General features: G+C 66.5%; 56 protein-coding genes (1 of these 56 cut by a window edge). 28 read left to right on the top strand and 28 right to left on the bottom strand.

Annotation, left to right across the window (positions count from 1 at the left end):
- A protein-coding gene (locus C8J43_RS05010; RefSeq protein ID WP_133029928.1) for a class I SAM-dependent methyltransferase crosses the window boundary here: on the top strand, positions 1-313 show its 3' end. The gene continues 557 nt to the left of window position 1, outside the view; 313 of the gene's 870 nt are visible here — the last part of the coding sequence; its start codon lies off the left edge, out of view; the stop codon is at positions 311-313.
- A 247-nt stretch (positions 314-560) separates the two neighbouring features.
- Here the strand turns inward: C8J43_RS05010 and C8J43_RS05005 are convergent, their stop codons facing one another.
- From C8J43_RS05005 to C8J43_RS04990, 4 genes are all read right to left on the bottom strand, one after another.
- Positions 561-1,532: an agmatine deiminase family protein gene (locus C8J43_RS05005; protein WP_133029927.1), complete on the bottom strand. Its 972-nt coding sequence runs from the start codon at positions 1,530-1,532 to the stop codon at positions 561-563.
- On the bottom strand, positions 1,533-3,164 hold the full coding sequence (locus C8J43_RS05000) for a M28 family peptidase (protein WP_133029926.1): 1,632 nt from the start codon (positions 3,162-3,164) through the stop codon (positions 1,533-1,535).
- Positions 3,165-3,351: 187 nt separating this feature from the next.
- The gene (rpsD, locus tag C8J43_RS04995; RefSeq protein ID WP_121886315.1) at positions 3,352-3,966 is read right to left on the bottom strand and encodes a 30S ribosomal protein S4; all 615 of its coding nucleotides are present in this window, start codon (positions 3,964-3,966) and stop codon (positions 3,352-3,354) included.
- Between the two features lie 183 nt (positions 3,967-4,149).
- Complete coding sequence (locus C8J43_RS04990) at positions 4,150-4,404, bottom strand: hypothetical protein (protein WP_133029925.1); 255 nt, start codon at positions 4,402-4,404, stop codon at positions 4,150-4,152.
- Positions 4,405-4,546: 142 nt separating this feature from the next.
- On the opposite strand from C8J43_RS04990, the gene C8J43_RS04985 reads away from it, so the two are divergent.
- Positions 4,547-4,867 (top strand): chorismate mutase, encoded by a 321-nt coding sequence (locus C8J43_RS04985; RefSeq protein ID WP_133029924.1) that lies wholly within the window; start codon positions 4,547-4,549, stop codon positions 4,865-4,867.
- 116 nt (positions 4,868-4,983) lie between these two features.
- On the opposite strand, the gene C8J43_RS04980 is transcribed toward C8J43_RS04985, so the two are convergent.
- The 5 genes from C8J43_RS04980 to rpiB all read right to left on the bottom strand — a co-directional run bounded on the left by C8J43_RS04980 (position 4,984) and on the right by rpiB (position 8,697).
- Positions 4,984-6,108 carry a TrmH family RNA methyltransferase gene (locus C8J43_RS04980; RefSeq protein WP_133029923.1) on the bottom strand — a complete coding sequence of 375 codons (1,125 nt, stop codon included), beginning with the start codon at positions 6,106-6,108 and terminating at the stop codon, positions 4,984-4,986.
- Between the two features lie 197 nt (positions 6,109-6,305).
- Complete coding sequence (gene nrdR / locus C8J43_RS04975; protein WP_056487307.1) at positions 6,306-6,770, bottom strand: transcriptional regulator NrdR; 465 nt, start codon at positions 6,768-6,770, stop codon at positions 6,306-6,308.
- A complete protein-coding gene (locus C8J43_RS04970) occupies positions 6,771-6,950 on the bottom strand; it encodes a hypothetical protein (protein WP_056066278.1) in 180 nt (59 codons plus the stop codon). It lies immediately after the preceding gene.
- A 5-nt stretch (positions 6,951-6,955) separates the two neighbouring features.
- Positions 6,956-8,266 carry a serine hydroxymethyltransferase gene (locus C8J43_RS04965; protein WP_133029922.1) on the bottom strand — a complete coding sequence of 437 codons (1,311 nt, stop codon included), beginning with the start codon at positions 8,264-8,266 and terminating at the stop codon, positions 6,956-6,958.
- Positions 8,263-8,697, bottom strand: coding sequence for a ribose 5-phosphate isomerase B (gene rpiB / locus C8J43_RS04960; RefSeq protein ID WP_133029921.1), 435 nt, complete (start codon positions 8,695-8,697; stop codon positions 8,263-8,265). The genes C8J43_RS04965 and rpiB overlap by 4 nt, the downstream gene beginning before the upstream one ends.
- A 215-nt stretch (positions 8,698-8,912) precedes the next feature.
- Here rpiB and C8J43_RS04955 point away from each other — a divergent pair, with 215 nt between their 5' ends.
- From C8J43_RS04955 to C8J43_RS04935, 5 genes are read left to right on the top strand one after another with little or no spacing between them, the layout of a single operon-like run.
- Positions 8,913-9,338 carry a hypothetical protein gene (locus C8J43_RS04955; protein ID WP_133029920.1) on the top strand — a complete coding sequence of 142 codons (426 nt, stop codon included), beginning with the start codon at positions 8,913-8,915 and terminating at the stop codon, positions 9,336-9,338.
- Between the two features lie 16 nt (positions 9,339-9,354).
- Entirely contained in the window at positions 9,355-9,918 is a 564-nt protein-coding gene (locus C8J43_RS04950) for a sigma-70 family RNA polymerase sigma factor (RefSeq protein ID WP_056053310.1), read from the top strand.
- On the top strand, positions 9,911-10,633 hold the full coding sequence (locus tag C8J43_RS04945; protein ID WP_133029919.1) for an anti-sigma factor: 723 nt from the start codon (positions 9,911-9,913) through the stop codon (positions 10,631-10,633). The genes C8J43_RS04950 and C8J43_RS04945 overlap by 8 nt, the downstream gene beginning before the upstream one ends.
- A gap of 10 nt (positions 10,634-10,643) precedes the next feature.
- Positions 10,644-11,108 carry a DUF3429 domain-containing protein gene (locus C8J43_RS04940; protein ID WP_133029918.1) on the top strand — a complete coding sequence of 155 codons (465 nt, stop codon included), beginning with the start codon at positions 10,644-10,646 and terminating at the stop codon, positions 11,106-11,108.
- 39 nt (positions 11,109-11,147) lie between these two features.
- Positions 11,148-11,726, top strand: coding sequence for a Uma2 family endonuclease (locus C8J43_RS04935; protein ID WP_133029917.1), 579 nt, complete (start codon positions 11,148-11,150; stop codon positions 11,724-11,726).
- Between the two features lie 33 nt (positions 11,727-11,759).
- Here the strand turns inward: C8J43_RS04935 and hemA are convergent, their stop codons facing one another.
- Together hemA and murI are read right to left on the bottom strand one after the other, a co-directional pair.
- The gene (gene hemA, locus C8J43_RS04930; protein ID WP_133030051.1) at positions 11,760-12,986 is read right to left on the bottom strand and encodes a 5-aminolevulinate synthase; all 1,227 of its coding nucleotides are present in this window, start codon (positions 12,984-12,986) and stop codon (positions 11,760-11,762) included.
- A 172-nt stretch (positions 12,987-13,158) separates the two neighbouring features.
- On the bottom strand, positions 13,159-13,947 hold the full coding sequence (murI, locus tag C8J43_RS04925) for a glutamate racemase (protein WP_133029916.1): 789 nt from the start codon (positions 13,945-13,947) through the stop codon (positions 13,159-13,161).
- A gap of 294 nt (positions 13,948-14,241) precedes the next feature.
- On the opposite strand from murI, the gene plsY reads away from it, so the two are divergent.
- Complete coding sequence (gene plsY / locus C8J43_RS04920; protein ID WP_133029915.1) at positions 14,242-14,856, top strand: glycerol-3-phosphate 1-O-acyltransferase PlsY; 615 nt, start codon at positions 14,242-14,244, stop codon at positions 14,854-14,856.
- A complete protein-coding gene (gene dprA / locus C8J43_RS04915; protein ID WP_133029914.1) occupies positions 14,849-15,940 on the top strand; it encodes a DNA-processing protein DprA in 1,092 nt (363 codons plus the stop codon). Before plsY ends, dprA begins: the two co-directional genes overlap by 8 nt.
- 101 nt (positions 15,941-16,041) lie before the next feature.
- Here dprA and C8J43_RS04910 read toward each other — a convergent pair whose 3' ends face one another.
- On the bottom strand, positions 16,042-17,676 hold the full coding sequence (locus C8J43_RS04910; protein ID WP_133029913.1) for a methyl-accepting chemotaxis protein: 1,635 nt from the start codon (positions 17,674-17,676) through the stop codon (positions 16,042-16,044).
- Positions 17,673-17,966 carry a hypothetical protein gene (locus C8J43_RS04905; RefSeq protein WP_056053333.1) on the bottom strand — a complete coding sequence of 98 codons (294 nt, stop codon included), beginning with the start codon at positions 17,964-17,966 and terminating at the stop codon, positions 17,673-17,675. Before C8J43_RS04905 ends, C8J43_RS04910 begins: the two co-directional genes overlap by 4 nt.
- 363 nt (positions 17,967-18,329) lie before the next feature.
- Here C8J43_RS04905 and topA point away from each other — a divergent pair, with 363 nt between their 5' ends.
- Complete coding sequence (gene topA, locus C8J43_RS04900) at positions 18,330-20,948, top strand: type I DNA topoisomerase (protein WP_133029912.1); 2,619 nt, start codon at positions 18,330-18,332, stop codon at positions 20,946-20,948.
- Between the two features lie 114 nt (positions 20,949-21,062).
- Here topA and C8J43_RS04895 read toward each other — a convergent pair whose 3' ends face one another.
- Together C8J43_RS04895 and panC are read right to left on the bottom strand one after the other, a co-directional pair.
- A complete protein-coding gene (locus C8J43_RS04895) occupies positions 21,063-21,359 on the bottom strand; it encodes a sel1 repeat family protein (protein ID WP_056053341.1) in 297 nt (98 codons plus the stop codon).
- 78 nt (positions 21,360-21,437) lie between these two features.
- The gene (panC, locus tag C8J43_RS04890) at positions 21,438-22,277 is read right to left on the bottom strand and encodes a pantoate--beta-alanine ligase (protein WP_133029911.1); all 840 of its coding nucleotides are present in this window, start codon (positions 22,275-22,277) and stop codon (positions 21,438-21,440) included.
- Positions 22,278-22,352: 75 nt separating this feature from the next.
- On the opposite strand from panC, the gene C8J43_RS04885 reads away from it, so the two are divergent.
- From C8J43_RS04885 to C8J43_RS04850, 8 genes are all read left to right on the top strand, one after another.
- On the top strand, positions 22,353-23,183 hold the full coding sequence (locus tag C8J43_RS04885) for a division plane positioning ATPase MipZ (RefSeq protein ID WP_133029910.1): 831 nt from the start codon (positions 22,353-22,355) through the stop codon (positions 23,181-23,183).
- A complete protein-coding gene (locus C8J43_RS04880; RefSeq protein ID WP_133029909.1) occupies positions 23,180-23,434 on the top strand; it encodes a J domain-containing protein in 255 nt (84 codons plus the stop codon). Before C8J43_RS04885 ends, C8J43_RS04880 begins: the two co-directional genes overlap by 4 nt.
- 145 nt (positions 23,435-23,579) lie before the next feature.
- Positions 23,580-24,953 carry a phosphomannomutase/phosphoglucomutase gene (locus C8J43_RS04875; protein ID WP_133029908.1) on the top strand — a complete coding sequence of 458 codons (1,374 nt, stop codon included), beginning with the start codon at positions 23,580-23,582 and terminating at the stop codon, positions 24,951-24,953.
- 330 nt (positions 24,954-25,283) lie between these two features.
- Positions 25,284-25,733, top strand: a complete 450-nt coding sequence (locus C8J43_RS04870) for a PH domain-containing protein (RefSeq protein ID WP_133029907.1) — start codon at positions 25,284-25,286, stop codon at positions 25,731-25,733.
- Between the two features lie 27 nt (positions 25,734-25,760).
- Positions 25,761-26,540: an exonuclease domain-containing protein gene (locus tag C8J43_RS04865; protein WP_133029906.1), complete on the top strand. Its 780-nt coding sequence runs from the start codon at positions 25,761-25,763 to the stop codon at positions 26,538-26,540.
- Positions 26,541-26,630: 90 nt separating this feature from the next.
- Entirely contained in the window at positions 26,631-28,121 is a 1,491-nt protein-coding gene (locus tag C8J43_RS04860; protein WP_347812497.1) for an ATP-binding protein, read from the top strand.
- Positions 28,118-28,558: a response regulator gene (locus C8J43_RS04855; protein WP_121886336.1), complete on the top strand. Its 441-nt coding sequence runs from the start codon at positions 28,118-28,120 to the stop codon at positions 28,556-28,558. Before C8J43_RS04860 ends, C8J43_RS04855 begins: the two co-directional genes overlap by 4 nt.
- On the top strand, positions 28,555-29,586 hold the full coding sequence (locus tag C8J43_RS04850) for a histidine kinase dimerization/phosphoacceptor domain -containing protein (protein ID WP_133029904.1): 1,032 nt from the start codon (positions 28,555-28,557) through the stop codon (positions 29,584-29,586). The genes C8J43_RS04855 and C8J43_RS04850 overlap by 4 nt, the downstream gene beginning before the upstream one ends.
- Positions 29,587-29,703: 117 nt before the next feature.
- On the opposite strand, the gene C8J43_RS04845 is transcribed toward C8J43_RS04850, so the two are convergent.
- Positions 29,704-30,312, bottom strand: a complete 609-nt coding sequence (locus tag C8J43_RS04845) for an NADPH-dependent FMN reductase (protein WP_133030050.1) — start codon at positions 30,310-30,312, stop codon at positions 29,704-29,706.
- Between the two features lie 184 nt (positions 30,313-30,496).
- Here C8J43_RS04845 and C8J43_RS04840 point away from each other — a divergent pair, with 184 nt between their 5' ends.
- The 3 genes from C8J43_RS04840 to C8J43_RS04830 all read left to right on the top strand — a co-directional run bounded on the left by C8J43_RS04840 (position 30,497) and on the right by C8J43_RS04830 (position 34,721).
- Positions 30,497-32,650 (top strand): transglycosylase domain-containing protein, encoded by a 2,154-nt coding sequence (locus tag C8J43_RS04840; protein WP_133029903.1) that lies wholly within the window; start codon positions 30,497-30,499, stop codon positions 32,648-32,650.
- A 149-nt stretch (positions 32,651-32,799) separates the two neighbouring features.
- Positions 32,800-33,801, top strand: coding sequence for a beta-eliminating lyase-related protein (locus tag C8J43_RS04835; RefSeq protein WP_133029902.1), 1,002 nt, complete (start codon positions 32,800-32,802; stop codon positions 33,799-33,801).
- Entirely contained in the window at positions 33,798-34,721 is a 924-nt protein-coding gene (locus tag C8J43_RS04830) for an EamA family transporter (RefSeq protein WP_133029901.1), read from the top strand. The genes C8J43_RS04835 and C8J43_RS04830 overlap by 4 nt, the downstream gene beginning before the upstream one ends.
- Here C8J43_RS04830 and C8J43_RS04825 read toward each other — a convergent pair.
- Together C8J43_RS04825 and C8J43_RS04820 are read right to left on the bottom strand one after the other, a co-directional pair.
- Entirely contained in the window at positions 34,634-35,470 is an 837-nt protein-coding gene (locus tag C8J43_RS04825) for an NAD(P)-dependent oxidoreductase (RefSeq protein WP_133029900.1), read from the bottom strand. The genes C8J43_RS04830 and C8J43_RS04825 overlap by 88 nt on opposite strands.
- Entirely contained in the window at positions 35,467-37,173 is a 1,707-nt protein-coding gene (locus C8J43_RS04820) for a M28 family metallopeptidase (protein ID WP_133029899.1), read from the bottom strand. The genes C8J43_RS04825 and C8J43_RS04820 overlap by 4 nt, the downstream gene beginning before the upstream one ends.
- A 106-nt stretch (positions 37,174-37,279) precedes the next feature.
- On the opposite strand from C8J43_RS04820, the gene pepN reads away from it, so the two are divergent.
- Positions 37,280-39,868: an aminopeptidase N gene (gene pepN / locus C8J43_RS04815; protein ID WP_133029898.1), complete on the top strand. Its 2,589-nt coding sequence runs from the start codon at positions 37,280-37,282 to the stop codon at positions 39,866-39,868.
- 139 nt (positions 39,869-40,007) lie between these two features.
- Here pepN and C8J43_RS04810 read toward each other — a convergent pair whose 3' ends face one another.
- Positions 40,008-40,457, bottom strand: coding sequence for a nucleoside deaminase (locus C8J43_RS04810; RefSeq protein ID WP_243645405.1), 450 nt, complete (start codon positions 40,455-40,457; stop codon positions 40,008-40,010).
- A gap of 39 nt (positions 40,458-40,496) precedes the next feature.
- Complete coding sequence (locus tag C8J43_RS04805) at positions 40,497-40,715, bottom strand: hypothetical protein (protein ID WP_056487387.1); 219 nt, start codon at positions 40,713-40,715, stop codon at positions 40,497-40,499.
- Between the two features lie 182 nt (positions 40,716-40,897).
- On the opposite strand from C8J43_RS04805, the gene rpmB reads away from it, so the two are divergent.
- A complete protein-coding gene (gene rpmB, locus C8J43_RS04800; protein ID WP_056053386.1) occupies positions 40,898-41,197 on the top strand; it encodes a 50S ribosomal protein L28 in 300 nt (99 codons plus the stop codon).
- A 97-nt stretch (positions 41,198-41,294) separates the two neighbouring features.
- Here rpmB and C8J43_RS04795 read toward each other — a convergent pair whose 3' ends face one another.
- Complete coding sequence (locus tag C8J43_RS04795; protein WP_243645404.1) at positions 41,295-42,320, bottom strand: esterase-like activity of phytase family protein; 1,026 nt, start codon at positions 42,318-42,320, stop codon at positions 41,295-41,297.
- 155 nt (positions 42,321-42,475) lie between these two features.
- On the opposite strand from C8J43_RS04795, the gene C8J43_RS04790 reads away from it, so the two are divergent.
- Complete coding sequence (locus C8J43_RS04790) at positions 42,476-42,871, top strand: glycine zipper 2TM domain-containing protein (protein ID WP_056054699.1); 396 nt, start codon at positions 42,476-42,478, stop codon at positions 42,869-42,871.
- 345 nt (positions 42,872-43,216) lie between these two features.
- Here the strand turns inward: C8J43_RS04790 and C8J43_RS04785 are convergent, their stop codons facing one another.
- The 6 genes from C8J43_RS04785 to lgt form a co-directional block, all read right to left on the bottom strand.
- Positions 43,217-43,732 carry a phosphoribosyltransferase family protein gene (locus C8J43_RS04785; protein WP_133029897.1) on the bottom strand — a complete coding sequence of 172 codons (516 nt, stop codon included), beginning with the start codon at positions 43,730-43,732 and terminating at the stop codon, positions 43,217-43,219.
- Between the two features lie 135 nt (positions 43,733-43,867).
- Positions 43,868-45,214 carry a cystathionine gamma-synthase family protein gene (locus C8J43_RS04780; protein ID WP_120301506.1) on the bottom strand — a complete coding sequence of 449 codons (1,347 nt, stop codon included), beginning with the start codon at positions 45,212-45,214 and terminating at the stop codon, positions 43,868-43,870.
- Between the two features lie 77 nt (positions 45,215-45,291).
- Positions 45,292-46,065 carry a peptidoglycan editing factor PgeF gene (pgeF, locus tag C8J43_RS04775; protein ID WP_133029896.1) on the bottom strand — a complete coding sequence of 258 codons (774 nt, stop codon included), beginning with the start codon at positions 46,063-46,065 and terminating at the stop codon, positions 45,292-45,294.
- A 169-nt stretch (positions 46,066-46,234) separates the two neighbouring features.
- Positions 46,235-46,771, bottom strand: coding sequence for a GNAT family N-acetyltransferase (locus tag C8J43_RS04770; RefSeq protein ID WP_347812496.1), 537 nt, complete (start codon positions 46,769-46,771; stop codon positions 46,235-46,237).
- Positions 46,744-47,706, bottom strand: a complete 963-nt coding sequence (locus tag C8J43_RS04765; RefSeq protein ID WP_243645426.1) for an SAM-dependent methyltransferase — start codon at positions 47,704-47,706, stop codon at positions 46,744-46,746. Before C8J43_RS04765 ends, C8J43_RS04770 begins: the two co-directional genes overlap by 28 nt.
- Before the next feature lie 177 nt (positions 47,707-47,883).
- Positions 47,884-48,789 carry a prolipoprotein diacylglyceryl transferase gene (gene lgt, locus C8J43_RS04760; RefSeq protein ID WP_243645403.1) on the bottom strand — a complete coding sequence of 302 codons (906 nt, stop codon included), beginning with the start codon at positions 48,787-48,789 and terminating at the stop codon, positions 47,884-47,886.
- A 67-nt stretch (positions 48,790-48,856) separates the two neighbouring features.
- Between lgt and C8J43_RS04755 the strand changes: the two genes are divergently transcribed.
- From C8J43_RS04755 to phbB, 4 genes are all read left to right on the top strand, one after another.
- Positions 48,857-50,545 (top strand): class I adenylate-forming enzyme family protein, encoded by a 1,689-nt coding sequence (locus C8J43_RS04755; RefSeq protein ID WP_165899546.1) that lies wholly within the window; start codon positions 48,857-48,859, stop codon positions 50,543-50,545.
- Positions 50,546-50,703: 158 nt separating this feature from the next.
- On the top strand, positions 50,704-52,890 hold the full coding sequence (locus C8J43_RS04750) for a molybdopterin cofactor-binding domain-containing protein (protein WP_133029894.1): 2,187 nt from the start codon (positions 50,704-50,706) through the stop codon (positions 52,888-52,890).
- Complete coding sequence (hemH, locus tag C8J43_RS04745) at positions 52,887-53,894, top strand: ferrochelatase (RefSeq protein ID WP_107954106.1); 1,008 nt, start codon at positions 52,887-52,889, stop codon at positions 53,892-53,894. The genes C8J43_RS04750 and hemH overlap by 4 nt, the downstream gene beginning before the upstream one ends.
- Before the next feature lie 28 nt (positions 53,895-53,922).
- Positions 53,923-54,645: an acetoacetyl-CoA reductase gene (phbB, locus tag C8J43_RS04740; RefSeq protein WP_121886355.1), complete on the top strand. Its 723-nt coding sequence runs from the start codon at positions 53,923-53,925 to the stop codon at positions 54,643-54,645.
- A gap of 327 nt (positions 54,646-54,972) precedes the next feature.
- Here the strand turns inward: phbB and murA are convergent, their stop codons facing one another.
- The gene (gene murA, locus C8J43_RS04735) at positions 54,973-56,256 is read right to left on the bottom strand and encodes a UDP-N-acetylglucosamine 1-carboxyvinyltransferase (protein ID WP_056053418.1); all 1,284 of its coding nucleotides are present in this window, start codon (positions 56,254-56,256) and stop codon (positions 54,973-54,975) included.
- Between the last annotated feature and the right edge of the window lie 165 nt (positions 56,257-56,421).

Raw genomic sequence — 56,421 nt, 5'->3', positions numbered from 1 at the left:
GCGCGGGCGGCGATATGACGGCATCCTGCTCGATCCGCCGAAATACGGCCGTGGACCGGAAGGCGAGGTCTGGCGGCTCGAAGAGGACCTGCCCAAGCTGATCGCCGATTGCCGGAAGCTCCTCGACGAGAACTCGCGCTTCCTGTTCCTCACGGTCTACGCAGTGCGGATGTCGGCGCTGGCGATCGGGGAACTGCTGAACCAGGTCTTCGCCGATCTCCCCGGCAAGGTCGAAGTCGGCGAACTCGGCGTCCGCGAAGAAGCCCGCGGTCTGACGCTCCCGACGGCTATCTGGGCGCGCTGGAGCCGCTAAGCCCGCCCCCATGGCACCACCCCGGCGGAGGCCGGGGCCCAGTTGGGGGACGGAGTTAACTGCGGCCTGTCCTTCGTTACTGCAACCTTTCCAACTGGACCCCGGCCTTCGCCGGGGTGGCACTTTTAATTCAATAGTTGAGCGCGCCTCGAGCGCCGTTCCCCCGCGAAGGCGGGGGTCCAGGAGCCAGGAACGACAGCGCGTGTAACCCTGGGCCCCCGCCTTCGCGGGGGAACTAGAGACGGACCTACCCCGGGATCTGCTGCGAGATGCAGTGGAAGCTCCCGCCACCCGTCAGGATATGATCCGCACGTTGCCCGACCACCTCACGGTCCGGGAACAGCGCCTGGATCGCCACCACCGCCGCGGCATCGTTCTCAGCCCCGTACAAAGGCACCACCACCGCGGCATTGCCGATGTAGAAGTTCATGTAGCTCGCCGGCACGACCTCCTCGTCGCGCAGCACGCGGCCCGGTGACGGAATCGTCACGACCTCCAGCCCGGCCGCCGCGGCATCTCGCGCGGCGTTCTGGTACACCTGCCAGTTCGGATCGTTGTCGGTCGCTTGCGGAATCGCCACGCGCCCTTCACCGACGAACCGCGCGAGGTTGTCGACATGGCCGTCGGTATGATCGTTGACCAGACCATCCCCCAGCCACACCACGCGGGTATAGCCGAGGTCCGACGCCAGCCGCGCCTCGATCTCCGCCTTGGTCAGCGACGGATTGCGGTTGCGGTTGAGCAGACACTGCTGCGTCGTGACGACCGTCCCGGTGCCATCGCCATCGATCGCGCCGCCCTCGAGAACCCAGTCGCACGCCTCGACCCGCTTGTGCCGGCTTTCCGCCAGCCGCTGGCCGATCGTATCATCGCCGGGCAAGTCGTACTTCCCACCCCAGCCGTTGAACCGGAAGTCGCGTGCGCTGCCGTCGCCGACGATGATCGGCGCGGTATCGCGCAGCCAGATATCGCCGAACGGCTCGACCACCACGTCCGCGAACGGCGCCAGCTTCTTGGCGGTCGTCGCCGACCCGACGTCGGCCGCGACCAGGATCACCGTCTCGCCCTTGCCGCCGGCATGCACTGCCTTGGCAAACGCGACGACCTCGTCCCGCGCGGGCTCGAGATCCTCAAGCCACAGGTCCGCATGGCTCGGAAAGCCGATCCAGACGGCCTTGTGGTGCGCCCATTCGGCGGGGGTGGAGACGGTCGTGGTCACTTACTTGGCTCCTGCGCGATCGCGGTCACGGATGCCGCGGAATTCGGCGGTCTTATACCAGTTCGGCCACAGACTGGTATCGTCCGCGAGCTTGCGCCCCAGCCCGTAATAGATCGTCAGGTCCTCGACCGCACCCGACCAGTCCCACTTGGCGTCATATTCGTCCGCCGGTTTGTGATAGCGATGCGCGACATAATCCTCGCGCGCGGCATGGCCCGCTGCGGTGCCACCAACGACGAGGTCCTCGCCGCTACCGCCATCGAGCATCGGCACGCCAAGCTTGGCGAAACTAAAGTGATCCGACCGGTAATAGCCGCCACGCTCAGGATTTGCCTCGACGCCGATCACCCGGCCCTCGGCAGCGACGAACGGCTTCACCAGATCCTCGATCTCGGATTTCCCCGCGCCGGTCAGCACGAAGTCCTTGGCGCGCCCATCGACGTTGAGCACGTCCATGTTCACCCCGCCGACGGTATGCGCGAGCGGATAGATCGGATGCTCGGCATAATAACGCGACCCGAGCAGCCCCGATTCCTCCGCGGTCACGGCAAGAAACGCAATCGACCGCTTGGCCGGCCCCGCCTTCACCTGCGCCTCGGCCAGCGCGATCAGCCCGGCGACGCCGCTCGCATTGTCCGACGCGCCATTGCAGATGTCGTCGCCATCGACCGCGTCGCAGCGGCCAAGATGATCCCAATGCGCGGAGTACATCACGTAATCGTTCGGCGCCGCCGTCCCCGGCAGCACGCCGATGACGTTCTTCGACGCCTGCCGCTTGATCGTGTTGTCGAACCCGCCGGCGAACTTCAGCCCCAGCGGTACCGCCTTGAACCCCTTCACCTTCGCCGCGGCCGCCAGCGTCGCGTAATCCTTGCCCGCGCTCGCGAACACACGCTCGGCCGCGGGCTTCTGCATCCAGCCGACGATCTGCGACTGGTCGAGATGATCGCCCTTCTCGTCCAGCTCGAGCTGCGGCCCGGTCCAGGACGACTGCACCACCGCCCACGGATACGCCGCCGGTTCGGTATCATGGACGATGATCGCCGCCGCGGCGCCGTGCTTGGCGGCGTTCTCGAACTTGTACGGCCAGCGCCCGTACCACGTCATCGCCCGGCCCTCGAAGGGCCCTTCGCGCGACATCGTCTGCCAGTCGGCGTCGTTGATGAGGATGACCACCGTCTTCCCCTTCACGTCGGTGCCGGCATAATCGTCCCAGCCCTTTTCGGGCGCGGTGATGCCGTAGCCGACGAATACCACGTCGCTGTTAGTCACCGCGGACTTCGGCGCCACGCGGTACGTGCCCGCGACCATGTCGGTGCGATAGGCGAGGCTGACCGGCGCGTTGCCGCCGGTGAACACGTAAGGCTGCACGTTCGTGGCCGTAATCTCCACCATCGGCACGTCCTGCGTCCACGACCCCTTGTTGCCGGGCTTCAGCCCTGCCGCCTTCATCCGCTCGACGATATACGCGACCGTCTTCGCCTCCGCAGGCGTAGTCGGCGCGCGGCCCTCGTAAGCGTCCGACGACAGCACTTGCGTGACGGTCTTCAACGTCTCGACCGAGATGGCGGGCGTAGTCTGCGCGGACGCGGCGGTCCCGAGCAGCAGGAGAGGCAGGATGGCAGCGCGCATGGTCGTGTCCTCGGTAGTTTGCGCGCGTTCTGGCAAAGCTGGGCGTGCATGTCCACGAAGCGACACGGAGCAACGAAAAAGGGCGGCCCCGCAGGACCGCCCTTTTCTGTTCCAAACCGCGCCGTGGCAAAGCCACGTCGTCGGACGTCGCCTGAGCGACGCCAGCCGGTCGACGAATTTTCTCGGCTTAACGCGAGTAAAATTCGACGACCAGGTTCGGCTCCATCTTCACCGGGTAAGGCACTTCGTCGAGCGTCGGGACGCGCGTGAAGGTGACCTTCGCGGCGCCGTCTGGAGCGACGTAGTCGGGGATCTCACGCTCGGCGAGGCTCTGCGCTTCCATCACCAGCGCCATTTCCTGCGCCTTGGTGCCCAGCGTGATCTCGTCGCCGACGAAGCAGCGACGCGAGGCGATGTTGCACTTCACGCCGTTGACGCGGATGTGGCCGTGCGAGACGATCTGGCGTGCCGCGAAGATCGTCGGCGCGAACTTGGCGCGGTAGACGATCATGTCGAGGCGCTGCTCGAGCAGGCCGATCAGGTTCTGCGAGGTATCGCCCTTCAGACGCGCAGCCTCATGGTAGCACGCACGGAACTGCTTCTCGGTCACGTCGCCGTAATAGCCCTTGAGCTTCTGCTTGGCGCGCAGCTGGATACCGAAATCGCTGACCTTGCCCTTACGGCGCTGGCCGTGCTGGCCCGGGCCGTATTCGCGCTTGTTGACCGGCGACTTGGGACGACCCCAGATGTTCTCGCCCATACGGCGATCGAGTTTGTACTTCGCGCTTTGACGCTTCGACATAAGTAAGTCCTTGGCAGCTTGTGACGAACCCGCGCCATCGCTGGAGCGGATCATTCCCGGTATCGCCTGCTGGCCGTGGACGAGATCCATGGGGCAGGGCATCCGCTTCACCGGGGTGCGGAGCCTGTCGCGAAGCGCGGGCCTATGTCCGAAACGCGCGGCCCGGTCAAGTCGGCAAGCCCGTCAGCTGCCGCGTCCACTCAGGCTGGGTAGCCCCGGGTTGGTGGTCTGATCACGGAAATTGTCGCGGCCGCCCGACTCCGTTCTGCCCATCGCCGCCCATTCCGCGCGCGTATGGCAGACCCGGTGGCCCATGATGCTGCCGGTCGTCGTCTCGTTGCGACAGATCTTCTTGTCGGCATCGACGACGGGTTTTGCCACGATAGCCGCAGGAACAGCCTGCATCGCCAAGGCAGCGATCATCGAAATCAGGATCATAGCGGACCTCGAACGTCATGGGTGGAGTAGCGACGAGAGGGTGACCCGCGCGTCCGGATTTCGCAACCGGAATGATGCACCGGTCGGCACGTCGACGATGCACTATGCTGGACAGCGTAGCTGGCCGGGGTATTGACGCGTCATGCCCAATTCCCTCCCTCCTGGTTTCACCCTGGCCGGCCCAGACTGCACGACCATGATCGAGGTTCGCGCAGGCGTCGACGCGCTCGACCGCGAACTGGTCGCGCTGCTCGCCAGGCGGTTCGCGTACATGGACGCCGCCGCGCGGATCAAGCCTGCGCGGGGCCATGTGCGCGACGAGGCGCGGAAGACGCAGGTGATCGACAACGCGCGGGCCGAGGCGGCGAAGCTGGGCGTGCCGGACGCGGCGGTTGCGGACCTTTGGGAGAGGCTGGTCGAAGCCTCGATCGCGTATGAATTGGCGGCGTTCGACCGCCGCTAACCCCACTACCGTTCGTGCTGAGCGAAGTCGAAGCACCCTCGCTTGGGGCACACCCTTCGACTTCGCTCAGGGCGAACGGAAGGCGGGAGAACGGAAGAAGCGGCCCGATCGGAAAATCAGGTCCGCGGCTTCTTTCCCGCCAGCGACGACAGCACCCCGCGGAGAGTCCGGATTTCCTGGCTCGACCAGCCCGGCTTGGTCAGTAGCGTCCGCAGCGTTCGCCGTGTCGACTGCATCTTGTCGGGCAGGTGGAAGAACCCCGCCCCCATCAGCATCGCATCGAGCTGCCCGATCATCCCGTCTAGCTCCTCCTGCGGTGCGGGCGGCATGATCGGGTTGATCGACGGCTGCGACAGCTCGCGGTCGGCGGTCAGGCCTTTCGACCATTCATACGCGACCAGGATCACCGCCTGGGCGAGGTTGAGCGAACCGAACTCGGGGTTAATGGGCACCGTGATGATCGTCCGCGCGACCGCGACGTCGTCGGTTTCAAGGCCGGAGCGCTCTGGCCCGAACAGGATTGCGGAGCGGCCGGGGGCTGTGTGGATTTCGGTCGCGGCCTGCTCGGGGGTGACGACGGGTTTGGTGACGCCGCGCTTGCGCACCGTGGTGGCGAACACCTGCGCGCAGTCGGCGGTGGCGGCAGCGACGCTGTCGTAGACCTTCGCGTTCTGGAGCACGATGTCGGCGCCACTGGCCGCGGGGCCGGCGGAGGGGTTGGGCCAGCCGTCTCTGGGGGAGACGAGGCGCATTTCGGTGAGCCCGAAGTTCAGCATCGCGCGCGCGGCCTTGCCGATGTTTTCGCCGAGTTGGGGGCGGACCAGGACGATTACGGGAGGTGGGGTCGATGCGCCGACCGTCGCTTCCTCGCCCATACCAGCCTGCTCGGCCTCCCCATCCCGTTCGTCCCGAGTAGAGGTCGAGCTTGTTGAGACCTCGTATCGAGGGACTGGTTCAGAATGCTCAGGCTTCCGCGCCGCCGCCGAGACCGCCGCCCAGTCGTCGCGGAACAGCGCTTCCTTCTTCTTCCTTGACCAATCCTTCACCTGGAACTCCGCCGCAAGCGCTTCCTGCCGCGAAGGAAATTCCTGGCTCCACATCAGCGTCACCGGCCGCCGGGTCTGCGTGTACCCCGCGATCTCGCCGAGATTATGCTGGCCGATCCGGCGCTCCAGATCGTCCGTATGTCCGGTGTAATAACTGTCATCGGCGCAGCGCACCACATAGGCCCAGAATGTCATTTTTGGGGCTTATCCCTCGATACGTCGTCTCGACAAGCTCGACGTCTACTCGGGACGAACGGGAGTGGGGAAAGGTCCGGTCTGGAGATGGGCGACCGGACGTATCATGAGGGGCGGACTCACCCCCATTCCGTTCGTCCCGAGTAGCGATCGAGCGAAGTCGAGAGCGCGTATCGAAGGACAGGTAAGGGAGCACATCACTCTGCCCGCCCAACCTCCTCAACACTCCCGGCAAAAGCCTCGAAGTCCTTAGCCTCGCTAAAGTCCCGGTACACGCTCGCAAACCGGATATACGCGACCGAATCGAGCCCCTTGAGCCCGTCCATCACCATCTCGCCGATCCGCTTCGACGTCACGTCGTTCTCGCCCAGCGTCTCCAGCCGACGCTGAATCCCGCTCACCAGCTTCTCGATCCGTCCCGCCTCGATCGCCCGCTTCCGCGTCGCGATTGACAACGACCTGAGCAGCTTCTCCCGATCGAACGGCTCTCTCCGACCCTCGCTCTTCAACACGAACAGCTCGCGCAGCTGGATGCGCTCGAACGTCGTGAAACGCGCGGCACACCCTTCGCACTGGCGCCGGCGTCGGATCGCCGCCCCGTCTTCGGTGGGGCGGCTGTCCTTCACCTGGCTGTCTTCATGTCCGCAGAAGGGGCAGCGCATTCAGACCTTCTTCTTGCCCTTGTAGTACGCGTAGCCCGCGCCCGCGAGTGCGCCGAAGATCGGGCCGACGATCGGCACCGGGATCGCGACGACCGCGCCGAGTGCGCTCCACTTGGCCATGCTCTTGCCGAGGCCGGGCGTTGCCTTGATGTCGTTCTGAACGTCGTCGAACTTCGACATGCTACTTATCCTTGATAGATCGGGAAGCGCGCGCACAGTGCACGAACACGCGTCCGAACGTCCGCCTCGACTTCCGGGTCCCCATGCTCGCCCTTTTTCGCGAGGCCGTCCAGCACGTCGGCGACCATGTTGCCGATCTCGCGGAACTCCGCCGGGCCGAAGCCACGCGTCGTACCTGCGGGCGAGCCAACGCGGATGCCGCTGGTCTTGACCGGCGGCAGCGGATCGTTGGGGATGCCGTTCTTGTTGCAGGTGATCCCCGCGCGCTCGAGCGCCTCGTCCGCATCGCGCCCGGTGATGCCCAGTGGCGTGAGGTCGATCAGCGCGAGATGCGTGTCGGTGCCGCCCGAGACCACGTCCGAACCGCGTTCCTTGAGCGTCGCCGCCAGAACCTTCGCGTTCTCGACGACCGCGGCGATGTAGCTCTTGAAGTCAGGCTGAAGCGCCTCGCCGAACGCGACCGCCTTCGCCGCGATCACGTGCATCAGCGGCCCGCCCTGAAGCCCCGGGAACACCGCCGAATTGATCTTCTTCGCGATCGCCTCGTCGTTGGTCATGATCATGCCACCGCGCGGGCCCCGCAGCGTCTTGTGCGTGGTGGTCGTCACGACATGCGCATGGCCGAACGGCGTCGGGTGCAGGCCCGCCGCGACGATCCCGGCGAAATGCGCCATGTCGACCATGAAATACGCGCCGACCTTGTCCGCGATCGCGCGGAACTTCGCGAAGTCGATGACGCGGGGATAGGCCGAGCCACCCGCGATGATCAATTTCGGCTGATGCTCGACCGCCAGCGCCTCGACCTGATCGTAGTCGATCAGGTGCGTGGTCGCGTCGACGCCGTACTGAACCGCGTTGAACCACTTGCCCGACATCGCCGGCTTCGCGCCATGCGTCAGGTGACCGCCCGCATCGAGGCTCATGCCGAGGATCGTGTCGCCCGGCTTGACCAGGGCCAGCATCACCGCGCCGTTCGCCTGCGCGCCCGAATGCGGCTGAACATTGACGAACCCGCAGCCGAAGATCTGCTTGGCGCGCTCGATCGCCAGCGTCTCGACCGTGTCCGACGGCGCGCAGCCCTGGTAATAGCGCTTGCCCGGATAGCCCTCGGCGTATTTGTTCGTGAACACCGAACCCTGCGCCTCGAGTACAGCCTTCGAGACGATGTTCTCCGACGCGATCAGCTCGATCTGCGTCTGCTCACGTTCCAGTTCGGCTTCGACGCCGGCGAACACGGCGGCATCGGCATCGGCCAGGCCGCGCGTGAAAAAGCCGTCGGGCTGGACGTCGTGGAGTTCGCGGGGCTGAGTGCTCATGCGGGGACCTTTAACTTGTCGACACGGAGTTGATGACGGCCGCCGGCGAAATCGGCGGACAGGAAAGCTTCGACGCACGCCTTGGCCATTTCCTCGCCGATCAGGCGCGCGCCCATCGCGATGGCGTTGGCGTCGTTGTGGATGCGCGCAAGGCTCGCCGACAGCGGTTCGGACACGAGCGCACAGCGGCAGGCGGGATTGCGATTGGCGGCGATCGAAATACCGATCCCGGAGCCACACAACGCGATGCCGCGGTCCGCGCTACCATCGGCGATCGCCGACGCGAGCTTGAACCCGTAGTCCGGATAGTCGACGCTGGCGGTGCCTTCGGGCCCGAGGTCGAGCACATCGTGCCCCGCCTCGCGCAGCCAAGCGGCGAGCACCGCTTTCAACGAAACGGCAGCGTGATCGGACGCGATGGCGATGCGCACCTGGCGTATTCCTGTGACGGGGGATCGGGTGCCCAGCCCCATACCGACCCGAGCGCGGATTTGCCACACCTGTTCGCGGCTGCTTCGTCATCCTGACGAAAGTCAGGATCTAGGGTAACATAGCGCATCACCCATGGCTCTGGGTCCTGACTTTCGTCAGGATGACGCGCTAAGGTCGGCATCTGCGCTGAACGCCAACCGTGAAGGAGACATCGATGAAAGCTCTCACCTTGCTCGCCGCAGTCGCGCTGACCGCCTGTTCGGGCCCTGCGCCCGACACCAGCAGCGACGGCAACATGACGTCCGCCGGCTCGCTCGAACGCAAGGTCTCCGCCCCCAAGACCAAATCCGCACCCAATTATACCGGCCGCTGGATCGGCGTCGAAGGCATGGTCCTCGACGTCGCCCCCACCGCCACCCCCGGCCACTATGTACTGACGATGCAATGGGACCTCGACAACAAGGGCAAGTTCGACGGTACCGCGACCGGCGACACGATAGCGTTCGATCGCAAAGGCATCCGCGAAACGCTGCGCCCGACCAACGGCGACGCGACCGGGCTCAAATATCTCTCCGGCAAAACCGACTGCCTGACCGTCAAGCCCGGCGAGGGCTATTGCCGCGAGCGACTTAGCCGCTAGGTTCCGGATCGTGACCATGGCCTTTTCAAACGCGGACGCGGCGCGCGCGCATCTCTCCGAGGTGCTCTTGCGCACCGGGCAAGAGGACCGCGACGCGTTTCGCGAACTCTATTCGCTGACCAGCGCGAAGCTTTTCGGCATCACCCACCGTATCTGCGGCAACGCCCAAGCCGCGGAGGATGTGCTGCACGAGGTCTATCTCACGATCTGGAAACGCGCCGGTGCCTGGGAACCCGGTCGCGCGAGCCCGATAACCTGGTTGGCGACGATCGCGCGCAACCGCGCCATCGACTGGCAGCGCGCGCAGGGCGTCCGCCGCACGAGCCCGCTCGACGACGCGCCTGACATCGCCGATCCCGGCGAGGGTGCAGAGGCAGGGATGCTGGCGAGCGAATCGTCGCGCGAACTGATCGAGTGCCTCGACGGTCTCGAACCTCAGCAGCGCGACGCGATCCGGACCGCGTTCTTCGACGGCGTCACCTACGCCGAACTCGCGATCAAGCGCGCCGTGCCGCTGGGCACGATGAAGAGCTGGGTCCGCCGCGGCCTCGCGCGCCTGAAGGATTGCCTCGATGGTTGATCCGACCACCGATACCGGCGTGCCTGAGGACGTTGCCGCCGCCGAACTCGCGCTCGGCCTGCTCGAAGGCGAAGAGCGCGGGGCAGCGCTGCGCCGCGTGCTCGCGGAACCCGGTTTTGCCGCCCAGGTCGAATGGTGGCGATCACGCCTGGCGGTCCTGTTCGACCTTTGGCCCGAACACGCCGCGCCGCCGCATCTCGCAGCCCGGATCGAAGCCAGTCTCGATGGCACGCCAGCCCCTGCGCAAACGAGCCGCTTCGCATGGCCGGCGCTCGCCGCCGTCACCAGCGCGATCGCCGCATCGCTGTTGCTGTTCGTCATGGTCCGCCCAGAGCCGACCGTGCCCGTCTCGCAGCCGATCGCCCCCTCAATACCGGTCGCGCGGCCGACCAGCGTGCTCGTCGCGATGCTCGGCGATGCGAAGTCGCCGGTTGCAGCAGTGTACGATCCCGCAAACGGCGCGCTCCGCGTCGCGGCCGGCCCCGGCGTTCCGGACGCGCGCGTCGCGCAGCTCTGGGTGATCGGCGGCGACGGCGTGCCGCATTCGCTCGGCCTGCTCTCGGGCCGCCCGACCTCGCTGGCACCCAAGGGCGTCGACCGCGGTCGCATAACCCCCGGCGCGACGCTGGCGATCTCGGTCGAGCCGCTCGGCGGCTCGCCGACCGGCCTGCCGACCGGCCCGGTCGTTGCCACCGGCGTGGTCGCCCGCGTCTAATGCCCGTCTGATGACCAAGCGACCCGCCGCGACCGGCGGCATCCCGCCGATCGCGCGCGTGCTCGGGCTGAGCGGCCTCCTCCCGCAACTCGCGGCAGTCGCGTTGCTGCTTAGCGGCGATCCGCAAAGCCGGTTTTCCGCCTTGGCGATCGCCTACGCCTATGCCGCGATCATCCTGAGCTTCCTCGGCGGTCTCTGGTGGGGCCTCGCCGCACGCACCGACTCGCCGCCGCGCTGGCTCTGGTTCGCCAGCGTCGCGCCTTCGCTGATCGCACTGGTCACCGCCTGGCCCTGGATGGTCGGCCTGCGCTGGCCCGGCCCCTCGCTGGTCGTACTCGGCATCAGCCTGATTGCCGCGCTGCTGATAGACCGGGCGCTGGTCTGCGCCGGCATAGCCCCGCCCGGCTGGATGGCGTTGCGCGCGCCGCTGTCGCTCGGCCTCGGCATCCTGACTCTTTTGGCGGCGGCGCTCTAACGACTCGGCGCAGCGTCGAATCAGTGGTATCGTCTATTAATGAACAAGCACGCCGCCATCGTCCGCGCCGAGCCCCATCTTCTGTTTCGCTCGACACCAGCGCGATTCACCAGTGAAGAATTCATGCGCATGGCAGAAGCCGGTGCGTTCGAAGACATGAAGATCGAATTGGTCAACGGGGAAATCGAACGCATGAACCCGCCAATGAGCAATCATACTGTTCGTGTGTCTCGCCTGTCTGAGGTGCTTGCGCCTGCAGCGCGTGCCGCAGGTCTTTTTGCTCTTGGCGAAACTGGGATCGACATAGGCGGCGATACTGTCAGGGCATGCGATGCAGCCTTGGTGCGGCGTATTCCTGATGAAAACCGCCTGTTCGGCGCAGATGATATCATTCTGGCCATAGAGGTCGCTGAAACAACCAGGGCCCGCGACATGGGTCCCAAGCGCACCGATTATGCCAGTATCGGTATCGAAAACTATTGGGTCGTCGATGGGGCTCGTTCGGTCGTCCACGTCTTCGGTGAGCCTGTCGACGGAGACTACGCCCAGGTTCACACCGTACGGTTCGGCGAACCTTTGGCAGTCCCCGGCACTAACGCGACCATCATTATAGACTGACCGGTGCGCTTCGCGCTTTGAACCGAAACCGCCTTAGGCCGCCTTGCGCAAGTCCAGCCGGCTCCAGATCTCCACCAGCGCGTCGGTCAGTTCGCGCATCATCCCCTCGGTATGCGCAGGCCCCGGTGTGAACCGCAGCCGCTCGGTGCCACGCGGCACGGTCGGATAGTTGATCGGCTGCACGTACACGCCGTATTCGGCCAGCAGCACGTCGCTGATCTTCTTCGCCTTGACCGGATCGCCGACCATCAGCGGCACGATATGCGTATCGCCGATCATCACCGGCAGCCCGGCGTCCTTGAGCATCGCCTTGAGCATCGCCGCAGACGCCTGCTGCCCCTCGCGCTCGACGCTCGACGCCTTCAGATGCCGCACGCTGGCCAGCACCCCAGCCACCAGCACCGGCGACAGCGACGTCGTAAAGATGAACCCAGGCGCATACGAACGGATCACGTCGACGATCGTGCGATCGGCGGCGATATAGCCTCCCATCACGCCGAACGCCTTGCCCAGCGTCCCCTCGAGGATCGTGATCCGGTGCGCGACCTCGTCCCGCTCCGAGATGCCGCCGCCACGCGCGCCGTACATCCCGACCGCATGGACTTCGTCGCAATAGGTCAGCGCGTTGTACCGGTCGGCCAGATCGCACACCGCGGAGATCGGCGCGATGTCGCCCTCCATCGAATATACGCTCTCGAACGCGATCAACTTGGGTGCCGCCGGATCTTCGGCCGCGAGCAATTCTTCGAGATGCGCGAGGTCATTGTGGCGGAACACCCGCTTTTCACAGCCCGAGTTGCGGATGCCCGCGATCATCGACGCGTGATTCAGCTCGTCGGAAAAGATGATGCAGCCCGGCAGTACCTTAGCCAAGGTCGCCAGCGTCGCCTCGTTAGAGACATACCCGCTGGTGAACAGCAAAGCCGCTTCCTTGCCGTGCAGGTCGGCAAGTTCGCCTTCGAGATCGACATGATAATGCGTGTTGCCGCCGATGTTCCGCGTACCGCCCGAGCCCGCGCCGACGTCGTGCAGCGCCTCTTCCATCGCCGCGATCACCTTCGGGTGCTGACCCATCGCGAGGTAATCGTTCGAGCACCACACGGTAATCGGCTTCGGCCCATTATGCCCGGCGAAGCAGCGCGCGTTCGGAAACGCACCCTTGTTGCGGAGAATGTCGATGAACACGCGGTAGCGCCCTTCGGCATGCAACCGGTCGATCGCCTGCGTAAAAACGCGCGAATAATCGACTCGCGGACCCATTGCGGAGTCCGTTGCCGAGATGCCGTTGGTAATCATAGGCTTGGGCACTACGCCTCGCTTTCACTCGTTTCCAGCGCAATACCGCTCTTACGGTGATCGCTTTCCTCATCCTGGCAGCACATTGCCACGATGCGGCTGCGACGCAAGGTGGCACATTGTCCCAGGTTACCGCTTAAAGCTGGTCGATCCTGCCAAACCCGTGCGCCGCCAAGGCGGGTCCGAGCGCGCGCTCCTCGTCGCCCAACCGGGTGAAGACGGCAACGCCCTCCCCCGCTCCCGACCATGATTCGCCCTGCATGAGATGCACGATCCGCCGCGCGATCCCCGGTCCGCCATCGACGAAGCGCACGCCGGGAGCAGCGGCTGCAAGCTCCGCTTCGACCAGTGGGAAATGCGTGCAGGCATTGACGATCACGTCGATCGCGCCGCCACCAGGTTGCGAAAACAAGCCATCGAGCACCGCGGCATAGCGTTCCGGCGCGACGACTCGGCCATGCAATTTCGCCTCGGCCATTTCGACCAATGCCGCCGAGCCGTAACGCAGCACCGTGCAATCGCCCGCAAACTTCGCGGCAAGATCATCGACATACGCCTGCCGCACGGTCGCCTCGGTCCCTAGCACGCCGATCGTCCGCATCTTCGAAAGCAACGCGGCGGGCTTGATCGCTGGCACCGTCCCGACCACCGGCAGGTCGAGCGCGGCGCGCACCACCGGCAGCGCGATCGTCGAGGCCGTATTGCATGCGATCACGATCAGCCGCGGCCGATACCGCTCCGCCAACCGCCCCAGCAACACCGGCACCCGCGCCGCAATCTCCGCCTCGCTCTTGGTCCCGTACGGAAAGCCGGCCGAGTCGGCGGCATAGACGAACGGCGCATCGGGCAGCGCCGCGCGCGCCGGACCGACGATCGACAACCCGCCGACACCAGAATCAAAGAACAGGATAGGGCGTTGGTCCATGTCTGGTCCTTAGAACGGATGAGCCGGCGCAAACTAGGCCGGATCGCCCTGACAGTCGCCAGAGCCAGACGATCCTCCCCCGCCAGGGGGAGGTGGCTGGCGCTTGCCAGACGGAGGGGGAGGAAGGGGTAACCTCTGTTCCGTGTCCTCCCCCTCCGTCGCCTTCGGCGCCACCTCCCCCTTACGGGAGGATTGCAGATCTCGATGCCCGGTCGGGGCAGCGAAAGCCTAAACACCAGCCATTTGCCGTCAGCCCCGCGTGGTTTATAAGCCCCTCCAGAACGGGGGACATAGTTGCAGACGGAAATTCTCTGGGTCGCGCCCACGCTATCGCTCGTGCTGAGCTATCTGCTCGGCTCGATCCCGTTCGGCGTCATCCTGACGCAGCTCGGCGGCGCCGGCGACCTGCGCACGATCGGTTCGGGCAACATCGGCGCGACCAACGTCCTGCGCACCGGACGCAAGGGCCTCGCCGCCGCCACGCTGCTGCTCGACATGGCCAAGGGCGCAGTCGCCGTGCTGATGGTGGCGCATCTTTTCCCCGGCAACGCACTGCTCGCGGCTGCCGGCGCGTTCATCGGCCATTGCTACCCCGTCTGGCTGAAGTTCAAGGGCGGCAAGGGCGTCGCCACCCTCATGGGCATCGTCGTCGCGCTCCACTGGCCGCTCGGGCTGGTCTACGCGGTCGTCTGGCTCGGCCTGCTCGCGGGCCTGCGCATATCCTCGGTCGCCGGCATGGCCGCCGCGCTCAGCGCGCCGTTCGCCGCCGCGCTGTTCGGTCGCTTCGACCTCGTCCTGCTGCTCCTCGCGCTAGCGCTGATCGTCCTGTGGAAGCACCGCGAGAACATCGAACGCCTGTTCTCCGGCACCGAACCGCGCATCGGGTCCAACCGGCAAAAGAGTGACTGACCCGACGGTCTCAAGACTTCGGCTCATCCGCACGACCGGGATCGGACCGGTCACCTATCGCCAGCTCATCGCGCGCTTCGGCAGCGCCGACGCGGCGATCGAAGCACTCCCGATGCTCGCACAGCGTGGCGGCGGACGCGCGCCGAAAATCGCCGACGCAGCGCTAGCGGAACGCGAAATGGCCGCCACCGCTAGGCTCGGCGCCCGCTACCTCTTCCTCGACGAGCCGGACTATCCCCGCCTGCTCGCCGAGATCGAGACCGCGCCCCCGGCGCTCATCCTCCGCGGCGACATCGCCCACGCCAGCTGCCCCTGCATCGCGATGGTCGGCGCGCGCAACGCGTCCGCGTCCGCCTGCCGCTTCGCCCGCCAGCTCGCGCTGCAACTCGCCGAGGAAGGCACGACGATCGTCTCCGGCCTCGCCCGGGGCATCGACACCGCCGCGCACATCGGCGCGCTGGGCGCAGGTTCCAGCGGCGCGACGATCGGCGTCATCGCCAGCGGCATCGACATCGCCTACCCGCCCGACAACACCGCCTTGCAAGAGCGCATCGCCACCGAAGGCCTCCTGCTCGCCGAACAGCCCCCCGGCACCGAACCCAAGGCGCGCAACTTCCCCTCACGCAACCGCATAATCGCGGGGCTCGCAATCGGCACGGTGGTGGTCGAGGCCGTCCCCAAGTCCGGCTCGCTGATCACCGCACGGCTAGCGAACGAATCCGGCCGCGAAGTCATGGCCGTCCCCGGCAGCCCGCTCGATCCCCGCGCGCAAGGCTGCAACCTGCTGATCCGCGAAGGCGCCACGCTGGTGCAGTCCGCCGCCGACATCCTCGAACAGATCCGCCCGTTCGACCCACGCTCGGTCCGCGCCCCGATCGAAACCTACGCCGCCTCGCCCCCACAGGATGCCAGCGATACCGACTGCCGCACGATAGCGGACCTGCTCGGCCCGGTGGCGGTCGCAATCGACGAACTCATCCGCCAGTCTCACCTTCCCCCCGCCGTCGTGCAGATGGTGTTGCTCGAACTCGAGCTAAGCGGTCGCCTCGAACGCCACGCCGGCGGCCGGGTCAGCCTGACCTGACGCCGCTCCACCCGGACATTCACGGTCGTCGACCGAGCCCCCCCCGCCAAGGCAAGGGTCGCTTGAGCGCTAATCTCGAAAAGATTGGGGCGACTTGGGAACTAAGCCGCCGCTGCATCGTCCGATTGCAGGAACGAGACGAACAGGTCGGTCGACGACCGCAAATTTCGCGCGCTCGCTGCCAGGTCGCTGGCACTGCCCCGCACCGACGCCGACAATAACGAGGCCGATCCCGCCGCCGCCGCCACGCCGTCGATCCGGGTGCCGATCTCGTCCGCCGCGTCGACCGCGCGCGCTGTACCCGCATCGACCTCCTGCGCCGTGAAGCGCTGCTCGCCAACCGCAGTCGCGATCCCCGATGCCGCCACCGAGACCTGGCCGATCGCGGTGTTGACGCTGCGCAGTTTCTCACCCGTATCCGCGACGCCTTCGCGGATCCCGGCGAGCAGCGTGCTGATCCGGTCGCTTGCCCGCTTGGTATCCGCCGACAGCACTTTCACTTCACCCGCGACGACCGCGAATCCGCGCCCGGCGTCGCCCGCCCGTGCCGCCTCGATCGTCGCGTTCAGCGCCAGCAAATTGGTCTTGCTTGCCAGTTCGCGGATATCGTCGAGAAAGACCTCGATCTGGACCGCGTGATCCTCCAGCATCGCCACCGTCTGCACGCTGCGCTGCGCCTCCAGGCTTGCCACCACGGTCAATTCCGATTGCTGATCGGCCGCGATCGCGATCGTCCGGATCGATTCGGACAGGTCGCGGATCGACGACGCGACATGCGCTATGTCGCGCGCCGCCCGGCCTGCGCCCGATGCCGCCTCGACCGCATCTTGGGTCGCGCCGCCGGTAACGTCCTCGAGCCGCACAGCCGCATGCTCTAGTCGTTCGGTCGCCTGACCGATGCTCTTCACCACCGACGTCACCGAGTGATCGAACTCGTTCGCTAGCGCCACCAGCTCGCCGCGCCGCTCGCTCGCGATCCGCGTCGCCTGGTCCTCGCGCTGCTGGCGTTCTCGCGCCGCCACCGCCTCCGCCGCACGCGCCTGATGCATCGCCTCTTCGGTCCGCCGCTGACCGTCCTCCGCCAACTCGGTCAACTCGCGCGACCGCCGCAACGCCGCGCTCTGTGACCGGAACAGCCGCTCGAGCTGGATCGTCAGCACCGTCAACGCGCCGAATTGCAGCCCGACCGCAACGACATGAAAGATCACCCGGCCGAGATTACCCGTGCCGGTGAACACGAATTCCGGGGCCCACCATTCGAGCGCAAGATGATGCACGGCGGTCAGCACCGTCGCCAGCGCGATCGGCCGCCAGTCCGCCAACATTACCAGTGCCGCCATCCCGACGAAGAAATACATGTGTGCATCCATCTGCCACGGATGCCCCTTGAGCAGGAAAACGAGCATTGCCGGGATCACCGCGGCGAGCGACCCCATCAACGTCCGGGCCTCGACATCGTAGCGCCCGCGGAGCGCCATCGCGGTTGGCCCCGCCGTGATGATGGCGCCGATGACCAACAGCGGGACGCTCGCGCCCGCGCCCAATACGGCGTTGCCTATCAGTAGCCCCCCCAGCGAAATCCAGCCGATCGCCGCCCAGGCTTGGACGGCGCGACGCCGCAGCCGGTCGAGCGGGTTGAGGCCGGCATCATCCTCGATTTTTGCGGCGGCCCCCAGTTTCGCCCCGAAATTCAGCTGGGAGAAGGCCGGCTTCAGCACTGCGGCGATTCGATTCATGCTGGCTTCCTAGCACCGACATCGGCCCCGCAGCCTGCGGGCGGAGCGGCCATGATGACGATATTCCACGCGACCTGGGGGGCGATGCGGGCACGATCGCCAACGACGACCAGCGATCCCGGAATCGGCCCGGCCCCGAGCAACACCGCACCGCCCGCCAGCGCACCCTGCACCGCCGCTCCGCCATCTTGATCGAGCGGCACCAACAGCATCGAACCCGATGCTGGCGGCCACATCGTCAACGCGACGAGCCCAACTGTCGCAGTAGCGATCTGCGCAGGGATCAACATCCGACTTAGCTGGAATTTCATACGCTTACCTATGCACCGCCTGGTTAATGCAAAGTAAGTTCGCCGCGCATGATCGCCCCCGATTTGGCTTCGACAAAGACCCGAATCGGCCAATTTGACTTCGGCAAAGGCTCAAACCGGTGGCCCGTGCCGGCGGTTTCGCGGACGCTGTCCTGCATCGCCGCAGCCTGCCATCCTCAAAGGATATGCTGCCGATCTCGCACCCTCTCGCTCGCGACCCTCTGGAAAACCCGCGCCAGCGTCTGCACTTTCTGCACTTCACTCTGAACCCTCTGCGGGTTGACGGCACTGCCCCTTCGTCCCCACCCTCGTACGCGTACACGTAAGGACCCCGGTTTCCCCATGCAGCTTGTCATCGTCGAATCGCCTGCCAAGGCCAAAACCATCGAGAAGTATCTGGGCAGCGATTACCGCGTCCTGGCCAGCTACGGCCATGTCCGCGACCTGCCGCCCAAGGACGGCTCGGTCGATCCCGACGACGCCTTCGCGATGACGTGGGAGAATTATGCGGACAAGTCGAAGCAGCTGAAGGCGATCACCGATCTCGCCAAGCTCGCCGACCGCCTGATCCTCGCGACCGATCCGGATCGCGAGGGCGAGGCGATCTCGTGGCACGTCCGCGAAGTGCTGCGCGCGCGGAAAGCGCTGCCGAAGGAGGTCGAGCGCGTCACCTTCAACGCGATCACCAAGGCGACGGTGACGGAGGCGATGAAGAACCCGCGCGAGTTGGACGACGATCTGATCGACGCCTATCGCGCCCGCCGTGCGCTCGATTACCTCGTCGGCTTCACGCTCTCGCCGGTGCTGTGGCGCAAGCTGCCCGGCGCCAAGTCCGCCGGCCGCGTCCAGTCGGTGTCGCTCCGCCTGATCGTCCAGCGCGAGCGAGAGATCGACGTCTTCAAACCGCAGGAATACTGGTCGGTCACGGCCGAGATGGAGCATGATGGCACCGCCTTCACCGCGCGCCTGACGCAGTTTGAGGGCAACAAGCTCGATCGCCTCTCGATCGGCAACGAAGGCGATGCCCTCCGCGCCAAGCAGGCAGTGCTCGACGGCAATTTCTCGGTCCAGTCGGTCGAGACCAAGCCCGCCGGTCGCAACCCTCCGCCGCCGTTCACGACGTCGACGCTCCAGCAGGAAGCGTCGCGCAAACTCGGTTTCTCGGCGGATCACACGATGCGGATCGCGCAGGGCCTCTACGAGGACGGCACGATCACCTACATGCGAACCGACGGCGTGCAGATGGACGGCAGCGCGATCAGCGCCGCGCGCCTGGCGGTCGCGAACCGCTTCGACGCGAGCTATGTCCCGGACAAGCCGCGGCAGTATCAGTCGAAGGCGAAGAACGCGCAGGAGGCGCACGAAGCGATCCGCCCCACCGATTTCGGCAAGGACAAGGCTGGCGGCGGCGATCATGCGCGCCTCTACGACCTGATCTTCAAGCGCGCGCTGGCGAGCCAGATGGCGTCCGCCCGCATGGAGCGCACGACGGTCGAGATGGCCGACGGCACCGGCCGCAACATCCTCCGCGCCACCGGCCAAGTCGTGCTCTTCCCCGGCTATCTCGCGCTGTACGAGGAAGGGTCGGACGATTCCGCGGACGAGGACGCCCGCCGCCTGCCGCGGATGCGCGAAGGTGATGCGCCCGCCAAGAAGAAGGTCGACGCCGAGCAGCATTTCACCCAGCCGCCGCCACGCTTCTCCGAAGCCTCGCTGGTCAAGCGGATGGAAGAACTCGGCATCGGCCGCCCGTCCACCTATGCGTCAATCATCAAGACGCTGAAGGACCGCGCCTACGTCCGGATCGAGAAGAACCGCTTCTTCGCCGAGGAAAGCGGGCGCCTGGTGACGGCGTTCCTAGAGCGCTTCTTCGAGAAGTACGTCGGCTACGATTACACCGCCGAACTCGAGGAAGAACTCGACGACGTCTCCGGCGGCCGCGCGCAGTGGCAGTCGGTGCTCGACGCGTTCTGGCGCGATTTCAAGCCGCGTACCAACGAGGTGATGGAGCAGCAACCCTCGGCGATCACCGCCGAACTCGACGTGTTCCTCGCGCCCTACCTGTTCCCCGCGAAGGCCGACGGCGGCGATCCCCGCCTCTGCCCGAACTGTGGCGAAGGCCAGTTGGCACTTCGCGGCGGCAAGTTCGGCGCGTTCATCGCGTGCTCGAACTACCCCGAGTGCAAATACACGCGTCGCTTCGCGCAGCCCGGCGGCGATGCCGAAGCGGATGCCGGCCCGTCGACGCTCGGCACGCACCCCGACACCGGGCAGCCGATCGAGCGTAAATCGGGACGCTTCGGCCCGTATCTGCAGATCGGCGAAGGCGAAGACCGCAAGATGGCGTCGATCCCGAAGGATATTGGCGAGCTGAACCTGGAATGGGCGGTCAAGCTGCTGTCGCTCCCGCGGACGGTCGGCAACCACCCCGAGACCGGCGAACCGATCATCTCGACGATCGGCAAGTTCGGCCCGTATCTGAAGCACGCGGGCAAATACGCCCGCCTCCAGACAACGGCGGACGTGTTCGAGACGGGCATGAACGCGGCGGTCGTAAAGCTCGCCGAAGCGGCAGCGGGCGGCGGACGTACCGCGCGGGGGGCTCAGGCGCCGCTCAAGGTGCTGGGCAACCACCCGCGCACCGAGGCCGAGATCAAGCTGATGGAAGGGCGTTATGGCGCCTACGTCACCGACGGCACGACCAACGCGACGCTGCCCAAATCGATCGAGAAGGACCAGCTGACGCTCGAGGAAGCGGCGTCGCTGATCGACGCGCGCGCCGCCGCGGCGCCGGCAACGAAGAAGAAGAAAGCACCCGCCAAGAAGCCGGCGGCGAAAAAGGCTCCGGCCAAGACAGCAGTGGCCAAGGACGAGACTGAAGCGAAGGCTCCGGCAAAGAAGGCGCCGGCTAAAAAGGCCCCCGCCAAGAAAGCCGCGCCAAAGAAGAAAGCCGAAGCCTAATTCCCCTCCCGCTTGCGGGAGGGGCTAGGGGAGGGACCGAAATACCCCACGAACGCAACGTTCGCGGTCATCCCTCCCCCAACCCCTCCCGCAAGCGGGAGGGGAGCCCTAGAATTAAGCAGCCCGCCGTTGCGTCAACTGCATCCAGTCCCGCGCGGCACGTTGCGCCACCGAGATCTCCCGAGCCGTCATGTCCTCGGCGATCTCAGCCCGGCATTCCTGCGCGGCGATGTTCCCCGACACCGCCGCAAGGTTGAACCACTTGTGCGCCTCGATCAGGTCGAGGACGACACCCGAAGTCCCCGTCGAATACACCATCCCCAGTTCGTAACACGCCCGGTCGTCGCCGCGCGCGGCATCCGCCAGACGGCGTTCGATTCCGATATTCGCGTTCTTGAAACTGCTGCCCATGGTCTTGCCCCCAATGTTCGTGAGAACAGAGTGCCGTGATTCGGGCTACGAAATGGTTAATGGGTTAACGCGCGTTCTTTACAACTCTATCGCGATGTTATCGATCAGCCGCGTCGCGCCCATCCGCGCTGCCGCCAGCAACCGCCGCGGACGCTCCGCGGCCGGGTTCTCCGCCAGCGTCTCGGCATCCGCCAGCGCAACGTAATCGATCGTGAACCCCGCCCCCACCAACGTCGTCCGCGCATCGTCGAGCACAGACTCGACATCCTCACCCTTCGCGATCGCCCGCGCCGCGACACCCAGCGCACGCGGCAGGGCCACCGCCTGCCTGCGCTGCTCGTCGTCGAGATAGATGTTGCGCGACGACATCGCCAAACCGTCGTCGTCACGCTGCGTCGGCACCCCGACGATATCGATCGCGAAGTCCAGATCGGCGACGAACCGCCGAACGACGGCGATCTGCTGGTAATCCTTCTCGCCGAAATACGCCGCATCAGGGCCGACCTGGTTGAACAGCTTCGACACGACCGTCGCGACGCCGTCGAAATGACCGGGCCGCGAGGCGCCGTCGAACCCGTCGCTGACGCCCGAGACGCGCACCGACGTCGCGAAACCCTCGGGATACATCGTCTCGACCGACGGCAGCCAGAGCAGGTCGCACCCGGCTTCGTTGAGCATCCGGATATCGGCCATCTCGCGCCGCGGATAGCGCGACAGGTCCTCGTTCGGGCCGAACTGCGTCGGGTTGACGAAGATCGACGCGACGACCTTGGTCCCCGGCCGCTTTGCCGCCTCGATCAGCGCGACATGGCCGGCGTGGAGCGCGCCCATCGTCGGGACGAGCGCGACGCGCTGCCCCGCCGCACGGAAGGCGGCGACGCTGTCGCGCAACGCATTAAGGTCCCGGACGGTGTCCACGTGAAACTCCTACTCGATAAGTGCGGTCGCGGCTTCTATGAAGGGTGACTGTTACGATCAATAAGGAAACGCGCGTTGGCCACGGGCCCGGAAACACCCCAAGCTTCGACGCACGTGATCGTGTTCGCCAACGAGAAGGGCGGCACCGGCAAGTCGACGACCGCGGTGCACGTCGCGATCGCGCTGGCGGCGAAGGGTGCGCGCGTCGCGTGTCTCGATCTGGATCACCGCCAGCGCACCGTCGGCCGCTATCTAGACAACCGCGCCGAGACGATGAGGCGCAACGGCTCGGTGCTGCCGATGCCGCGCCACGCGACGCTGTCCGACCAGAGCGAGGACCAGTTCGAGGACCTCTGGCACTCGCTCTGCGAAGGCTCGGACTTCCTGGTCGTCGACACGCCGGGCCGCGACGATCCGTTCGCGCGCACCGCCGCGGCGCTGTCCAACACGCTGGTCACGCCGATGAACGACAGCTTCGTCGACTTCGACCTGATCGGCCAGGTCGATCCCGAGACGTATCAGGTAACGCGCCCGAGCTTCTATTCCGAACTCATCTGGGACGCGCGGAAGCAGCGCGCACGCGCCGACGGCACGACGATCGACTGGGTCGTGCTGCGCAACCGCCTCCAGCATATCGAGGCGCGCAACATGCGCCGCGTGTCCGACGCGCTGGCGCAACTCGCCAAGCGCGTCGGCTTCCGGATCATCCCGGGGCTCGGCGAGCGCGTGATCTACCGCGAGATGTTTCCCGCCGGCCTGACGATGATCGATGCCAAGGAATTCGGCAGCATGGGCCTCGGCCACGTCGCCGCGCGCCAGGAACTGCGCGAGATGATGGCCGCGTTGCAGCTGCCCGAGGTCATGGCGGAACAGACGCCGGGCCCAGTCTCGGGTGTGGCTGCATGAAGTGGATCGTCGCCGGGGTCTTCATCTGGCTGGCCTGGCATTACCTTCGCCCGAAACCAAAACAGCGCGTGGTCACGGATGAAGCGGAAGCGCGTTCGATCCTCGGCATCGGCAGCAACGCGAACGCCGACGCCATCCGCAGCGCGCACCGCCGCCTGATCGCCTCGGTCCACCCCGACCGCGGCGGCTCCACAGACCTGACCCGGCGGGTGAATGCGGCGCGCGACCTCCTCCTGAAGCGCGCACGCTAACCCCCCCGTCATGCCGGGCTCGTTCCGGCATCCACCGTTCCGCACGCTCGATAGCCGTGAGTTCGCAGCACCGTCACCCCGGAACAAGTCCGGGGTGACGGTGGTAGGACGGTATTCCCGCACCAGCACGACTAGCGAGAGGCCTATGACCCACCAGTTCGACCCGACCTCGCTCCGCGAATACGACATCCGCGGGATCGTCGGCAAAGCGCTCGGCCCCGCCGACGCCGTGGCGATCGGTCGAGGCTTCGCCACCCGCATCCGCGCCGCTGGCGGAACGCGCGTCGCGGTCGGCTATGACGGCCGCAACTCCTCGCCCGAACTCGAAGCCGCGCTCGTCTCCGGCCTCGTCGCGGGCGGCGTCGACGTCGTCCGCATCGGCCTCAGCTCCACCCCGATGCTCTACTACGCCGAGGCGACGCTAGAAGTGGATGGCGGCATCCAGGTAACCGGCAGCCACAATCCCCCCGAGTATAACGGCTTCAAGATGGTGCACGCGCACGCGCCATTTTTTGGCGACGACATCCAGGACCTCGCCGCGCTCGCCGCGTCGGGCGCCTGGAGTGAGGGCGCGGGCGAAGTGACGACCGCAGACGTGCTGGACGCCTATGTCGCCCGGCTGATGCTCGGCTATGCAGGCGGCGCGTACCGGATCGGCTGGGACACCGGCAACGGCGCCGCCGGCCCGGTGATCGAGAAGCTCGTTCAATTGCTGCCGGGTGAGCATCATGTGATCTTCGCCGAAGTCGACGGCAATTTTCCCAACCATCATCCCGATCCTACCGAAGAGGCGAACCTCGCCGATCTGAAACGCCTGGTCGCGGAGAAGAACCTCGATTTCGGACTGGCCTTCGATGGCGACGGCGACCGGATCGGCGCGGTCGACGGCTCGGGACGCGTGATCTGGGGCGACCAGATTCTCTCCATATTGGTCGAGCCTGCCCTGCGCGAGCACCCCGGTGCGCCGATCGTCGCCGACGTGAAGTCGTCTCAGGCGTTATTCGACCGGATCGCCGAACTGGGCGGCGAGCCGGTGATGGCCGCCACAGGCCACAGCCTGATGAAGACCGCGATGACCCGCACCGGCGCACCGATCGGCGGGGAGTTGAGCGGGCACCTGTTCTTCGCGGGCGAATATTACGGCTTCGACGACGCGCACTATGCGGCGGTGCGGCTGATCCGCGCGGTGCATCTGTCGGGGCGGTCGCTGACCGAGTTGCGCGATGCGATGCCGGCGCTGGTCGCGACGCCGGACCTGCGCTTTCCGGTCGAGGATGTGCGGAAATTCGCGGTGGTGGACGAAGTGATCGCGCGGTTGAAGTCGGAGGGCGCGGAGATGGACCTCACCGATGGCGCGCGGGTTACGACCGCCAACGGGTGGTGGCTCCTCCGCGCCTCGAACACGCAGGCGATGCTGACCGTCCGCGCGGAGGCGAAGGACCAAGCGGCGCTTGATACGCTTCTGGCGGAGGTCGATGCGCAACTCGCGGCGAGCGGCGTTGTGAGATCGGTACCGTAACAGAGCCGCCACCCCGGCGAAGGCCGGGGCCCAGTTGGAAAGGTGGATGTAACGCACACCGCTCTCTGTTAGCAACGTCCCCCAACTGGGCCCCGGCCTCCGCCGGGGTGGTATGCGTGATCAAGCTACACGCAAAACAGATGCGTGACACGGAACTCGCGACATGCCGCGTAACGCAAACTAACCGTTCCCCCGCGAAGGCGGGGGTCCAGGAATTCCAAACGCCGGCGCCTGTAACCCTGGACTCCCGCCTTTGCGGGAGAACGGGAGGGCGATTGACTCACCACCGCCCCAGCCTACCGTCCCGCCACCATCCCAAGGAGTCCCCAAGTGGAGCGCCCAGTCGACGAATTCCGCTCCAGCACGCGCCGCTGGCTGCTCGGCAGCTTTGCCGGTTGGGGCACCCTCCTCACCTGTCTCGCCGGCGTCGGCTTCGTCATCATCGGCGTCCGCTGGCTCAAGAACCGCAGCGCCAGCTACGAGATCACCGACCAGCGCCTGATCATCAAGCGCGGCATCCTGTTCAAGACGATCGACGAGATCGAACTCTACCGGATCAAGGACGTCCGCCTCGGCTATTCGCTGCTCAACCAGATGACCGACATCGGCACGATCATCCTGACCTCCACCGATCGCACGACCAGCGGCGGCGAGTTCACGCTCCGCGACATCCCGATGGCGCGCGACCGCCGCGAAGGTCTCCGGAAACTGGTCGATCGCGCCCGCCAGCGCCGCGGCGTCCGCGAAGTCGACGTCGAGGACTCATACGCGCTGGATTAAGCGCGCTTTTGTCCCCACATGGCGAGCATGGTGCCCCCCTACCCCAAGCCCAAACCCCAGCCCCACATGATCCGGGTCGTCGACCTCGAGACCACCGGCTCGGCCCCGCCCGCCCACGGCGTCTGCGAGATCGGCTGGCAGGACGTCGCGCTCGGCGAGGATGGCCGCTGGGAGATCTACGGCGAAGGCGGCAGCCTGCTCGTCAATCCCGGCCGACTGATCCCGCCGGTGACTCAGGCGATCCACCACATCCTCGACGAGCATGTCGCCGACGCGCCGTATTGGCATGATTGCGCCCGCCAGGTGCTCGACCCGTGGCCACGCCGGCTCGCGCTCGCCGCGCACCGCGCCGATTTCGAGCAGAAATTCTGCACGCCCGCGCTCACCCGCGACGCAGAATGGATCTGCACCTGGAAATGCGCGCTACGACTCTGGCCCGACTCGCCGAGCTTCTCGAACCAGGTACTGCGCTATTGGCGCAAACCGCACGGCATGGAACACGAGCGCGGCCTGCCCGCACACCGCGCATTCCCCGACGCCTACGTCACCGCGTTCCACCTGCGCGACATGCTCAACGAGGCGAGTTTCGCGCAGCTCGTCGAATGGTCGCGCGACCCCGGCCTGATCCCGCGCGTCCGCTACGGCCCCGATCGTGGCAAGGAATGGTCCGAGCTCGATCACGAGACGCTGATGGCGTTCATGACCGACCGCGATCCCGATATCCGCTTCACCGCCAACCACGAGATGGACCGGCGCAGCGGCGGCGGTCGCGTCGGCAAGACGAGCGCGCAGGACCTGCTGCTCTAGATCAATATCGTTGCGCTGGCGGACGCGTCAGTATCGCTGGCGTAACGACCTCCGCCCGCCTACACCCCAACCCCTATGGTCCGCGTACGCTTGAAATTGCCCTCGTCGGAGGGGCGGGTCGCACGGTGGCTGGTCGCGTTCATGACGCTCGGCTTCATCGCGCTGGCCGCCGCGGCGATCGCGATCGGCTGGATCACCGTCCGCAACCACACCTATACCGCCGAGATCCTCCACACGCAGGATGTCCGCCAAGCGGTCGCCACGCTCCAGATCCAGATGGAGCAGTCCGAGACGGCGCGGCGCGGCTACATCCTCGCCGGCAAGCCGTTGTTCGCGGCGGCCTACGCACGAACCGCAGGCAACCTCGTCCCGTCGATCCGCAAGCTGCGCCACCTGACGCGCGACAACCCCAACCAGATCGCGCGCCTCGACCTGATCGAGCCGCGCTTCGTCCAGTTGCGCGCGCTCCGGACGCAGTCGATGACCCTGGTCGCCTCGGGTCGGATCGCCGAGGCGCAGCGCCGGTTCGCGGTCGATGCCAGCGTGCCGTTGATGCGCGGCATCCGCTACCGCCTCCAGGCGATGGCCGCCGACGAAGTCCGCCTGCTGGCGATCCGCACCGAGCGCCAGCAACGCACCAGCGCGCTGTTCCTCTCGGTCGCCGGCCTCGCCGCGGCGCTGCTGCTGATCGTCGCGATTCTCGCGGTCCTGCTGATCCGCCGCTACACCGCCGACCTCGCCGCCTCGCGCGACAGCCTGCGCACCCTCAACGAGACGCTGGAAGAGCAGGTCACGGAACGCACCGCCGATCTCAGCCGTGCGAACGAGGAGATCCAGCGCTTCGCGTATATCGTCAGCCACGATCTGCGCTCGCCTCTGGTCAACGTGATGGGCTTCACCGCCGAACTCGCGACCGCCGCCGGGCCGCTCGCCGAACTCGTCGACCGCGCCGAGACCGAGGCACCGCACATCCTGACGGAAGACGCACGGTTGGCGGCGCGCGAAGACCTGCCCGAGGCGATCGGCTTCATCCGTACCTCGACGCAGAAGATGGACCGGCTGATCAACGCCATCCTCAAGCTGGCGCGCGAAGGCCGCCGGACGATCGCGCCCGAGCATATCGACCCCGCGCAACTGGTCGACACGATCGTCGGCGCGATGCAGCACATCGTCGACGATCGCGGCGCCGTGGTGCGCGTCGAGCGGCCGATGCCGGGAATCGTCACCGATCGCCTCGCGCTCGAACAGATCCTGTCGAACCTGATCGAGAACGCGACCAAATATCTGAAGCCCGGCCGCCCCGGCGAGATTGTCGTGAAGGGCCATACCGAACGCGGCCGCGTCATTCTGTCGGTGGTCGACAATGGCCGCGGCATCGATCCACGCGATCACCAGCGTGTGTTCGACCTGTTCCGCCGCTCGGGCGCGCAGGACCAGCCGGGCGAAGGCATCGGACTCGCGCATGTCCGCGCGCTCGCCTATCGTCTGGGCGGCACGATCGACGTGCAGTCGACGCTCGGCGACGGCGCGACCTTCCGGCTCAACCTGCCGACTCACATGACCATCCAGGACACAGCATGAACGATCACAAGACCGTCGGTATCGTGATGATCGAGGATGACGAGGGTCATGCCCGCCTCATCGAGAAGAACATTCGCCGCGCCGGGATCTTGAACGATATCCGTCACTTCACCGACGGCACCACCGCGCTCGACTTCCTGTTCAACGCCGCCGATGGCCCCGCGAAAAGCGGCCCGGCGATGATCCTGCTCGACTTGAACCTGCCCGACATGAGCGGCACCGACATCCTCGCGCGGATCAAGGCGGAGGGCAGCCCGCTACGTCGCACACCGGTCGTCGTACTCACCACAACCGACGACAGGGTCGAGATCGAGCGCTGCTACGACCTCGGCTGCAACGTCTACATCACCAAGCCGGTCAACTATGAGAGCTTCGCGCAGGCGATTCGCCAGCTCGGGCTGTTCCTGTCGGTGATCCAGGTCCCCGAAGCCGAGTGAGCGAAACGCGCGTCCTCTACATCGACGACGACGCCGGGATCCGGCGGCTGGCGGCGCGTGCGCTCGAACGCCGCGGCTACCGGATGACCGTTGCCGAGACGGGGGCCGAGGGAGTCGTGAAGGCCGCCGCAGAACGCTTCGACCTGATCGCGGTCGACCATTACATGCCCGGGATGGACGGCCTCGAAACCCTCGACGCGCTCCGCCGCCTGCCCGATCCGCCCCCCGTGGTGTACGTCACCGGCTCCGAAGAGGGCCGCATCGCGGTCGCCGCGCTGAAGGCGGGTGCCGCCGATTACGTCGTGAAGACGGTCGGCGACGATTTCTTCGACCTGCTCGCCGCCTCGTTTGAACAGGTGCGCGCGCGTGCCCTGCTCGAACAGGAAAAGGCGTCCGCCGAAGCCGACCTCCGGGCCAGCAACGCGCGGCTCGAGGCGCTGCTGGGCGAGGTGAACCACCGCGTCGCCAACTCGCTGCAACTCGTCTCGGCGATGGTCCGACTCCAGGCGACCGCGCTGACCGACCCGTCCGCGCGTGAGGCGCTGGAGGATACGCAGCGCCGTATCCAGGCGATCGCGCAGGTCCACCGCCGGCTTTACACGAGCAACGACGTCGAGAGCGTCGACATGCAGGAATATCTCGGCGCGCTGGTCGACGAACTCGCCGAGACCTGGTCGACCGAAGCGCTCCCGCGCGCCTTGAGCCTCGCCGCCGAGCCGATCCGCCTGCCCACCGACCGCGCGGTGTCGCTCGGCGTGATCGTCACCGAACTCGTCACCAACGCGTGCAAATACGCCTACCCCAACAGCGGCGGCGAAGTCCGCGTGGCGCTGCGCCGGATCGACGACGACGTCTTCCTGCTCGCGGTCGAGGACGATGGCTGCGGCATTCCCGAAGACGCCGCCCCACGCGGCACCGGGCTAGGCACGAAGCTGATCCGCGCGATGGCGCAGAGCCTGCAGTCGATCGTCGAATACGACCCGACCCACACCGGCGTCCGCGCCACCCTCCGCGCGGCGGTGCGGTAGCGGGTACCAAGCCTCAGAACTCCCCTACCCCGTTCGTGCTGAGCGAAGTCGACGCACCCTCGCTTGGGGCATGCCCTTCGACTGCGTTCAGGACGAACGGACGATAGCGCGAACCTGTTAGTTCGCCGGCTCGGACAACGGCGCGAACCGCGCCACCTGACGCCCGACCAAGCACAATTGCTCGATCACCGCGGGATCGTTCGCGCCACCCTCGTCGTCGAACTTCGTCACCTGCGTGTTGATCGCCGCCGCGAACGGCGTCGGCCAGCCGCGCAGCGCGTGGACGATCGAGCGCAGCGCCGCGATCGTGCTGCCGGTCGCCTGCCAGCCATACGCCGTGGCGATCAACCCGACCGGCATGTCCGCCAGATACGGCCGCTCGTCGCGCGCGGTCTCCTCGAGCAGGTCGAGCGCGTTCTTCACCACGCCGGAGATGCTGCCGTGATAGCCCGGGCTGGCGATGATCACCGCCGATGCACCGCGCACGGCCTCGACGAACGCGCGTTCGTCCGCGGTCCGCGTCGTCGCCTTCGGATCGTAGAGCGGCAGTCGCGCCATGTCGGCGCCCCCGAACATCTGCGTGCGATAGCCCTGCTTCTCGACCGCATCGAGCGCGATGCGGAGTGCACGCTCGGTCGACGAGACGCCGCCGATCGTGCCGCCGATGCCAACGACGAGGGGGAGAGTGTCGGAAGCGGCCACGGTTTCATCCTGTTCGAACGTCATCGACACGCTCTTCCCCGTTTCGCCGCGCGATGACAACAGGGCTTCGACCGGTTCTCGCGCTGCGAACACCACGGACGCTGTCACTAAGCCCCGGTACACGTTAGGCATGCGCATAGGCTTGCCCGAGCTGTCATAGAACGATAACACACTAAAGTCCGCCGCTTGGCCGACCTGGAACGATCCGATGCGCCCCGATCCCTTCGACCCCGACCGTTCCAGTTCGCGCGGCGACCGCGAGCCCTATGCCTATGAGCGCGAGCGGCTGATCACCGAACGTGAACGCCTGCGCCAGAAATACGAAGCCGAGCGCGATGGTGACGAGTCCGGGTCATATGACGACCGCGATGCGGCGCCCTACGTCACCGCCCGCGTGCCGCGGCGCAAGCGTCCGATCGGTCGCTGGATCCTGCGCGGGGCGGGGATCGGCATCGTCCTGCTGGTGATCGCGATCATCTGGCTGGCGATCACCGCGCCGCTGTCGAAGTCGCTCCAGCCGCCGACGCCGCCCTCGATCACGCTGACCGCGGACGACGGCACGCCGATCGCGCGGCGCGGCGCGATCATCGGCAAGTCGGTCGACGCCTCGAAGCTCCCGCCGCACGTGACGCAGGCGTTCCTCGCGATCGAGGACCGGCGTTTCTATTCGCACTGGGGCGTCGATCCGCGCGGCATCGCGCGGGCGGCATGGGCGAACATGGGCTCGGGCGGCGTCCGCCAGGGCGGCTCGACGATCACCCAACAGCTCGCAAAGAACGCCTTCCTCGATTCGGACCGCACCGCGACGCGCAAAATCCGCGAGGCGATGATCGCCTTCTGGCTAGAGGCATGGCTGTCGAAGAACGAAATCCTCTCGCGCTATCTTTCGAACGTCTATTTCGGCGACAACACCTACGGGATCAGCGCGGCCGCCAAGCATTATTTCGGCCGCACCCCCGATAAACTCAACGTCGGCCAGGCGGCGATGCTCGCCGGGCTGGTCAAGGCGCCATCGCGCCTCGCCCCCACCTCCAACCTAGAAGGCGCGCGCAAGCGGGAGGCCGTCGTCGTCGGCGCGATGGTCGACGCGGGCTTCCTCACCAAGGCAGAGGGCGACGCGGTCCAGCCACAGCGCGTGCTCGGCAGCCGCCCGTCGCAGCTCCCCAACGGCACCTATTTCGCCGACTGGATCCTCCCCGAAGCACGCGACCAGGCTGGCGAGATCAAGACCGAGGCGACCGTCCAGACGACGCTCGACCCGCGGTTACAGCGCGCAGCAGAACGCACCGTAGCGCGCGCGGGTCTACGTCAGGCGCAGGTCGCGCTGGTGGCGATGCGTCCCGATGGCCGCGTCGTCGCGATGATCGGCGGCAAGAACTACGCGAAAAGCCCGTTCAACCGCGCCACGCAGGCCCGCCGCCAGCCCGGCTCGACCTTCAAGCTGTTCGTCTACCTCGCCGCGATGCGCCAGGGCCTCACTCCCGATTCGACGATCGAGGACCGCCCGGTCACGATCGGCGACTGGACGCCCAAGAACAGCGACGGCCGCTATCAGGGCACGATCACGCTCCGCCAGGCGTTCGCGCGCTCGTCCAACGTCGCCGCCGCTCGGCTCACGCAGCAGGTAGGCGTCAAGGCGGTGATCAAGGCGGCACGCGACCTCGGCATCTCGACGCCGATCCCCAGCGAGGCAACGATAGGCCTCGGCACCTCGACCGTGTCGCTGCTCGAACTCACCGCCGCCTATGCCGCGATCGCGCGCGAACAATATCCGGTCCAGCCGCGCGGGCTCGCCGACGTCCGCGAGAAGGGCTGGTACCAGTCGCTGACCGGCGGCGCGACCGAGATGCCGAGCAAGATCCACGACGAAATGCTCGACCTGCTGGCGGCCTCGATCCGCACCGGCACCGGCCGCGGCGCGAACCTGACGGTCGACGCGTTCGGCAAGACCGGCACGACCTCGGACAACAAGGACGCGCTGTTCGTCGGCTTCGCGCGCGATCTGGTGGTCGGCGTGTGGGTCGGCAATGACGACAATTCGTCGAACCCCGGCCTGTCCGGCGGCGGCATCCCCGCGCGCATCTGGCGCGATTTCATGCAGAGCGCGCTGGGCATCGCCCCGATCGCCGCGCCTCCTCCCGCGGTCGAGGAAGTCGATCCTGACGCGTTGCCAGCGGAAGATCAGGAGAATTCCATTCTGCCGTTGGGCGGGGAGATCGAAGGAATGGGCTTCAACCTGAAGATGGGCGAGGACGGCACCATCTCGGTCGGCCCCTCCCGCCGCGACCGCCAGGAAGGCCCGCCCCCCCGCGACGATCGCCGACCTCCGGAGGAAGAGACGGGGTTCGACGAAGGGCAGTAGGACTTCGCCCGCAAGACAGCTTGTTTCCCCGCGAAGGCGGGGCCCCAGACTGGGCTCCCGCCTTCGCGGGAGAACAAGAAAGCGGTCGCCAACGTCCGAGCAGCGACACCCCCGTTGACCTCACCACCGCATCGCAGCATGTCTCCCCCATGCGCTTCTTCTCCGACAACGCCGCCAGGATCCACCCGCAGGTCATGGCCGCGATCGCCGCCGCCGACACGCTCGACACCGCCTATGCCGGCGACGCGTGGAGCCAGCAGCTCGACGGCCGCCTGTCCGCGCTGTTCGAGACCGACGTCGCCGTCCTCTGGGTCCCCACCGGCACCGCCGCCAACTGCCTCGCGCTCGCCGCCCTCTGCCCCCCGCACGGCGGCATCGTCTGCCACCGCGACGCGCACATTCAGAACGACGAGGGCGGCGCGCCCGAATTCTACACGCACGGCGCCAAGCTGTTCCTCGCCGACGGTGACGGCGCAAAGCTCACCCCAGACACGATCCGAACTGTCCTCGACGCGATCCCCGACGACGTCCACCGCGTCCAGCCGCACGCGATCTCGATCACCAACGCCACCGAATACGGCCGCGTTTACCAGCCTCATGAGGTCGCGGAGATCGGCGCGCTGGCAAAGGAACGCGGGCTCGGCTTCCACATGGACGGCGCACGCTTCGCCAACGCGATGGCACGCGTCGGCTGCTCGCCCGCCGAGATGACGTGGCGCGCGGGCGTCGACGCGCTGAGCTTCGGCTTCGTCAAGAACGGCGCGATGAGTGCGGAGGCGCTGGTCTTCTTCAAGCCCGACCTTGCCGCCGTCACGCAATACCGCCGCAAACGCGCAGGCCTGCTGCTGTCAAAAGGGCGGTATCTCGCCGCGCAGATCCTCGCCATGCTCGACGACGACCTCTGGCTCGCCAATGCCAAGGCCGCGAACGACGCCGCCGCCAGACTCGCCGCCGCCGCCGGCAACCGCCTCGTCCACCCGGTCGAGGCCAACGAAGTCTTCCTCCGCGCCACGCCGGAAGAAGCCGCAGCCCTCCGCGGGAAAGGTTTCGACTTCTACGACTGGGCCGCCGGCGAGATCCGCCTGGTCACCGCATGGGACAGCCCCGCGGACGCAGTCGGCCTGCTCGCCGATGCGATCCGGGAGTTATGACCCCCGGCCCAACCGACCCACCACAGTCGACCCGCGCGGCCGTACTGATTCCGTTCGGCATCGTCACGCTGATCTGGGGCTCGACCTGGCTCGTCATCCGCGACCAGATCGCGGTGGTGCCGCCAAGCTGGTCGATCAGCTACCGCTTCCTCGTCGCCGGCATCGCAATGGCGATCTACGCCAGCATCAAGCGCGAGAGCTTCAAGTTCGACGCGCGCGGCTACGCGTTCGCGGGGGTGATCGGCATCGCGCTGTTCACGTTCAACTTCAACTTCGTCTACCGCGCCGAGCATTACGTCACCTCGGGTCTTGTCGCGGTCGTGTTCGCGCTCCTGCTCGTCCCCAACGCGATCTTCGGCCGGATCTTCCTCAAGCAACGCCTCGGACCACAACTCGTGGTCGGCTGCGCCGTAGCGATGGCGGGGGTCGCGCTGCTGTTCGTCAACGAGGCGCGGGTCGATCCGCACGGGCCGCGCTCGGCGACGATCGGCATCGTCCTGACCTTGTGCGGCGTGATGGCCGCGTCGGTCGCCAACGTCGTCCAGGGCAGCGCGTTCGCCAAGCGCTATCCGATGGCACCGACGCTCGCGATGGCGATGCTGATCGGCGCATGCCTCGATGCGGCGTTCGCCTGGATCACCACCGGGCCACCGGTGTTCGAGCCGCGCTTCGGCTATGTCGCGGGCATCCTCTATCTCGGCGTGTTCGCCTCCGCGCTCGCCTTTCCGCTGTATTTCAACGTCATCCGCGCGATCGGCCCGGCCAAGGCGGCCTATTCCGGCGTCATCGTGCCGGTGATCGCGATGCTGCTATCGACGATCTTCGAGCGCTATCACTGGTCGACCCTGGCCGTCGCCGGTGCAATCCTGTCCGGCATCGGCCTGGTCATCGCGCTCAGCGCACGCAGGCCGGCACGGTAGTCGGGCCAGGCGGGCGTCCAGCCGAGCACCCGCTTCGCCTTGCCGTTCGCCACCCGCCGGTTCTCGTTATAAAACCCGCGCCCCATCGCCGACAGTTCCTCGAGCGTCACGAACGGCGGCGCAGGCATCCCGAGCAGCATCGCCGCGAACGCCACGACGTCGTTCTGCGAAGCGGGCACGTCATCCGCCAGATTATACGCTCCCGCCGGCGCATCGAACCCGGCGATCACACCCGAGACGATGTCGTCGACATGCGCGCGACTGAACACCTGGCCGGGTTGCTCGATCCGGTGCGCCTTGCCCTGCCGCACCCGGTCGAGCGGCGAGCGACCGGGACCATAGATCCCCGGCAACCGGAACGTCCGCGCACCAATCGCCAGCCAGTCCGCATCCGCCGCGGCCCGCGCGCTCCGACGACCGCCACCGATCGGCGCCGTCTCGTCGACCCAGGCGCCCTGCGCATCGCCGTACACGCCGGTCGACGACAGATAGCCGAGCCACGCGCGCGTCCGCAGCAACAGCGAGCCGTAGCGCCCGAGGACGGGGTCCGCCTCATGCTCGGGCGGCACCGACGACAGGATATGCGTCGCCGCTGCGATCTCCGCTGTCACCGCATCCGTATCGTCGAACCGGAGCGTACCATCGCGCCCATCCCGCGTCGTGCCGACGACATGCCAGCCCTCGCCGGCCAGCCGCTCGGCCATCCGCCCCGCAGTGTAGCCCAGCCCGAAGATAAGCAGTCGGCTCATTTCGTCGTCCCGGTCGTTGCCATCGGTCCCTTATACAGCGTCCCAAAGTAATCGCCCGCATTCCACACCGGCCGCTGCGCGCCATCCGCGATCTCACGCGCGATCCGGTAGTTCGCATCGACGAACCGCACGCCCTGATCCCACAGGATCGGCTGAGTCAGGTCGTCCGACGGCTTGTGATAATTGTTCGCCATGAAATACGCGACCGCGGCCTTGCCCGGCCCCTTCTGACCCGGCCACAGGAATACCGAGGGAATACCCTTCTGGACGAAGCGGAAGTGATCCGAGCGAACGAAGATCCCTTCCTCCGGCATCGGATCTGGCGACAGGCCGACGCCGATCGCCGCCACCGCCTTCTGCACGATCGGGCCTATGGTCGAGCGCTCGGCACCGAACACCACCATGTCCTCGAACTTGTAGGTCAGGATCGGCATGTCGAGGTTCACGTCCGCGACGATCGAGGTCAGTGGCACGGTCGGGTGATTGGTGAAGTAATCGCTGCCGACCAACCCCTTCTCCTCGCCGGTGACCGCCAGGAACATGATCGTGCGCTTGGGCGCCTGCCCGCTGGCCGTGAAGCGCTTGGCCTCCTCGATCAGGCTGGCGATGCCGATCGCGTTGTCGAGCGCGCCGTTGTTCAGCGCGTCGCCCTTCACGGGTTTCGTGATGCCGATGTGATCGAGATGGGCGGAGAGCACGACGACCTCCTTACCGACCACCGGATCGCTGCCGGGGATCACGCCGACCACGTTGCTGCTAGCGGCGGGCACGAAGCTCGTCTTGGTCGCGACGGTCAGCGTACCGACCAGCGGCACCGCCTTGAACTTGGCGTTGTCGCGGTCCGCCTGCTTCACGATCCGGCTCCACGGCGTCTTCGCACCCACGAACAGCTTGGCCGCGCCGGCCATGCTGACCGTGCCGAGCGACGGCGCGCCGGGCGCTTCGACCTTGCCGGTGCCGTCGGGGTTCGCCCAAGTCATCCGCGGCGTGGCATAGGAGTCGGCCAGTTTGGCGAAGGTCCGCACCTTGGCCGAGCGCGGGCTCTCCAGCGTGATCACGCCGACTGCGCCGTTGGCCTGCGCGATCGCCGCCTTGGTCCCGCCCGACCCGAAGAACGCGCGCTCCTCGCCACCGAACCGCGCGGGCGATCCGCCGAAATAGGCGACGATCTTGCCGCGCACGTCGACGCCCTTGTAGTCGTCCTGGCCATATTGCGGCGCGTCGATGCCGTAGCCGACGAACACGACGGGCGCCGACACGCTGGTCTCCGCCTTCGCGCCGTTCGCTGCGGGCACATAATCCTCACCGAACACGAGCGGCTGCGCAGGCCCGCGGCCGGTCCACACGAAATCGCCCTTGCTCGCCGCCTTGTACGACACGAGCGGCACGGTCTGAAGATACCCTCCCTGATCGCCACCCGGCCGCAGACCCGCGGCATAAAACTGCGCAGCGACATATTGCGCGGCGATGTCGAACTCGGGGCTACCAGCCTCGCGACCCTTCATCGCATCCGACGCGAGAAACAGCACATGCGCCTTCATCGCCGCCTGATCCGCCGGCAGCGGCGCGGCGAGCTTGGCGTTCAGCTCGGCAGTCTTCGGCGCGGTCACCGGAGCCGGCGCGGGGGCAGCTTGGGGCGCAGTCTGAGCAAGGGCAGAGGTAGAAAGCGCGAGCACCGCGAGCGCGCCGATAGGACGATACATCCGGAAATCCTTGCAAAGGGAACGTGTTGCAGCGGCGTAGCATCCACCGTCACCCACGCAAGCTTTGGCTGGCGATAGGCGGGCGCAGCCCTATATTCGCAAACATATGCTCGATATCCAGAACAGTCTCGCCCACCCGCTCGTCATTCGCCGCGAGGACTATACCCCGCCCGAGTGGCTGGTCCCCGAGACGAAACTGGATTTCGACCTCGATCCCTCCACCACCCGCGTAACGGCAACACTGTCGGTAACGCGCAACGGCGATCACGCCGCACCGCTGCGGCTCGACGGTGCGGGCCAGAAGCCGCTGTCGGTCACGGTCGACGGCGTGGCGATCAACGACTGGCGGATCGACGGCGAACAGCTCGTCATTCCGCTCACCGGCGCCGCGCATGTCGTCGAGACGCAGGTCGAGATCGCCCCCGATCGCAACACGCAGTTGATGGGACTCTATGCCTCGGGCGGCAATCTCTGCACGCAGTGCGAGGCGGAGGGCTTCCGCCGCATCACCTATTTCCCCGACCGCCCCGACGTGCTCAGCATCTATTCGGTCCGCATGACCGCGGACAAAAAGCACTTCCCTGTGCTGCTCGCGAACGGCGATCCGGTCGCGCAGGGCAATCTAGACGACGGCCGCCACTGGGCGACCTGGCACGATCCGTTCCCCAAACCCTCCTACCTGTTCGCGCTGGTCGCCGGCGACCTCGCGGTAAATCGCAGCAGTTTCACGACGATGTCGGGGCGCGAGGTGTCGCTCGGCATCTGGGTGCGCGAGGCCGACCTGCCCAAGACCGACCATGCGTTGAAGGCGCTCGAACTTGCCATGGCGTGGGACGAGACGACCTATGGCCGCGAGTATGATCTGGACGTGTTCAACATCGTCGCGGTCGACGATTTCAACTTCGGCGCGATGGAGAACAAGGGTCTCAACATCTTCAATTCGCGCTACATCCTGGCCGATCCGGATACCGCGACCGATTATGATTACGACGCGATCGCCGCGGTCGTCGCGCACGAATACTTCCACAATTGGTCGGGCAACCGAATCACCTGCCGCGACTGGTTCCAGCTGTCGCTCAAGGAAGGCTTCACCGTCTACCGCGACCAGGGCTTCTCCGCCGACCAGGGTTCGCGCGCGGTAAAGCGCATCGAGGACGTCCGCGGCCTACGCGCGTCGCAGTTCCCCGAGGACTCCGGCCCGCTCGCGCATCCCGTGCGGCCTGAATCCTATCAGGAGATCTCCAACTTCTACACCGCGACGATCTACAACAAGGGCGCCGAGCTCATCCGGATGATGGCCGCGATCCTCGGACCGCAGGGCTTCCGCGCGGGCACCGACCTGTATTTCGACCGCTACGACGGCACCGCCGCCACCTGCGAGGATTTCGTCACCTCGATGGAGGAAGGGGGCAACGTCGACCTCACCCAGTTTCGCCTCTGGTATTCGCAGGCGGGCACGCCGCGCGTCTCGGCCAGCCTCTCGCAGGACGGCGACCGCGCGACGTTGCGCCTCGCGCAGCAGGTGCCCGCAACGCCCGGCCAGCCAGTGAAGTCACCGATGGTCCTGCCGTTGCGGATCAAGCTGTTCGGTGCCGAATCGGGTGCGGCGTTGACAGACGAACGCCTCGTCCTGTTCGACGGCACGCTCGACACGATCGAGTTCGAAGGCCTCGCCGAACGCCCGGTGCTATCGATCAACCGTGGTTTCTCCGCCCCCGTGGTGGTCGAAAGTGACCGCACCGCCGCCGATCTCGCCTTCCTCAGCGCGCACGACGACGATCCGTTCGCGCGCTACGAGGCGATGCAGCAGTTGATGCTCGATACGCTGGTCGCGTCGGTCGGCGGGCATGCGGATCACGAGGCCGTGATCGCAGCGGTCGCGAACACGCTCGCCAATCCCGATCTCGATCTGGCGTTCGTCGCCGAGGCCGTATTACTGCCGCCGGAGAGTTTCATCGGCGACCAGATGGCCGTCGTCGATCCCGACGCGATCTTCCGCGCGCGCGAAGCGCTGCGCCGCGATCTCGGCACGCGGCTGGAGGCGCAATGGCGCCAGGCGTATGCGCGGGGTGAGGGCCAGTCCTACGCCTATACGCCGGAGGGCAAGGGCCTGCGTCGCCTGCGAACCGTCGCACTCGGCTATATAGCGGCAAGCGGTGCGGCGGATGCGGCGGACCTCGCCTTCGCGCAGTTCGATTCGGCGGACAACATGACCGACCGGATGGGCGCGCTGACGACGCTGGTCAGCAGCGCGTCGGACATCCGCACCACCGCGCTCGACATCTTCTACAGCCAATATTGCGACAACCCGCTGGTGCTCGACAAGTGGTTCCAGGCTCAAGCGCAGTCGTCGCGCGACGATACCGGCGCGATCGTCGCGGGGCTCGCCGAGCATGCCGACTTCACGCTGACCAACCCCAACCGCGCCCGCTCGCTGATCGGCGCGTTCAGCGCGAACCAGCGGGCTTTCAACACCGCCGACGGGAGTGGCTATCGATTCCTCGCGGACCAGCTGATCGCGCTCGACCGGTTGAACCCACAGACCGCGGCGAAGCTTCTCCCGCCGCTCGGCCGCTGGCGCCGGTTCGACGCGGCGCGCGCCGGGTTGATGCGCGCGGAACTGGAGCGGATCGTGTCGACGCCGGGGCTGTCGAAGGACCTGTTCGAGCAGGCGTCGAAGAGTCTGGAAGGGTAACGCGCTAGAGACTTCGGACCTACCCATTCCCCCCCGTTCGTGCTGAGCGAAGTCGAAGCACCTTCACTTGGTGCACACCCTTCGACTTCGCTCAGGGCGAACGGAAAGGGGCCGAGGGGCCGAGCGCGACCGCGGTGACCTACCTCCGACTAGCAAAGAACTCGCGCAGGATCCCCGCAGCCTCGGTCTCCGCAATTCCCGCATAAATCTCGGGCCGATGATGACACGTAGGCTGCCCGAAAAACCGCGGTCCATGCTCGACCGCCCCGCCCTTCACATCCGCCGCCCCATAATAGAGCCGCGCGATCCGGGCATGCGCGATCGCCCCGGCACACATCGCGCAAGGCTCCAGCGTTACCCACAGATCACACCCCTCGAGCCGGTCGCTGCCCAACGCCAGCGCAGCAGCGCGAATCGCCTGGATCTCGGCATGCGCAGTCGGATCACACAACGCTCGAGGCGCGTTGGCGGCCGTCGCGATAATCACGCCGTCCTTAACGACAACGGCGCCAACCGGGACTTCCCCAGCCAGCGCCGCATCGCGTGCCGCGTCGAGCGCGCGGCGCATGGGTTCGGGGACGGGAAACATGGCCTCAAGCCCTGCCCCGCAAGCTCCCCCGCGTAAAGATCAGTTCGGTGCCTGGCTGTTGCCCGGCTTCTCGACGTTTATCGTCGGCACGGCCACGGTCTTGTTCTCCGTGCCGAGCGTGACCTTGGCGACGTCGGCCTGGAACTTCGGTGCCTGGACGACGCCCTGGCGGGTCTGGTCGATATTGATGATCCCGAAATACATCAGGCCGACCACGACCAGCACGACGATCGCGACGAGAGACAAGAGCGTACGCATGGGACATCCCCTTTTATTGAACAGTTCGATAGCGTAACAACGTCGTCGATCGCCGTGGGTTGCACAATGCCCATCGCGAACAGCCGCAGGCACGTTCGACGTGAATCGGTTGACGAAAGCCGGCGTGCCAGCTATCCGCGCGCCTTTCCGGGGTTCCTCCCGACACTTGAATAGGTAATCACATGTCGCGCATCTGCGAACTGACCGGCAAGGGCCGGATGGTCGGGAACAACGTCTCCCACGCCAACAACAAGACCAAGCGCACGTTCCTTCCGAACCTGCAGAACGTCACGCTGCTGTCCGATTCGCTCGAGAAGGGCGTCAAGCTGCGCGTCTCGACGCACGGCCTGCGTACCGTCGAGCATAATGGCGGCCTCGACAACTGGCTGGTGAAGGTCTCGGACGACAAGCTGTCGCTTCGCGTTCGTCGCCTGAAGCGCGAAGTCGTCAAGAAGATCGCAGCATCGGCCGTCGCCGCCTAACAGCGACGGTTGGCGGTCGTCGCCTACAAGCGACGTCTAGTGCGATCACCGCGGCCCGCCCTGCACCTCGCAGGGCGGGCCGTCGGCGTTTGTAAGGCTAGCGATCCAGCCTGAATTTCAGCAGCAGCGTGCGCTGGAGAAACATCTGGTTGTCGTCCGACACGATCCACACGATCGTCGCGCCGTTCTCGACCGTCGTGTCGATCCCTTCGAAATTGTCGTGGATCAGCGGCGCATCGATCGTCGCGATCAGCCGGCCGCGCGCGATTCGTCCCGCTGCCACATCCCGTGCGACGACTCGCGATATCCGGTTGGACCAGCGGAACGGCAGCCTGAACCCACGATCGAGCACCAGCAGATCGCCGTTCGGCAATGCGGTGACGTCGGATGGATCGTAGCGGCCATAGGGTTCGTAGGTGAAGCGTTGAGGTGGACCGGCCTGAGTCGGATCCCGCGCGAAGATCAGCGCCTGCCGTGTGTGCAGCCGCTCGTCTTCCGACCGGTTCCAGTCCGAGGGACGGGCATGCGCTACCTCGCTGACGACCACGAACCGGCCATCCGGCATGCGGGCCATCGATTCCGCACCGCCATTGGCGGGCCATTTTCGCATCGCCTCGGGATTGACGCGGGCCTCGTAGCCCGCGAACCCGGGCGAATATCGCCAGATCGCGTTGCGGTATTCGAAGCCGACCCAGATCTGGCCGGTGCGCGGGTCGATCGCCATCGATTCGCTGTCACGGTCGCCCTTCTCCCAACCGATTCCGGGCCCGGCAGGCAGGTTTGCGAAGGCGATCGCATGCGGCCGCCAATCCTGCCCCATGTGGAACTGGACGATATTGCCGCCGTCGCTGAGCAGCGTGAATCGGTCGTCAGTGCCGGAATGCGCAACATCGAGCGACGAGAAGCCGCCAAACGCCGGATCACGACTGTCGAGGGCCACCCCGCCAAGATACGTCAGCCCGCCAACGCGCACATGCCGCGGGTCGGTGCGATCGAGCATGACTCGCGTCGCGGTCAATTGCGCGCTCTTGCCGAGCAGGTCGAGCCGCGCTTCACCCGACCAGGTCGGGACGATCGTATAGACGCTCGCGCAGACGAACAGGATAGTGATCAGGCGCCGCATCGCGTCCTAATAGGGCGTTCGGCGATCCGCGGAAGCATGAACAGCGGATAACGGAGGCATTCAGGCTCGGCTCAATGCGAATCACCCATAAGCGTCTCATCGAGGATGGAAGCACGGCCCCCGCCGCCGCCGAAATCCCCAACGGGAGACGCACGATGTTCAAGACTTTTACACTCGCCGCCAGTGCCCTCGCATTGGGTGCGACCGCCCTCGTTCCCGCCGCCGCCGATGCGCAGCGCTGGGGTCCACGCTACGAGCGTGGCTACGATGGGTATCAGGACGGCTATCGCGGATACGATCGTGGTTACGACCGGAGCGACTATCGCGAGTACCGCGGCAACGACCGCCGCTACAATTACAACGCGCGCAGCCGTCGCGGTTGCGACAACACCGGCGGCACGATCATCGGCGCACTCGCCGGCGGCCTGCTCGGCCACACCATCGCCGGTCGCGGTGACCGGACGATCGGGACCCTGCTCGGCGCGGCCGGCGGTGGCCTTGCCGGCAACGCGATCGATAAGTCGGATAACCCCGGGTATTGCCGGCGGTAAGCCCGGCAACGCCCGGGCCGGTGCGAGCGAAAGCAAGCAATCGCCGGCACGGACGGCGGGCAGGCGCTTAGCCTGACCCGACCGACGACGGCTTTGCCGACGTCGCGCCCCGTTTAGGCCACCCAACCAGTTTCCCAGTTCCCTCGCGTAGCGTATCGAGGGCGAGGGCCGGCTTCCCGTACGGGAGCCGGCCCTTTGTTCGTCTGAATCCGGCAACGGCACGCACCGACAGGCCCCATACGCCAACTCCGTCATCCTGACGAAAGTCAGGATTCAGAGCCAAGATCGATGGTGGTCAATTACCCTGGGTCCTGACGTTCGTCAGGATGAAGGTGGTGGGCTCGGTCAGGCGATCCGCTCAGGCACTTCCGCCGCATCCTCGGCAATTGCAGCTGCCGGCGCGACTGCTTCCCACGGAAACACGAACCAGTCCTTCGTCACCGCCCGGTCGATCGTCCGCGCGCTATATTCGATCCGCTCGGCCGAACTGACGTTGTCGATCAACATCGCAAACCGCACCGATCCCTCGACCGCCCCCGCCGTAACAAGCGCCCCGCGCAAATGCGTGATCGTCCGCCCCGAATCGTTGATGTCGTCGAGGAATAGCAGCCGCTCGCCGTCCCGCGTCCGCTTGGCGAGCTTGACCAGCGGTTCGTCGGCAAAGTCCTTCACTTGGCTCGAATAGTCGACCGACAGCGTCGGCAAGCCGATCGCGTGACTGAGGAACACCGCCGGCACGAGGCCCCCGCGGCCGATGCCGATGATAAAATCGGGCTTCCAGGTATCCTCGGTCAGCTTGGCGGCGAGGATGTGGATCGCGGCGACGAACTCGTGCTGCGGGATCGGGGTGAAGATTGGCATCGGCAGGACGCTAGCCAGTGTACATCGAAACGTCACCCCGGACTTGTTCCGGGGTCCACCGTGCCGCGAACTATTCTCGATCGATGTGCGGCACGGTGGATGCCGGAACAAGCCCGGCATGACGGAGGGTTGGGCTCAGATCGTCTCCAGCGCCTGCTCGAAATCGGCGATCAGATCGTCCGGATCCTCCACCCCGATCGAGATTCGCACGAGATTATCCGTGATCCCCAGCGCCTGCTTGCGCGCATCCGGCACCGACAGATGCGTCATCCCCGCAGGATGGCTAGCCAGCGTCTCGGTCCCCCCCAGCGACACCGCCAGCTTGGCGATCTTCAGCGCATCGAGGAACGCGAAGCTCTCACGCTCGCCGCCCTTGAGGTACAACGAGAAGGTCGAGCCCCCACCGGTGCAATGGCGACGATAGATATCCGCCTGCCGCTCCATGCCCGGCTCGTCCTCGAGGAAGCCGAGATACGCGACCCGCTCCACCTTCGGATGGTGGCGGAGAAAACCGCAGACCTTCGCCGCATTCTCGCCCGCGCGGCTCATCCGCAGTTCGAGAGTCTCCAGCGATCGCAACAGCATCCACGCCGTATTCGGATCGGTGATCGTCCCGATCGTGTTCCGCATCGTCCGGATCGTGTTGATGTGCTCCTTCGACCCCAGCACGCCGCCCGCGACCAGATCCGAATGCCCGCCGACATATTTGGTCAGCGAGTAGACGACGATATCCGCGCCATGCTTGAGCGGCTGGAACCACAGCGGCCCGAGGAACGTGTTGTCGATCGCAATCGGTGGCTTCTCACCCTTGAAGATCGCGTCGCGGCTGGCCGCAACTGCCTCGACGTCGACCAGCGCGTTGGTCGGGTTCGCCGGGCTCTCAAGATAGATCAGCGCGACGTTACCGGTCGCCGCCTCGGTCATCACCGCGTCGATTTCCTCGCGCGTCGCACCCGCCGGAAAGTCGAGCCACTTGACCCCGAACTTGCCGAGCACGCGGCCGATCAGCGTCTCGGTCGCCGCGTACAATGGCCCCGAATGGACGATCGTGTCGCCCGGCTTGACCATCGCCAGGAACAGCGTGGCGATCGCCGACATGCCCGACGAGAAGGCGAGCGCGTCCTCCGCCTCTTCCCAGACGCCGAGACGATCCTCGAGAATTTCCTGGTTTGGCCCGTTGAAGCGCGAATAGACGAGGCCCTCGGCCCCGCCCGGACGCTTGCCGGTAACGCCTTCGAAGTGACGCTTGCCCGCCGCCGCATTGGGGAACACGAAGGTCGAAGTGAGGAAGATCGGCGGCTTCAGCGAGCCTTCCGATAGCGCGGGATCGTAACCATGCCCCATCATCAAGGTCGACGGCTTCAACTTGCGCCCGCCGATCTTCTCGACCTCGGGCTTCGGCGCGACGCGCGCGGCGACGCCGGTCAGGTCCGCTTCGGTTTCGGCGGGGACTGCGCCGGCGTTTTCGGGGGTATCGGACATCAATATGCTCCTGCGTGGCCCGTCTTATGCGAGCCGATGTGCGGAGCCTAAACGACCGGCGCAGGCTTTGGGAGCCGTTACAGGCCGATGATGCTGATCTGACGCCCATAGGAGGGCTCGCCGCGATGGGTCGCGCGCCGATAGCTGAAAAAGCGATCGTCATCGGCGTAGGTGTCGAGCCCGAGCGCCTCGATCCGACCGATCCCGGCGACCGCGAGCCGGCTGACGACATAGGCCTCCAGGTCGAACTGGTAATGATCGCCCCTGTTCTCGACGGCGCGACCGTCCGCGAAGAAGCGCTCGTTCTCCGGATCTGCTTCGCAGAACCGCCGGATGAAGCCGTCGTCGACCTCGTAGCTGGCACGCGCGATGCACGGCCCGACCGCAGCGACGATCCGGTCGCGGTGCGCACCGATCGCCTCCATCGCGAGGATCGTCGCATCGGTGACGCCGCCGAGCGCGCCTTTCCAGCCAGCATGGGCTGCGGCAACGACGCCGACGTGCGCGTCGGCGAACAATACGGGTGCGCAGTCCGCGGTGAGGATGCCGAGCGCGAGGCCGGGACGATTGGTGACCAGCGCATCGGCATGCGGACGGATCGCGTCGTCGAACGGTTCGATGACGGTGACCGCGTCGGCGGAATGGACCTGGTAGAGGCCGACGAGCTTCGCGCCGGGGAGAACGGCTTCGGTAGCGCGACGGCGGTTCTGAGCAATGGCGGCGGGGTCGTCGTCGGACCCGATGCCGACATTGAGGCTCGCATACGCCTCGGTCGAGACGCCGCCACGCCGGCCGAGAAAGCCATGCGGAATGTCGCCAAGCGCCTTCGCGCGGATGAGGTCGATGGTCATTTTAGGGCACCCAACATCAAACACATCCCCACCCCGGCGGAGGCCGGGGCCCAGTTGGGTGACGTTCCAAACAGCAGGCATCGCGCCGTTACCAAGACCTTTCCAACTGGGCCCCGGCCTCCGCCGGGGTGGCGGCCTTTCGCTACGATATCTCTGGAGGCATCGAGCATCACAGCACAAGCCGCATGATCCGGTCATCATCAGGCTGCTGCCCGACCATGAACACATACCGCCCGATCTCGACAAAGCCGTACCGCTGATAGAACCGGTGAGCCCGGTGGTTATCCACATACACGCTGAGGATCATCTCCGTCCGCCCATCGGCGCGCGCAACATCGATCGCCCAGTCCATCAACGCAGGGCCGACACCCGCGCCATGCTGGTCACCCCGCACATAAAGCTGGTGAAGCTCGATCGCCGTCGCCGGCCAATCGCCTGGAAACGCCACCGGGCCGATCTTCGCAAACCCGACGATCGCACCCGCCTCGTCCACCGCGACACGCACCGTGAAGGCAGGGTCGGACAGCTGTGCCGGAAGACCCTTTTCGCCGAACGTCTGCTCCAGGAACGCTGCAAGGTCTTCAGGCCGGTACAGCGTACCGAACGTGTCGGTGAAAGACCGCTTCGCCATCGCGGCGAGTTCTGCGCCATCAGTGGGCACGGCATGCCGATAGGCGATCATGCAAACACCGCCGGCGTCGGCCAAGTCGGCGCGGTGATCGCCAGCGCTTTGAAAAGCGTGCCCATATCGTCCATCAACCTCCTTCGATCCGCTGCCAATGCCTCCGCCCGCGCAGGCGACGCCTTGGCGAGCGCCGACGTCCGCGAATCGATGCCGAGCGCACCGAGCAGGTCGCGCTGCGTCACCGGCCCCCACGCGACCGCGCCCTCGGCCTGTGCTGCCGCAGCGAGCGTGGTGAAGTCGACATGCGCGGTCAGGTCGTGCTCGCCGGGCGCCTCGAACGGATTGGCGAACGCATGCCCGCGCACCGCCTGCAACGTGTCGCCGAGCGCCGGCCCCTCATAGCCATAGTCAACCGCGATCAGCGCACCGCCCTGCGCGGCGATCCGCTTGGCGAGACCGCGAATGATCGTCACGGCTGCAGGCGAGGTTTCGAGGATCGAGCCGGCGGGCGCGTCGCGAAACGGTTCGGGGATGACAGCATCCGGGAGCGGCTTGCCGGCGATCGGCAGGAACAGCAGGTCCTGTGCCGCGACGAGCCGTTCATGCCACTGCTCGCGCTTCACCAACTGCCGGATCGGCAGCGCGTCGAAGAACTCGTTGGCGACGATGATCAGCGGGCGATCGGTCGGCAACGTATCGATCGCGTCGTGCCAAGTGGCAGCAGGCACGCGCTCGGCTTGAGCTTTACGCAGCGCCGGACTGGTCTCGACGAAATGAACCGGCGGCTCCAGCCCCGCCTTCGCCATTGCCCGCGCGGCATCGGCCGCCAGCGTCCCGCGACCCGGCCCGAGTTCGACCCAAGCCACCTCGGGGCGGCCAGCGCGATCCCAAAGATCCGCGCACCACAAACCGACAAGCTCGCCGAACATCTGGCTGATCTCGGGCGCAGTGGTGAAATCGCCCCCCGCCCCCAACGGGTCGCGCGTCGCATAATAGTGCGCGTTCGCCGCCGCCATATACTGCGCGACGGGAATCGGGCCTGCGAGCGCGACCGCGCGGGCGAGGCGTTCTGGGAGGGCGGTGTCTATTCCCCTTCCGCTTGCGGGAGGGGTTAGGGGAGGGGCTGGATTATCGTTGGCCATGACATTTGCGGCCATGCCCTCCCCCAACCCCTCCCGCAAGCGGGAGGGGCGTTAAGCGACGCTCGCCGTTCCCGCGATCGACTCGACCCGCACGCGGCGCTTGGCCGACGTCGCCACCAGATACCCGCCGCCAATGATCATCGGCACGCACAGCCACTGCCCCATGTGCAGCCCGGTATGCTCGGCAAACGCCCGCAGCTGCGAATCCGGCTCGCGGAAGAACTCGACGGTAAACCGCGCGATCCCGTACCCCAGCACGAACAACCCGACGAGCTTGCCCGGATCGTACCGCGCCTTGGTCTTCCAGAACGCGAACCACAGCAGCGCGAACAGGACGATACCCTCCAGCCCGGCCTCGTACAGCTGGCTTGGATGCCGCGCCGGCTCGACCATCCCGAACGGCACGGTGCGCTCGAAGATGATCCCCCACGCAACGTCGGTCGGCTTGCCCCACAGCTCGCCATTCACGAAGTTCGCCAGCCGCCCGAAGAACAGCCCGAACGGCACACAGCACGCGATATAATCGTGCACGCGCAACCAGTTGAGCTGATGCTTCCGCGCGAACAGGATCAGCCCGATCGACGTGCCGATCACCCCGCCGTGGAACGACATCCCGCCGTCCCACAGCCGGAAGATGCGCAAGGGATGCAGGAACATCTCGGGCGCGTAGAAGATCACGTAACCAAGGCGCCCGCCGAGGATGATCCCGAGCGTCGCGTAGAATACGAGGTCGTCGGCATGCCGCCGCGCCATCGGTGCGCCGGGCTGGGCGAGCAGCTTCAGCAGATACCACCAGCCGAGCAGGATCCCGCCAATATAGGCGAGGCTGTACCAGCGCAGCGTGAAGAACCCGATCGAGAAGACGTCGGGGTGCAGCCCCAGATCCTCGAAGCGGATGTGACTGCCGACGGCAGGCGCTACGGCACCCGCAGCGGCGGTGATGGTCGACAGGATCAAAGGCTTTTCCCCACGCGTTCGCCCCTGCATAAAGGCCGATAACGATAAGACCAAGTAGGAGAGCGATATGCGGACCGAGCTGGACGTGGCTATGGATTCGACGATGGCCGCGCTGACCGCGCCCGACGGGATGCTCGCGCTCGGATCGGTCGAGCGGTTCGGCGTCACGCTGCCGACGATCGCCGCCGCCCCGCCCGCGCTCAGTTACTATTTCGCCCACTATGCCAACGAACACCGCGACGCCGTCTTCCTCGTCTCGGGCGATGAACGCCTGACCTTCGGTCAGGTCTACGCCGCCGCAGAGCGCACCGCCCGCGCCCTCGTCGGCGGCTACGGCATCGCCAAGGGCGACCGCGTCGGCATCGCGATGCGCAACTCGCCGTCTTGGATCGTGCTCTACATGGGCATCGTCATGGCCGGCGGCGTCGCGACGTTGCTCAACGGCTGGTGGCAGTCGGAGGAACTGGAGACAGCGATCGGCGAGGTCGATTGCGCACTCGTGTTCGGCGATCCGCCCCGCGTGAAGCGCCTCGCGCAGATCGCAGGCCTACGGTCGCCAGTGGTCGAGATCGACGATTCGCGCGAGCTCGACGCCGCGCTTGGAGCCGTGTTCGCGAAAGACGATCACACCGCCGACCTCCCGCTGCTCGGGCCAGAGGATCATGCAACGATCCTGTTCACATCGGGCTTGACCGGCCAGTCGAAGGGCGCGCTGTCCGAGCATCGCGCGATCGTGCAGGGCATCTTCAACTATCTCGGCCAAGTCATGATGATGGTCGGGATCGCCACCGCGCAAGGCAATCCGCCGGTCGGCCAGCCGGTCGCGCTGCTGACGATCCCGCTGTTCCACATCACCGGGGAAGTGCCGGTCTTCCTCCAGAGCTTCGCGATGGGGCGCAAGCTCGTGCTGATGCCGAAATGGGATGCAGGCGAGGCAATGCGGCTGATCGAAGCGGAGGGCGTGACCTATTTCGTCGGCGTGCCCTTGATGAGCTTCGAGATCCTCAATCACCCCGACCGCTCCAATTACGACCTGTCGACCGTCACCGATTTCGCCGCGGGGGGCGCACCCCGCCCGGTCGATCACGTCCGCCGCATCGACGAGGAAATGGGCGGCAGCGCACCGCTGATCGGCTACGGCCTGACCGAGACCAACGCGGTCGGCACCGGCAACTGGCGCGGCAACTACCTCGCCAAGCCCAATTCCGCCGGCCGCCCCGGCGCGCCGCTGGTCGATCTCGCGATCCTCGACGATGCCGGCCACCCTGTCGACGAGGGCCAGCGCGGCGAGGTCTGCATCCGCACGATCTGCAACTTCAAGGAATATTGGAACCGCCCCGACGCGACCGCCACTGCGTTCACGTCGGACGGCTATTTCCGCACCGGCGACATCGGCTATCTCGACGAGGACGGCTATCTGTTCATCGTAGATCGCAAGAAGGACATCATCATCCGCGGCGGCGAGAACATCTCGTGCCAGGAGGTGGAAGCGGCACTGTACGAACACTCAGCGGTCGCAGAAGCCGCCGTGTTCGGGCTGGCGGACGAAAAGTTCGGCGAGGTGCCGGGTGCCGTGGTCGTGCCGCAGGACGGCGAAACGCTGACCCCGGACGACCTGACCGCGTTCCTCCACCAGCACATCGCCGCGTTCAAGATACCGCAGCGGATCTGGATTTCGGAAGAGCCGCTGCCGAGGTTGGGGACGGAGAAGATCGACAAGGTCTCGCTCAAGGCCACGTACCGAGCGCTAGCCTAAAGTTCCTCGCCCCTCCGGGGAGAGGGAGGGAGGAGCCGCTTGGCGACGGAAGGGAGAGGGGCGGTGAGACTCCAGGCACGGCCCCGGAGACCCACTCCCCCTCATCCGCCGCTTCGCGCCACCTTCTCCCCGTGGGGGAGAAGGATTAGAGCCACTCCATGATCAACAGGCGCAGCATACTCGTCGGCGGCGGCGCAGGGATCGGGCTCGTCGTCGCCTGGGGTCTGTGGCCACGCAGCTACGCCCCAAACCTCGTCGCCAACCCCGGCGAAACCCCGTTCGGCGCGTGGCTCAAGATCGGCACCGACGGCCACGTCACCGTCGCCGTCCCGCAGGTCGAGCACGGCCAGGGCGTCTACACGACCCTCCCCCAGATCGTCGCGGACGAGCTCGGCGCGGACTGGCGCACGATCGGCGTCGAGCCCGCCCCCCTCAACCCGCTCTACGCCAACCCAATCGGCACGCACGACCTATTCGAAGGCCTGTTCGACCGCCTCCCGCAAGGCACCCCGCAACCACCGATGCTGACCGGCGGATCGAGCTCGATCCGGATGTTCGAGCAAGCCTGTCGCGAGGCCGGCGCAGGCGCCCGCGCGCTGCTCTGCATGGCGGCCGCCAAGCGCTGGGACGCCGACTGGACCCAGGTCAATGTCGACGCCGGCTTCTGCACCTACCAAACCAAGCGCATCCGCTTCGCCGAACTCGCCGAGGAGGCCGCGAAGTTCGCCCTCCCCGATCCCCTCCCGCTCGGTATCCAGGGTGCAGGCAAGCTAGTCGGCAAATCGGTCCCCCGCCTCGACACCCCCTCGAAAGTCGACGGCTCGGCCAACTTCGCAGGCGACGTCCGCCTTGCCGACATGGTCCACGCCGCGATCCGCCAGGGCCCGGTCGGCGCTCGCCTGACGAAGGTCGACCGCGCCGCCGCCGACCGCATCCGCGGCGTGTTGTCGGTAGTCGAGAACCCGCGCTGGGTCGCGGCCGTCGCGACGACAGGGTGGGCCGCGCAAAAGGCGCTCGACGCGCTCGCCCCGCGGTTCGAGAACGACGCCCCGCTCCCCGATACCAGGTCGATCGACGCGGCACTCGACGCGGCGCTAGCCCGTCCCGGCACGCAGATGGCGTCCGCGGGCGACGTCGCCACGACCTTCCAGGGCGCCAAGCTCGTCACCGCAACCTATCGCGCCGGCCTCGGCCTGCACGCGGCGATCGAAACCCGCAGCGCGACCGCCTCCTTTTCCAACGGCCGCCTCGAACTCTGGCTCGCGACGCAAGCACCGGGACTCGCACGATCGGCAGCAGCGCGCGCGGCGGGCCTCAGCGAGGACGCCGTCGTCGTCCACCCGATGCTGATCGGCGGATCGTTCGGCGCCGCACTCGAACACGATGTCGCCGAACAGGCGGCAGTGCTGGCGGTAAAGCTAAGACGCCCGGTCAGCCTCGTCTGGTCGCGCGGGAAAGATTCGCTCCACGATCACTACCGCCCACCCGCCGTCGCGAAGATGGCCGCACGGCTTGCCCCCAACGGCGCGATCATGGGCTGGTCGGCCAACATCGCAGCCCCCTCGACCGGCGCCGAGATGGTACGCCGGATGATGCCGGGCCTCGCAACTGAAGCGGCACTGATCGGCGTCAAAGGCGACCGCTACGCCGTCGCGGGCGCAACACCGGTCTATCGCATTCCCGCCTACGCGATCGAGCATCACCCCGCCGAGATCGGCATCCCTACCGGCCACCTCCGCGGCGGCGCACACGGCTACACCGCGTTCTTCACCGAATGCTTTCTCGACGAGCTTGCCCGCACCGCTCAGTCCGAACCAATGTCGTTCCGGATCGGCATGCTCGGCGGCGAACCGCGACTCGCGCGCTGCCTGTCGACTGCGGCGGCGCTCGGCGGATGGGACGGCGGCGTCGCCGGTAGCGGCCAGGGAATCGCGTGCCACGCGTTCCGCGGCAGCTACATCGCCGTCATGGCAGAGGCGCATATCGGCGCGGACCAACGTCCGGTCGTCGACCGGCTCGTCGCCGCGGTCGATTGCGGCGCGCAAATCAATCCCGACATCGTCCGTCAGCAGATCGAGGGCGGGCTGATCTTCGGCATGGCCGCCGCGCTCGGCGCATCGACCGGTTTCACCCGCGGCCTCGCCGACGCGCGCGGGTTCGACACGATCGGCCTGCCCCGCCTCGCCGACACGCCCGATATCACGGTAGAGGTGATCCGCAGCGACGAAGCGCCCGGCGGCGTCGGCGAACTCGGCGTCCCCGCGGTCGCACCGGCGATCGCCAACGCGCTCTATGCGTCAACGGGCTTCCGCATCCGCAATTTGCCTTTAAGACCAGCGCCATGACCCTGCCCCCCGATCATCCCCCGATTCCGAAACCCAAGATCGGCGTGTTGCTGATGAACCTCGGCACCCCCGATGGCCCCGATGCGAAATCGGTGAAGCGCTATCTCGGCGAGTTCCTGTCCGATTCGCGCGTCGTCGAGATCCCGCAGATCGCGTGGCAGCCGATCCTGCGCGGCATCATCCTCAACACCCGCCCGAAAAAGTCCGCGCATGCCTATTCGCAGGTCTGGCGCGAGGATGGCTCGCCGCTCGCCGCGATCACCCGGTTGCAGGCCGCGGCGTTGAAGGATTCGTTCGGTCCGGAAGTGCTGGTCGATTGGGCGATGCGCTACGGCAATCCGTCGATCTCGGACCGGCTGACCGCGATGAAGGCGGCAGGCTGCGAACGCATCCTGCTCGCGCCGCTCTACCCGCAATATTGCGCAGCAACGACCGCCACCGCGAACGACAAGGCGTTCAAGCATCTCGCCGGTCTGCGCTGGCAGCCGGCGATCCGCACGTTGCCGCCTTATTATGACGACACGCTCTATATCGACGCGCTGAAGGACTCGCTCGAAGAGGGACTCTCCGCGCTCGACTTCACGCCGGACGCAATCGTGGCCAGCTTCCACGGCATGCCGAAGCGGACGTTGCAGCAGGGCGATCCGTATCACTGCCACTGCCAGAAGACCGCGCGGTTGCTCGGCGAGCGCATGGGGCGCGAGCTGACGATCGCGTTCCAGTCGCGGTTCGGGCCGCAGAAGTGGCTGGGGCCGGCGACCGACGAGACGCTCGTAGCGCTAGCCAAGGCGGGCAAGACCAAGGTCGCGATCTTCGCGCCGGGCTTCTCTGCCGATTGCTTGGAGACGCTGGAGGAACTGTCGATCCGCGGTCGCGAGAGCTTCGAAGAGGCTGGCGGGACGCACTTCGCCTATCTCCCCTGCCTCAACGACAGCCCGGTCGGCGTGGAAATGTTGCGCAGCATTTTGGCGCGCGAGCTTGAAGGATGGGTGCGGGCTGGCTAGCCTTCGGCAAAACACTGAGGAGAGACTGATGGCACGCGTCGCAATTGTAACCGGTGGTACGCGCGGAATCGGCGAAGCGATCAGTCTCGCATTGCAGGACATGGGTCTGACGGTCGCGGCCACCTATGCCGGCAACGACACGCGCGCGAAGGAGTTCACCGAGCGCACGGGCATTGCGGCCTACAAGTGGGACGTCGCCGACTATGATGCGTGCCAGGCGGGCTGTGCGCAGGTCGCCGCCGATTTGGGCGATATCGATATCGTCGTGAACAACGCCGGCATCACCCGCGACGGCACCATCCTGAAGATGACGTACCAGGATTGGAAAGAGGTGATGGACACCAATCTTGGCGGTTGTTTCAACATGGCTAAGGCCGTCTTCCCCGGCATGCGCACGCGCAAATGGGGGCGGATCGTCAACATCGGCTCGATCAACGGGCAGGCTGGGCAATACGGCCAGGTGAACTATGCTGCGGCCAAGTCCGGCATCCACGGCTTCACGAAGGCCTTGGCCCAGGAGGGCGCACGCGCGGGCGTCACGGTCAATGCAATCGCGCCTGGGTATATCGATACGGACATGGTGGCGGCGGTGCCGGCCGACGTGCTGGAGAAGATCGTCGCGAAGATTCCGGTCGGGCGCCTTGGCCAAGCGACCGAGATCGCGCGTGGGGTGGCGTTCCTGTGTTCGGAGGAGGGCGGATTCGTTACCGGGTCTACGCTGAGCATCAATGGCGGGCAGCACATGTACTGACGGGCGCAGGCACGGCAACGTCCGCGCCGATGCCAGCAAGCGAAGCGAGCGGGCAGCGCCCGGCACGGCCGGCGGGTCGGCTAGGCCGAACTCGTCCGACGGCGGCTTTGCCGGCGGCGCTGATTAGATGTCTACCGGATTACCGAGGACGGTCTTGCTTGATCCTGGGCCCCCGCCTTCGCTGGGGAACGAGGACAGGTAGCGCTCCTCAGACCGAAGCCCACAGCGTCCGCGACGAACAAGGATGCCACCGCAAAACACCTGGCATCCTACTCCCTCTCCCCTTCGGGAAGAGGGCTAACGCCTGTTCAAACTACAGCGCCTCAATCACCCGTCGCTAGCACGCTCGATATCCGCACCAACCGCGCTCAGCTTCTCTTCCAACCGCTCATACCCACGGTCGAGGTGATACACCCGCCCAACAGACGTCTCGCCATCCGCCGCAAGCCCGGCCAAGATCAAGCTCATCGAAGCCCGCAGGTCAGTCGCCATAACCTGCGCCCCGACCAGCTTGTCGACGCCGCGGACCATCGCGGTGCGGCCGTGGACTTGGATGTCCGCGCCCATCCGTGCCAGTTCGGGCACGTGCATGTAGCGGTTCTCGAAGATCGTTTCGGTCAGCATGCTGGCGCCGTCGGCCATGCAAAGCATTGCCATAAATTGGGCCTGCATGTCGGTGGCGAACCCGGGGTACGGCGCGGTCGAGAGGGTCAGGGGTTGCAGCTTGCCGTCCGACGCGACCCGCACGCCGTCCTTGGTCGGCGTCACCGACACGCCCGCCTCGACCAGCGCATCGATCGTCGCACCCATGTCCGGGATCGACACGCCGACCAGTTCCAGGTCGCCTCCGGTGATCGCCGCCGCGCACGCATAGCTGCCCGCCTCGATCCGGTCGGGCATCACCGCATAGGTCGCACCGTGCAGCCGATCGCGGCCTTCTATCGTCAGCGTCTCGGTGCCGATCCCGTCGATCGACGCGCCCATCGCGACGAGACAGTTGCACAGGTCGACGATCTCGGGCTCGCGCGCGGCGTTCTCGATCACGCTCGTACCCTTTGCGAGCACCGCCGCCATCACGACGTTCTCGGTCGCGCCGACCGACACGATCGGGAAGCGGAAGCGGCCGCCCGGCAGGCGCCCGCCCGGCGCGATCGCCTTCACATAGCCCGCGGCCATCTCAAGTTCGGCACCGATCGCCTCAAGTGCGCGCAGGTGCAGATCGATCGGCCGGTTACCGATCGCGCAGCCACCCGGCAGCGACACCGTCGCCTCGCCGCCCCGCCCGAGCAACGGCCCGAGCACCAGGATCGACGCGCGCATCTTCCGCACGATGTCGTACGGCGCTTCGGTCGAGGTCAGATTGCCCGCGCGGATCGTCATCACCCGACCGAAATCCTCCGGTCGCGTCCCCTGGATCGCGGTCGACGCGCCTAACTGGTTGAGAAGATGTCCAAACCCGTCGACATCCGCCAGCCGGGGCAGGTTGCGCAGTGTCAGCGGCTCTTCGGTCAGCAGCGCGCACGGCATCAGCGTGAGCGCGGCGTTCTTCGCACCGGAGATGGGCAGGCGCCCGGACAGGCGATTGCCGCCGCGAATGAGAATACGGTCCATCCCGGGTGTCTATCGCGGCTGGCGTTCTGCGCAAGGGCCGCGCATCGATCAGGCGACGGGCGGATACTGCCGGGGGGTCAAGTCCCGCGTTGGGACCGCTCACTGCTTCCGTAGCGCTAACACCCCCGCTTGATCGACTTTAATGCGCGGAAATCCTAGCTTTGC

Origin of the sequence: Sphingomonas sp. PP-CE-1G-424, assembly GCF_004341085.1 — a bacterium.
Lineage (GTDB): Bacteria > Pseudomonadota > Alphaproteobacteria > Sphingomonadales > Sphingomonadaceae > Sphingomonas.
The sequence above is the reverse complement of the archived record's forward strand: the minus strand, read 5'-3'. Positions and strand labels throughout refer to the sequence as shown.

Coding starts and splice junctions, on each gene's coding strand:
- C8J43_RS04970 (WP_056066278.1), bottom strand. CDS start 6,950: ATGTCGAAGTTCGACGACGTTCAGAACGACATCAAGGCAACGCCCGGC.
- C8J43_RS04955 (WP_133029920.1), top strand. CDS start 8,913: ATGAAAGCTCTCACCTTGCTCGCCGCAGTCGCGCTGACCGCCTGTTCG.
- C8J43_RS04875 (WP_133029908.1), top strand. CDS start 23,580: ATGACCCACCAGTTCGACCCGACCTCGCTCCGCGAATACGACATCCGC.
- murA (WP_056053418.1), bottom strand. CDS start 56,256: ATGGACCGTATTCTCATTCGCGGCGGCAATCGCCTGTCCGGGCGCCTG.
- pgeF (WP_133029896.1), bottom strand. CDS start 46,065: ATGACCATCGACCTCATCCGCGCGAAGGCGCTTGGCGACATTCCGCAT.
- C8J43_RS04785 (WP_133029897.1), bottom strand. CDS start 43,732: ATGCCAATCTTCACCCCGATCCCGCAGCACGAGTTCGTCGCCGCGATC.
- C8J43_RS04905 (WP_056053333.1), bottom strand. CDS start 17,966: ATGTTGATCCCTGCGCAGATCGCTACTGCGACAGTTGGGCTCGTCGCG.
- C8J43_RS04820 (WP_133029899.1), bottom strand. CDS start 37,173: ATGTATCGTCCTATCGGCGCGCTCGCGGTGCTCGCGCTTTCTACCTCT.
- C8J43_RS04780 (WP_120301506.1), bottom strand. CDS start 45,214: ATGTCCGATACCCCCGAAAACGCCGGCGCAGTCCCCGCCGAAACCGAA.
- C8J43_RS04845 (WP_133030050.1), bottom strand. CDS start 30,312: ATGACGTTCGAACAGGATGAAACCGTGGCCGCTTCCGACACTCTCCCC.
- C8J43_RS04965 (WP_133029922.1), bottom strand. CDS start 8,266: ATGAGCACTCAGCCCCGCGAACTCCACGACGTCCAGCCCGACGGCTTT.
- rpmB (WP_056053386.1), top strand. CDS start 40,898: ATGTCGCGCATCTGCGAACTGACCGGCAAGGGCCGGATGGTCGGGAAC.
- C8J43_RS04825 (WP_133029900.1), bottom strand. CDS start 35,470: ATGAGCCGACTGCTTATCTTCGGGCTGGGCTACACTGCGGGGCGGATG.
- C8J43_RS04795 (WP_243645404.1), bottom strand. CDS start 42,320: ATGCGGCGCCTGATCACTATCCTGTTCGTCTGCGCGAGCGTCTATACG.
- C8J43_RS04810 (WP_243645405.1), bottom strand. CDS start 40,457: ATGTTTCCCGTCCCCGAACCCATGCGCCGCGCGCTCGACGCGGCACGC.
- rpsD (WP_121886315.1), bottom strand. CDS start 3,966: ATGTCGAAGCGTCAAAGCGCGAAGTACAAACTCGATCGCCGTATGGGC.
- murI (WP_133029916.1), bottom strand. CDS start 13,947: ATGGACCAACGCCCTATCCTGTTCTTTGATTCTGGTGTCGGCGGGTTG.
- C8J43_RS04895 (WP_056053341.1), bottom strand. CDS start 21,359: ATGGGCAGCAGTTTCAAGAACGCGAATATCGGAATCGAACGCCGTCTG.
- C8J43_RS04940 (WP_133029918.1), top strand. CDS start 10,644: ATGACCAAGCGACCCGCCGCGACCGGCGGCATCCCGCCGATCGCGCGC.
- C8J43_RS04835 (WP_133029902.1), top strand. CDS start 32,800: ATGCGCTTCTTCTCCGACAACGCCGCCAGGATCCACCCGCAGGTCATG.
- C8J43_RS04935 (WP_133029917.1), top strand. CDS start 11,148: ATGAACAAGCACGCCGCCATCGTCCGCGCCGAGCCCCATCTTCTGTTT.
- C8J43_RS04990 (WP_133029925.1), bottom strand. CDS start 4,404: ATGATCCTGATTTCGATGATCGCTGCCTTGGCGATGCAGGCTGTTCCT.
- C8J43_RS04950 (WP_056053310.1), top strand. CDS start 9,355: ATGGCCTTTTCAAACGCGGACGCGGCGCGCGCGCATCTCTCCGAGGTG.
- C8J43_RS04910 (WP_133029913.1), bottom strand. CDS start 17,676: ATGAATCGAATCGCCGCAGTGCTGAAGCCGGCCTTCTCCCAGCTGAAT.
- C8J43_RS05000 (WP_133029926.1), bottom strand. CDS start 3,164: ATGCGCGCTGCCATCCTGCCTCTCCTGCTGCTCGGGACCGCCGCGTCC.
- C8J43_RS04945 (WP_133029919.1), top strand. CDS start 9,911: ATGGTTGATCCGACCACCGATACCGGCGTGCCTGAGGACGTTGCCGCC.
- C8J43_RS04790 (WP_056054699.1), top strand. CDS start 42,476: ATGTTCAAGACTTTTACACTCGCCGCCAGTGCCCTCGCATTGGGTGCG.
- C8J43_RS04865 (WP_133029906.1), top strand. CDS start 25,761: ATGGTGCCCCCCTACCCCAAGCCCAAACCCCAGCCCCACATGATCCGG.
- hemA (WP_133030051.1), bottom strand. CDS start 12,986: ATGGGTCCGCGAGTCGATTATTCGCGCGTTTTTACGCAGGCGATCGAC.
- hemH (WP_107954106.1), top strand. CDS start 52,887: ATGACCCTGCCCCCCGATCATCCCCCGATTCCGAAACCCAAGATCGGC.
- C8J43_RS04830 (WP_133029901.1), top strand. CDS start 33,798: ATGACCCCCGGCCCAACCGACCCACCACAGTCGACCCGCGCGGCCGTA.
- topA (WP_133029912.1), top strand. CDS start 18,330: ATGCAGCTTGTCATCGTCGAATCGCCTGCCAAGGCCAAAACCATCGAG.
- nrdR (WP_056487307.1), bottom strand. CDS start 6,770: ATGCGCTGCCCCTTCTGCGGACATGAAGACAGCCAGGTGAAGGACAGC.
- C8J43_RS04880 (WP_133029909.1), top strand. CDS start 23,180: ATGAAGTGGATCGTCGCCGGGGTCTTCATCTGGCTGGCCTGGCATTAC.
- C8J43_RS04805 (WP_056487387.1), bottom strand. CDS start 40,715: ATGCGTACGCTCTTGTCTCTCGTCGCGATCGTCGTGCTGGTCGTGGTC.
- pepN (WP_133029898.1), top strand. CDS start 37,280: ATGCTCGATATCCAGAACAGTCTCGCCCACCCGCTCGTCATTCGCCGC.
- C8J43_RS04750 (WP_133029894.1), top strand. CDS start 50,704: ATGATCAACAGGCGCAGCATACTCGTCGGCGGCGGCGCAGGGATCGGG.
- C8J43_RS04985 (WP_133029924.1), top strand. CDS start 4,547: ATGCCCAATTCCCTCCCTCCTGGTTTCACCCTGGCCGGCCCAGACTGC.
- C8J43_RS04980 (WP_133029923.1), bottom strand. CDS start 6,108: ATGACATTCTGGGCCTATGTGGTGCGCTGCGCCGATGACAGTTATTAC.
- C8J43_RS04755 (WP_165899546.1), top strand. CDS start 48,857: ATGCGGACCGAGCTGGACGTGGCTATGGATTCGACGATGGCCGCGCTG.
- phbB (WP_121886355.1), top strand. CDS start 53,923: ATGGCACGCGTCGCAATTGTAACCGGTGGTACGCGCGGAATCGGCGAA.
- C8J43_RS04765 (WP_243645426.1), bottom strand. CDS start 47,706: ATGGCGGCGGCGAACGCGCACTATTATGCGACGCGCGACCCGTTGGGG.
- C8J43_RS04855 (WP_121886336.1), top strand. CDS start 28,118: ATGAACGATCACAAGACCGTCGGTATCGTGATGATCGAGGATGACGAG.
- C8J43_RS04840 (WP_133029903.1), top strand. CDS start 30,497: ATGCGCCCCGATCCCTTCGACCCCGACCGTTCCAGTTCGCGCGGCGAC.